Source organism: Campylobacter concisus (assembly GCF_002913765.1).
Lineage (GTDB): Bacteria > Campylobacterota > Campylobacteria > Campylobacterales > Campylobacteraceae > Campylobacter_A > Campylobacter_A concisus_BB.
Genome location: NZ_PPCH01000007.1, coordinates 115,343 through 173,013, shown reverse-complemented (window position 1 = coordinate 173,013; position 57,671 = coordinate 115,343). Strand labels below are relative to the sequence as shown.

Below are 57,671 nucleotides of genomic sequence, written 5' to 3'. Positions count from 1 at the left end.
AGTAATTGATATCTTAAAAGAAAAAGGTCACGAAAACTTTGCAATCCAAACAATCTCTGAGTAAAATTTCAAACTATAGTGGCTTAGCGGTATCGGCAATAGTGCACGTGGCAGCGGCTTATTTCTTGCTTTCACATAATTTTAGTGAGATAAAGATAGGCGAGCAAAAACCTATAAAAATAGCTCTAAATTCTTTTACTCCGGTGCCGCAAACTACGGCTCCGCAGATAAGCGAACAAGTAATGATCCCAGAGCCAACACCCCCAGCTCCTCCGCCACCGCCAGAGCCACCAAAGCCAGAGCCAAAGCCTGAACCAAAGGTCGAGCCAAAGCCACTACCAAAACCAGAACCTAAAAAGATAGAAAAGCCAAAACCTGAGCCAAAAAAGGTGGAGAAAAAACCACTGCCAAAGCCTGAGCCTCACCCCGAACCAAAAATAGAGCCAAAGGTGGAGCCAAAGGTGGAGCCAAAACCTGAGCCAACGCCTGCTATCACCACGCCAGCACCTGCTGTAAATTCAAATTTACCAGCAAATAACAAATCAATTGCCTCAGCTCCAGCCCAAAAAGTAGCCCAAGAGTTAAATTTATCAAACGCGCAAAGCGATGAGGACTTTAGCAAGGTCATAGCAGCTGTGAAAAAGCATAAAAGCTACCCAAACAACGCTAGAAGGATGAAGCATCAAGGCGTTGTTGAAGTTAGATTTTTGCTTAAAACGGATGGCAGCATAGACGAGCTAAAGGTTACTAAAAGTTCAGGCTTTGAGTCGCTTGATAATGGTGCTTTAGAAAATGTCAAAAAGGCAAGCTCTGAGTTTTCAAAGCCAAAAGAAGCTCGCTATCTTCGTTTTCCGATAGCATTTACATTAAGATAGTTTTGGTTTTTTTGACTTGTTTTTTGCAAAATATATTAATGTATAAAATAATGTTTTTACTTAATAAAAACTTAATTTAAGTTATATTTAAAACAAATAAGGGCAAGTGATAAATTTTTTAATTAATTGTCCTTGTTTGTTGTTGCTTTTTAGGTGTGATTTTTTTAAAGACGATAGCAAATTCAATAAAATTTAATTTTTTACCTACTGCTAAACAAAATATTATTATAAAAATTTTTTAACTATGAAATTTTAGCTTGGCTGTTATAAATTTTGTAAATTTATATTTATTTTATATTAAATTTTCTCAAAAATGGCTTTTAAACTTAAAGTGTAGGACAAATCTGAGTTAATTTGACCCTTTTTATATAATAAAAAAGTGATATTATTAGTAATATAACAATTTAGACAAGCAAATTCCTAAAAATTAGCTTAAATATGAAATATAATTTTCTTTCAAAGAGCGCCATATCAAGTCAAAAACTTAAAGCTTAAAAAAAATAAGTAGTCATTAATATTTAAAATCTCAAATACCTATATAATTTCACTCGGTAACAATTTTTTACTAAGGAGAAGCTGTTATGGCAACCAGAAGAGAACATGATTTTATTGGCGAGTTGGAAATTTCTGACAATTTTTACTATGGCATCCAAACATTTAGGGCTACTGAAAACTTCCACATGAGTGGTAGAACATTAAAAGAGTATCCATACTTTGTAAAGGCATTTGCACAGATCAAAAAAGCTGCTGCGCTTGCAAATAAAGAGGTTGGCGTTTTAGATCCAAAGATAGCTGATGCTTTGGCAAAAGCTGCTGATAGAGTAATAGCTGGTGAGTTTTTAGACCAATTTGTCGTTGATATGGTTCAAGGTGGAGCAGGAACAAGTACAAATATGAACTCAAACGAGGTTATCACAAACATCGCGCTTGAGAGCCTTGGCCATAAAAAAGGCGAGTATCAATACATCCATCCAAATGACCACACAAACCTTGGACAAAGCACAAATGACACTTATCCAAGCTCTATTAAAGTAGCAACTTATGCAAAACTTACTGACTTGCTTGCTGCTATGAATTTACTAAAAGATGAGCTTGAGAAAAAAGCAAAAGAATTTAAAGATATCATCAAAATGGGTAGAACAGAGCTTGAAGATGCCGTCCCTACAACACTTGGCAACACTTTTAACGCATTTGCAAGCTACATCAAAAGTGACATCGAAAAGATCACAGCTGTTCGTGAATCAATGACGCATCTAAACATGGGCGCAACTGCGATAGGCACAGGCATCAACTGCCACCCAGAGTATAAAAATGTAGTTGTTAAAAAACTAAAAGAGATCACTGGAGTTGATTTTAAAAAGGCTGATGACTTCATCGCAGCTACGCAAGATACTGCAGACTTCGTCCATGTAAGTGGTGCGCTTAAAACTGCAGCTGTTAGACTTTCAAAAATTGCAAATGACTTAAGACTAATGAACTCAGGTCCAAGATGCGGTCTTGGTGAGATAAATTTACCTCAAATGCAACCAGGCAGCTCAATCATGCCAGGTAAGGTAAATCCAGTTATCGCTGAGGTTGTTGGAGAAGCTTGCTACGAGGTTATCGGCAACGACGTAACTATCATGCTTTGCTCTGAAAGAGGCGAATTTGAGCTAAATGCATTTGAGCCAGGCATCGCTTATGCGCTATTTAACTCTATATTTATCCTTGAAAATGCTATGAAAACACTAGCTGAAAAAGCTATCAAAAAACTTACAGCAAACCCTGAGGCTTGCTTAAAATCAGTTCTTGGCTCAGTTGGTATCGTAACAGCATTTAACCCATATATCGGTTACGAAAAATCAGCAAGCATCGCTAAAGAAGCTCTTCAAACAGGTAAAGCAGTTGGCGATATCTGCCTAGAGAGAGGCTATCTAAGCAAAGAGGAGATCGATAAGATTTTAGAGCCTAAAAATATGCTAAATCCGAGCATGGTTAAGTAAAAATTTAAGCAAAGTATTATTAAAAGCGTGCCAGAATTCTGACACGCTTAAGTGGTGATTTTAGTAATAAAATTTAATAAAGGAGTTTTCGATGGATATAATGCTGATCTTACAGATTATAGTCCTATTTGGCGGCATCTATCTTGGTGTCAAACTAGGTGGTATGGGCGTTGGCTACGCAGGTGGTCTAGGCGTTGTGATACTCGCTTTACTTGGTATGAAAGTCGATATGAAAGACATCCCTATGGATGTTATCTTGATCATCGCTTCAGTTATCTCAGCGATCACAGCTTTACAAGTTGCTGGCGGACTTGATTATTTAGTTCAAGTAGCAACTAAAATTTTACGCAAGAATCCAAAACAGATCAACTTTCTTGCTCCGATAGTTACTTACTTTTTAACTATCCTTGCAGGTACTGGACACACTGCGTTTTCTATGATCCCTGTTATCGTTGAGGTTGCAAAAACTCAAAACATCAAACCTTCAGCTCCACTTGCGCTTTCAGTTGTCTCTTCTCAAGTAGCGATCACTGCAAGCCCTATCTCAGCTGCGTTTGTTGCTATGAGCGGTCTATGTGAAAAGCTAGGTGTTAGCTATCCAGTGTTGCTATTTATTTGTATATCAACTACATTTGTTGCGATGATTATCACTGCATTTATCGTCAATAAATTTTACGATCTTGACCTTTCAAAAGATCCTATCTACCAAGATAGACTTGCAAAAGGTTTGGTTGCAGAGGTTAAGGATGTTGAGTATCACGAGCCAAAACCATACGCAAAAAGATCAGTTGCTATCTTTGCTGTTGGCGTTTTGATCGTTGTTTGCTATGCGCTAGTCATTTCAAAGAGCTTAGGTCTTGTAGAAAAACCTATCCTTTCAAGAGATGCTGCTATTATTAGCTTTATGCTAACAATTGGCTTTACAATCGCAGTAGCTTGCAAAGTTGAGACAGGCAAACTTCTATCAACTAGCACTTTCCAAAGTGGTATGAATGCGTGCATCTGCGTTATTGGTATTGCATGGCTTGGTACTACATTTGTTAATGGACACCTTGACGCTATCAAAGAGGCTGCAAAAGACTTCGTTACTCAGTATCCATTTATCTTAGCTGTTGCGCTTTATTTCTTAAGCTGCTTGCTATACTCACAAGCTGCTACAACAAAGGTTATGATGCCTGCTGTTGCTGCTGCTCTTGGTATGACTAGCCCTGAAAATTCAGGTCAAATTTGGATCCTTGTAGCTTCATTTGCTGCAGTTTCTGGTCTATTTGTATTGCCAACATATCCTACAACACTAGGTGCGATAGCGATGGACGATACAGGAACTACAAGAGTTGGTAAATTTGTATTTAACCACTCATTCTTCATCCCAGGAACTATAATGGTTGCATTATCAGTTATCCTTGGATTTATAGTAGCTCCAGTTCTTATATAAAACTTAAGCCGAGATCTTCTCTCGGCTTTTTATTCTTCTTTAAATTTTCAATTTTTTATATCAAATTCTTAAATAGTATCTCTTTTTAAATTTAATTTTTTCATTTTTATAAATCACGCAAAAATCGCGCTAAAATTTAATCCATCTTAATTCATTATTTTTTAAAATTTGCTCTATTTTGATATTTAATCTCACATATCATAAAAAATAAAAACTAAAAAAAATTATTAAATAAAATTTAATTTTACTTTCAACTTTAAATAATAAAATAACAAAAAGTAAAATTTCTTTTAAAGGGAGAAAGATGAGCTTAAATAGAAGAGAATTTTTAAAATTCAGTGCAGGAGTTAGCGCAGCTGCATCATCTCTGTCAGGTGGTGCTTTGCAAGGTGCTGCAAATGGAGGCGAAAAGCACGTTCATAGCTTTTGTGAGATGTGCTCTTCAAGGTGTCCTATCGAAGCAAAAGTCGTTGATGGCAAAGTTCGCTTTTTAAGTGGCAATCCAAAAGCTGGCGGCACGGCTACCTCTCTTTGTGCAAGAGGCGGCTCAGGACTTAGTCAGCTCTATGATGAAAATAGGATCAAAAAGCCGTTAATCAGAGCTGGCGAGAGAGGCGAAAATAAATGGCGCGAGGTTAGCTGGGACGAGGCGCTTGACTATGTCGCTTCAAAGATGCTTGATATCAAGCAAAAGTATGGCCCTGAAAGCTTTGTCTTTACCTGTAAAAGCTCGCAAACGCACAAGCTAATGGTAAATTTTGCCTCAGCTTATGGCTCGCCAAACTGCTTTTCACACTTTTCATGCTGTCCGATCACCTATCAAATGGTCTGCGAGCAGATGTATGGCATCGCTAAGCTAAAAAGAGACTTTGCAAATGCAAAATACGTTGTAAATTTTGGTCACAACCTCTTTGAGGGTATAGTCATAGCTGATGCAAAAAAGCTTGCTAAATTTGCAGCTAGCAAGGATACAAAGCTACTTGTGCTTGAGCCAAGATTTAGCGTTGTAGCTGCAAAAGCTGATGAGTGGCTACCAGTCAAACCTGGCACTGATCTAGCATTTGTTCTAGCACTCATCAACACTTGGATACAAAATGGCACTTACGATAAAGAATTTATCGAGAAATTTACAACTGGCTTTGATGAGATCGTAAAGAGCGTCGAGGGCAAAACACCTGAGTGGCAAGAGACAATCACTGGCATAAAAGCAAGTGATGTTAGACGCATCGCTGATGAAATTTATAAAGCTGCTCCAAGAGTTATTTTTGATTTTGGGCATAAGACAACTACCACAAGAGCTGAGTATATGAGAACAAAAGCTATAATGGTGGCAAATGCGATGATGGGCAACTGGGAGGTTAAGGGCGGTCTTTTTGGTGGCAAAAATGCAAAGACCTTTAACAAACTAGTTGGTGAGGATAAATTTCCAGTTCTTAAAAACCCAGATGAGAAATTTAAAGTGCCAAAAGTCACTAGACTAGACTTCGCTGGCGAGGCTGGAGCGCATAAATTTGTAAGCAGAAAACATGGCGTTTTGATGGATATAGATAACGCTATCTTAAACGAGAAGCCTTACGCCATAAAAGGTTGGTTTAACATCCGCTTTAACCACCTCATAAACGTGGCTGAGACGATGAAGAGCATAGAGGCGATGAAGAAGCTTGAGCTCATCGTAGTGAGCGATGTCTATCTAAACGATATGGCGACCTTTGCTGATGTCATCTTGCCTGAGAGCAGCTACCTAGAGCGCGACGAGGGCATAGAGGACAAGTCAGGTCTAAAACCAGCTTATATGATAAGAAATAAAGTCGTTGATCCAGTTGGTGACACGAAAGATGGGGCATTTATCTTTAGAGAGCTAGCACGCCGCATGAAGATAGATGAGCTTTACACTTGGAATGACATACGCGAGTTTAGGATGCAGCAAGCTGGCGGAGATGTAAATTTACTTGCCGCACTAGAAAAAGATGGCTTTATCACGTGGGATGAACCGGGAATTTTGTTTAGAGAAAAAGGTATGATAGATAAATTTATCGCTAAATATCCAGTAGCTGCTAAATTTGTAGGTGAAAATGGACTAATGGACGATATGGCTAAGCTTAAAACAAAAAGTGGCAAGATAGAGCTATTTTTACCTGATGTCGAGGCGCAGTTTGCAGGATATGGCGCGCTAAATGACAAAGATATGGACACATTTGACGGACACGAGCTTTGCCTGACTTGCGGTAAAACGCCTATTCATACCAACGGTCACACTCAGGCAGTGCCATTTTTAAATGACCTTATGAGCGATAGCCCTATCTGGATCAATCCAAACACCGCTAAAAAGCAAAATTTACGTGACGGCGACACGGTCTTAGTCAAAAATAAATTTGGCGAGCAAAAGGGCAAGCTTATGGTGACTGAGGGCATTAGAGAAGATACGCTCTTTATCTATCACGGCTTTGGACACATCACTCCAGCTCTTAATAGCATAGATCACGTAGGGCTTAACACAAGCGTACTTCTTGATCCAGCTGAGGGTCCGGTGGCTGCGACTATGGTTACAAATGTTGGCGTTAGCATAAGTAAAGCGTAAGGATAGAAAATGAAAAAATATATGATGATACATGATGAAAATTTATGCATCGGCTGTCAAGGCTGCTCGGTAGCTTGCAGAAGTGCAAACAACGTGCCAAGGGGACTTTACCGCTTGCAGGTGCATGCAAAGATGAGTGGGACATTTCCAAATTTAAAGACTGACTTTTTACGTCAAAGCTGCGTTATGTGCGAAGATGCACCTTGTGTTGAGGTTTGTCCAACTGGCGCTAGCTTTAAAACGGCTGATGGCGTAACGCTGCTTGATCATAGAATTTGCGTTAGTTGTAAGTACTGCATCTTAGCCTGTCCATACGACGCTCGCTACGTCTTGCCAGATGGCGAGATAGGCAAATGCACATTTTGCTATGAGAGTAGGCTAGAAGAGGGCAAAGAGCCAGCTTGTGTTAGCGTCTGCCCTACAAATGCCCTAACTTTTGGCGACGTAAATGATGAAAACTCTAAAATTTCAAAGAAACTAAAAGAGAGCAAATACTACTTGCCAAAAGCGGAGTTAAACACAAAACCTTCACTTGCGATGATCGCAAATACAAAAGGAGCACACCATGAATAACATGTCAGGAAGCCTAGCTCAATACACAGAAATTTACTGGGGCTGGCCGATAGCTTTTTATCTATTTTTAGCAGGACTTAGTGCAGGTGCTAGCATCGTTGCTGTGCTTATATCAAATAAATTTGGCAAGGATAACTACTACTTTAAAGCAGCCGCCCTTATCGCTCCAGTGGCGATCGTCCTTGGACTTGCTCTTTTGGTGCTTGATCTTGGCAAGCCGCTTAGCTTTTACTGGATACTCTTGCTTTATAACTTTGACTCAGTTATGTCAATAGGCGTTGCGCTGCTTCTAGTTTATACGCCTCTTAGTGTTATATACGCGCTTGGTGCGTTTAAAAACGAGATCGCGTTACTTAAAATTTCACTTTTTGACACGGTTGCAAATTTAGCTAGCAAGCTTTCAGGCCTACTTGGAATTTTACTTTTCATCCTTGGCATCGGCGTTGGCGCATATACGGGCTTTTTGCTAAGTGCAGCTCACAAGATCGCACTTTGGAACACGCCAGTTTTGCCACTATTATTCTTAGTTTCTGGCTTAAGCTGTGCTGGTGCATTTACGCTACTTCTTGGCGTGCTAAAAGATGAAAAGAGAGCGCAAAATCAAACTGCACACTTTTTATTAAAATTTGACTTTTTAGCGATAATAGTCGAGTTTTTGCTGATAGTTGCACTTTTTATGGTTGTAAAAGGTGCAAGTGCAAGTGGTGCGCAGAGCGTAGCAAACGCACTTAGCGCAAATTCTCTTGGGCTGATGTTTTATATCGGCGTCATAGGTCTTGGTATGGCTGTGCCTATCATCTTGGACTTAAGCGTCTTAAAGGTGCATGATTTCAAACGCGAATTTGCCGTGCTAAACGCTATTTTAGTCATTTGTGGTGTCTTTTTGCTAAGATATTACATAGTCTATGCAGGACAAATTTTTATTTAATACTTAAAAAAGAATTTTAATTTGAAATTTACCTATTAAGTATTACAATAGATAAAAATCTTATTAAAGTTTGTTTTTTAGGAGAGCATTTTGAAGATTTTGCTTTTAGAAGATGATTTGGGGTTTCAAGAGAGCGTCTGTGAGTTTTTGCAGACGCTTGGTTATGAAGTTACAGCGGTGAGCGACGGTCAAGAGGCTTGCGACTTGATAGAGAAAAATTTCTATCACCTTTTTATACTTGACATAAAAGTGCCTGGAGTAAATGGTCACGAGGTCATCAAGTATATAAGAAGTCTAAATCCAAACGCTCCTATCATGATAACGACATCTTTAGTTGATATAGATGATATGGCGATTGGCTATGAGCTCGGCTGTAACGAGTATCTAAAAAAGCCATTTGAGTTAGCTGAGCTTAAATTTAGAGTTGCTGAGCTTATGAGAAAGTACTATGGCACTGATGATAAAAACATAGTTAAGATAAATGACGAGTTTAGCTTTAATCTAAATAAACGTGTGCTACTTAAAGATGGCAAGATGGTTGATCTTAGCGCAAAAGAGGTCGCTTTGGTCGAGTGCTTGGTCTCGCATCTAAATTCTTACGTCAGTATGGAGGAGCTTAGAGATCTTGTCTGGAACGACAAAGAGATCGAGGGCGCTGATATAAGGATGCACGTTTTAAAGATAAGAAACAAGACAAACAATAACTTCATCATCTCAAAGAGGCGCATAGGCTACAAGATAGATGCACAAGAGCTTTAAGATCCAGATCATAGCGACATTTGTCATAATGTCGCTCTTTTGCTTTCAAAGCTTTGTGATCTTAAATTTAAGTCAGAAAAATAGCAGCTCAAAGGCTCTCTTTGGCGCTATGAAGCATGAAACCATCATCAAAAATGCATTTCTCAAAAACGAAAATATAGCTAGCTCATTAAAGTATAAATTTGCGATTTACGACGTAAATTTTAAACCAGTCATCTCAACGCTTAGCAAAGAGCCAAGTAGCTTTAAATTTGTAACTCTTGAAGAGGGCGGATATCTTTTTTACAAGAGCTTTTTTATAAAAGATAAGACCCCTTACTACATCGTCGTAGAAAAGGAGCTTGATAACAAAAAGAACATCTTTTTAACAGCCATCATGCTGCTTGTCATCCTTGTGGCGGTGCTTTTTATCGTCTATTTTTTTTATCTAAGCAGCGTTAAGCCCTATAAAGAGTTTCAAAAGTATATGAACAACTTCTTTAACGACGCTATGCACGAGCTAAAGACCCCGCTTGGCGTAGCTGGCATGAACCTTGAGATGCTTGGACTTGAAAACAAGTATATAACCCGCATCAAAAACGCCCTAAAACAGATGCAAATAACCTACGAAGATGTCGAGTACTTCATAAAGCGAGGCTACATCAAATTTCCACTTGAGAGGCTAAATTTAGGCGAATACGTTAAAGAGCGAGTGAAATTTCTCTCAAGCGTGGCTGATGTCAAGCACATCGTAGTAAAGACAAATTTAGCAAGCGAGGCATTTACTATGCTAAGCAAGGTCGAAGCTCAGCGCATCATCGATAACACCATCACAAACGCCATAAAATACAGCCCAAAAGAGAGCGAGATAATAGTAAATTTAGAGCTTGAAGCAGATCGCATAAATCTTAGCGTGCAGGACTTTGGCAAGGGGATAAAGGACGTCAAAAGGGTCTGGAAAAGATACGTGAGAGAGGATGAAATTCAAGGCGGCTTTGGCCTTGGGCTAAATATCGTCAGTGAAATTTGCCAAAAACATGACATTTTATATGGCGTCGATAGCGTTTATAATGAGGGCAGCACCTTTTACTATAAATTTAAACGAGCTTAGATTAAGCATAAAAGCGTAAAATGAAGCCTTAAATTTAGAAGGGAAAACTTTGGATAGAATCGTTGAAATCGAAAAAGTAAGCTTTGAAAACGACTTTGAAGTCTCGCTTAGACCGACAAAATTTGAAGACTACATCGGTCAAGAAAAGATCAAGCAAAATTTAGACGTCTTTATAAAAGCAGCCAAAAAGCGAAACGAGTGCCTAGATCACGTGCTATTTTACGGCCCTCCAGGACTTGGTAAGACGACCTTAGCTCACATCATCGCAAACGAAATGGGCGTAAGCATCAAAATGACTGCGGCTCCCATGATAGAAAAGAGTGGCGATCTTGCTGCGATCCTTACAAATTTACAAGAGGGCGACGTGCTTTTTATCGACGAGATCCACCGCCTAAGCCCAGCTATCGAGGAGGTGCTTTACCCTGCGATGGAGGACTTTAGGCTAGATATCATCATAGGCTCAGGGCCAGCTGCCCAGACTATCAAGATAGACCTGCCAAAATTTACACTTATTGGCGCAACTACGCGTGCTGGCATGATCTCGGCGCCTTTAAGAGACCGCTTTGGGATGGACTTTAGGCTGCAGTTTTACACAAGCAGCGAGCTAAGCCGTATCGTGCAGATCGCCTCTGCCAAGCTTGGCAAAGAGTGCGACAAAAACGCCTCGCTTGAGATCGCCAAACGCTCACGTGCCACGCCAAGGATCGCTCTTAGACTATTAAAGCGAATTCGCGACTTTGCTGAGGTAAATGACGAGCAAATCATCAGCCACGAGCGCGCAAAAGAGGGGCTTAATGCGCTTGGTGTAAATTCGCTTGGATTTGACGAGATGGATATTAGGTATTTAGAAATTTTGATGCAAGCAAGGCGTCGTCCTATGGGTCTTAGCACGATCGCTGCGGCTCTTAGCGAGGATGAGGGCACGGTTGAGGACGTCATCGAGCCATATCTGCTTGCAAATGGCTTTATCGAGCGCACCGCAAAGGGCAGGATCGCAAGTGCGAAGTGCTTTGAGACCTTTAACGTCAAGATCGACATCGAAAAAGGGCTTTTTGAGTAGCGAAATTTAAATTTGGAGCAAAAATGAGCGAGTCACATCTTTGTCCTAAGTGCAAGCAAAGGACGATTTACTTTGACGGGATCTGCTATGAGTGTAGGCAAAAAGAGAAGCTGGAGTTTTACGAAAATTTAAGCAAAGATGAGATCAAACAAAAGCTAAAAAATGTCCTAGCTCACGTAGATGAGATAGGTAAATACGGTGAAATTTACAGCGATCTTGTCTATATTTTCTACCTACGCGGCATTTGCGACGAGCAGATCATCGAAGAAGTGACAAAAAACAGCGGGTACTACCCACCTGAAATTTACAAAAAGGCTTCAATAAAGATCAGAGATGAGCTTATAAAGAGGCTTTCAAGCGAAGAAAATATAGTCAAGCTAAATCACATCCTATCAGCACTTGCATGGCAGGGCGATGAGGTGGTGAGGGAGCTATTTTTTAAGCTTTATGGTGCGCCAAAGCCTTGGAGGGCGAAGCTTCATGTTGATATGGATGGATATGCACAGGTTGCAGGCTGGAGCTTTGATGAGAGCGGCAAGAGAAGAAGCCTAGTTTTTGATAGGTGCTTTACTTGCCAGCCAAGTAAAAACGCAGAGGCAAGCGTTAAATTTAAAGCTGTAAATGATGAAAAATGTAAATTTTGTAGCGGCGAGATGCTGGAATTTACAATCAAAAAAAAGAGCCTAAAGCGACTTGGGCTAGAGCTTAAAAACGACGCTGTGCTTAAATTTTGCCCGACATGCGTGGGCTTGGTGCAGTACTTTTGCCAAAATGACGGCAATAGCGTGCAAACAGAAGTGGTAGGCGAGGGCGAGAGCGAAGACTATGTAAGAGAGGCTGTGGCAACGCTTGATGGGCAAAATTTCGAGCTAGCCAGCGAGGTTTGCGCTCACTACTCATATATGATAGATAGTGAAATTTTGCTTGGCGGATATCCGCAGTGGCAGCAAGATGCGGAGCATTTGCATTGCCCAAAATGTGGTAAAAGCATGAGATATCTAGTACAAATTCCTTTTGGTGACTTGATAGACGGCGAGGGCACGATCTATATGCAAATTTGTGATGAGTGCGAGGTCGTCGGAGCAAATTTTCAGTGCACGTAAAAGGTTAAATTTATAGAAGCTTTTGAGCTAGAAAATTTACGTAAGGCATAAATTTATCTAAATTTACTAAGCATCAGTGCCACGCTAAAATGCCAAAAGCCCACTCTTTACAAATTTGGCGCCAAAGCGTTTTAGCAAATTTGGCAAGCAGATGAATAGTTTTTATAAATTTGCTATAATTACTCCATTTTAAGGGAGCGAGATGAATAGTAGGTTGTTTTTTGGAATTTTTGTGGTTTTTGCTTTGGCTTTGGTGGTCTATCTCTTTAGACCATTTTTACTTGACATTTTTATCGCAGCACTGCTTGCAGTGTCCGTTTCTAACGTGCAGATCGCATTTTTGGCGCTTACAAAAAATCGCAAAACGCTCTCATCAGGACTTACGACCTTTGCGCTTCTTTGCTTATTTATCGCGCCTCTTCTTTATGCCGTCATCGAGATCGCAAAGTACGCAGCTGGATTTGATATAAACAACGTCACAAAGACGATCGAGTTTATCAAAAACTACGACTTTAGCCTGCCAGAGCCGATAAATTTCTTAGGGCCAAAGATCAAGGAATTTATAAGTGGGCTTGATATCAAGATGCTATTTTCGCAAGTCGCTGCTAATCTCGCGAGTCTTGGCAGGCTAAGCTTTAGATTTTGTGTTGACATGATCATCATCCTAGTCTTTTTTTTCTTTTGCAACCTTTACGGCAACGAACTTATAAGCTACCTAAAAGAGGTGCTTCCGCTTAAAAAAGAGGACACTGAGTCGATACTAAGCGAGGTTGGCAACGTAATGGGTGTCGTTTTTTACTCAACCATTGTAAATATGATCATTCAGGGCTTTTTATTTGCCATCATAACTAGCTTTTACGGCTATAATGGCATGCTAACTGGCATCTTTTTTAGCTTTGCTTCACTTATCCCAGTTGTTGGTGGCTTTTTGGCATGGGTGCCTATTAGCATCTATGAGTTTGCAAATGGCAACACAGCAGCCGCTATCACGATCACACTTTACACCATTATTGTGATCTCATTAGGCGCTGATACGCTGCTAAAGCCGCCTATCATTAAATTTATAAACTCAAAATTAGTCAAGATACCAACAAAGATAAACGAGCTACTCATCTTTTTTGCCATGATCGCTGGCATCTCGACGTTTGGCTTCTGGGGCGTCATACTAGGCCCTGCGATCGTGACATTTTTTATCTCAACGATCAAGCTTTACACGCTTTTGCGAGAGAGAAATTTCGTATAAAATAGGGGCAAAATATGATATATGAAGATAAATTTATAAGAGTTGAGCGCGAAGAGAATGAGCTTCCGTGGGTGAAAATTTTTACCGCTAAGCCTTACCGCGAGCTAAGTGACTGCGATGAGGCGAGTAGGGCTAGGCTTTTTGAGGCGATGCTGGTAGCTGAAAAGGCTATGCTTGAGTTTTATAAACCGACTAAAATAAACATCGCAAGCTTTGGAAACTACGTGCCACACGTGCATATTCACGTTATTGCGAGATTTGAAAACGATGCATTTTTCCCAGATAGCGTTTGGGCTAGCCCCAAAAGAAAAAGCGAGCTTGAGCTGCCTAAATTTGACGAATTTGCTAAATTCTTAGAAAAAAAACTAAGGCTTAGTTTTGAGTAAATACAAAAAATATTTTAATATCTATATCGTTTTAGTCGTTTTCGCGGTGCTTGGCAGCCTTTTTTACTTTCTTTATAGCTCATACATGGCTGAAAAAAAGCAAAACAATATGCGCGTCTTTTTTGACTACCATGTAAAGCAGCTAAACAAAAGCATCGATGATGAGAAATTTTCATCAATGGCGATCTCGATCCTGCTTGCTCAAAATGAGTCTATACAGATGTGCTTGCTAGGTCAAGACCGCGACGAATGCGTAAAAAATATCGAAAATTTGACCAAAACTCTTGGCGCAGCGTCGATGTATAACAACATCAAGCTTCATCTTTATGACAAAGATCTAAAAAGCTACGTAAGAAGCTGGGACCTAAACAGATATGGCGATATGATCGCTAGTGGCAGGTTTTTAGTCCAAGAGTCAAGGCGGCAAGATAGGCCCATGGTTGGCATCGAGGCGTGGTATGCTGGAGTGCATATAAGGGCTGTTTCAAATGTGATGCATGATGGCAAAAATATCGGTAGCATCGAGGTTTTGCTAAACTACGACTCACTTGGAAATTTTTATAAAACGCAAGGCATAGACCTTTTCGTGCTCCTATCAAAAGATAAGATGCCAGCACATAAAAGCGCGCCAAGTGATCAAATTTTGAGTGATTATTACATCGAAAATTTAAGCAGTGCAAATTTAAATATAGTTGGAATTTTGCGTGATATCGACCTTAAAAAGTATGAATTTTACGTCTATAAAACGCACTATTTTTGCGTTGTGCCGCTAATTGATGCTAGCAACACGCAGATAGGCTACTACGTCCTTCACGTAAACACAGACGAAAAAGAGCGAAATATCTCGCAAAACTACTTTGAATCAGAAGAACTTTTTTAAATTTACCCCTTTAAAAAGCTCTCTATAAGATCTTTTAGCTCGCTCTCGCTAAGCTTTTGTCCTTCGATTAAGGTTATGCTATTTTGCATAGCAAAGGCAAAGTTTTCTACTGCGATTGGTATCTTATTTAGCAATATAAAAAATATGCCAAGCATTATTTGTTAGCCTCTAAAAATGGGCTAAATTTAAGAGATGAAAAGATGAGATGAGCTAGCTTGTCGCTAAAATTTGGATAGCAGTTGTCATCTTTAATGCTATCTAAAACACTCTCTAGCTTTTTTATAAATTTGGTGTCATAACCAGCTTTGCTACCTATCTCTTTCGTGATCTTGGCTTGTAAATTTATGGCGTCTTTTATATCAAAATATCTCATTTCTACTTTAGCCATTGCAAAATTCCTTTGATCTTTGTGTTTGTGGAGATTAGTTTTTTGCTCTCATTTAGATAGTCCTCCACGCTCTCATAAAGATGATCTGGCGCTATCAAACGCTCGTTTTTTACCTCCCAGTCCAAAAAACTCCACTCATCTTCATACCAGTCATAATCAGGCTCCGCAGAAGAATAGTAGCTATGCCCAGTAACATTCAAATAATCAAGAATAGAATAACTTTTTTCATGGTCATTTAGCGTGTAAAAGGGTGGGTGTTTTTCTTTTGCAAAGTTATAGAAAAAATAGCTTCTATAGCTCCTTTTCTTTTTTGTGGGTTGCAGTTTGCCAGCACTTTTCATCTCGTCATGCAGGCTCTTTATATCCATCGCCCACCTTTTATCGGAAAAATTCTTTAAAATTTCTATCGCCACTATCTTAAAAGATGACGTATCGTCCGCAAGAGTGGTCGCCTTTTTGATGATCTTTATTTTTTGATCATTGCTTAGAACGTTGTAGTCTAGCGCATCTATAAGCTTCATTATTTCTTTTTCGCGTACTATAAATTGATCAAAAAAGCTATCCTTTGTCGCCTCATCAAAGATATCCATTTGACTAAGGTTAAAATAGTGAATTGCTCTGTTTGGAAAAGGACTTTTGTTAAAAATCTCCCACATCATATCTTTATCAAATTTATAAACCATATTAAGTAAGTTTTCAAACTGATAAAATGTTTTGACAAGGTCAGAGGCTCTTTGATAAAAGGCTTTTGTTAGTGAAATTTCACGTGGCAAGTGATGATGCAGCTTTATTAGCTCATCAAATTCGTTAGTTTCGTTTATCAAGTCTATGAACTCATCAAAAAAAGCTAGCTCATTTGATCTCTTTTTGAGATTACTAAGTAAGATCTTTTTGCGTTGATCTTTGCTAAATTCTTTTCTTATGGCCTGTTTGAAAAAGTTTATAGCCAGCTCGCTATCTTGCAAAAGCCATAGAACATGCCTGCCAAGCTTAACCAACATACCGCTTCTATTTGTCTCAAAAAGCGCTCTTTCATAAATTTCTCTAGCCAGACTATCGTCTTTTAGTTCAAATTTAGCAAGTTCGGCTAGTTTTAAATACTCTTTTGTACTGGCTATATTGTCAAGTTGCTCGTAAATTTGATCTTTTGTTATCTCGCTCATCACATCTCCTTTGTTTTTGCATTTTACAAAGAGGATATGACAGGATGTGTCGTGTGGTTAAAATTGCTGTAGTAGATTTACGTTTTGATTTTAGCTATAAATTTAGCCCTTATACGAAAACTCTTCGCTTGGGAAAATTTTGCTTTTTACTTCGTTAGCGTAGCTTTGCACACCTTTTCGCACAAGAGCGGCTCCGTCAAGATAGCGCTTAACAAATTTAGGTTTAAAGTCCTCGAAAAATCCCAACATATCAGACCAGACAAGCACCTGCCCATCGACATCCGCCCCAGAGCCTATGCCCACAACTGGCACACGAACCTGCCTTGTTATCTCGCTCGCCACGTTGCTAAGCGTGCCCTCAAGCAGTATGCTAAATGCGCCAGCTTGCTCAAACGCCAAAGCCTCTTCAACTAGCCTTTTTGCCTCAAACTCACTTCTGCCTTTTATCTTATATCCGCCCTCAAATTTAAAAAACTGCGGCTTTAGTCCGATGTGAGCCGTCACGTTTATGCCTTCTTCGCAGAGGCGTTTTACTAAATTTACCTGATGCATGCCAACTTCAAGCTTCACCGCATCGGCATTTGTCTGCTTGAAAAATTTCATTGCATTTTTGATCGCTTGCTTTTCGTTTGTGTAGCTGCCAAATGGCATATCAGCCAGGATAAAACTCTTCTTAGCTCCGGCACAAACGGCCTTTGTGTGATAAAGCATGGTGCTCATATCGGCACTTAGCGTGCTCTCTTTCATGTTAAAGCTCATATTTAAACTATCGCCGACAAGGATAATATCAGCATAATCATCAAAAATCTTCGCAAATAGCGCATCATAGGCGGTTATCATCACGATTGGTTCAACGCCTTTTTTATTTTTTATATCATTTATAGTTAGTTTTTTCTTTGCGATTGTTTCATCTTTCATGGCTAAGTCCGGTAAAATTTGTGATAATGCTAACAATTTTATCAAAATTTTGCTACAATTACGCCAATTTCTTAAGGACATGAAAATGGGTATATTAAAAAGGCTTGAAGTCGATTATTCTTATGATATAGTTGAGGAGTTTCTCTCCCACTACACTTTGATGTGCGATTTACTAGAGCCTTTGATAATAAATTTAGGAAGAGCTGACAAGTATAAGGAGAGCATTTTAGAGCTTTCTAGGATCTTTCACAATATCAAATCAGCAGCAGGTTTTATGCATCTTGACCCGATCTTGAAACTAACGACTTTGGCTGAAGAGGTCACTCAAGAGGCTAGAAGCTTAAAAGGTCCAGCAAATGATAAATTTATAGATTGGTTGCTGCTTATTAGCGATCAGTTTCATAAATACAAAGGCGACGTCGAGAAGGACCTAGAGTATTTTAGCGTCCTTGAGCCAAAGATCATTGACGTACCTGCAAAGCTTGACTAAACAATCCAACTAAACCATTTCATTTTTTATGGGAGCGACTTGGCTTCGACAGGAGCAGAGTGTGTACGGTGGCACGTCGCTTTGAGCAAAGCGTAAAAAGCTCAAATTAAATTTAAACGCAAACAACGTTAATTTCGCTCCTGCTTACGCTAAAGCTGCGTAAGTTCAGTTGAGCCTCGCTTTGTCTCATTCTAGCTAGGATGTAAGCGAGTGATTTAGCTAGAGTAGGCCAGCAAAGTGACTGCTTGCTAGCTGAAATTTAAGTCTTAGTCTAAATTTTGGTTTTGGAAAGTGAGCCTTTTTAGATGAAATTTTCACTTTTGCTAAGCGTGTAGAGGCTGTATGGATTTTGCTTTTGGACAGGGGTTCGATCCCCCTCGCTTCCACCACCTTACTTTAAAATTCTCTTAATTTTTACTCACTTTTAAAATAATATAAACTAAGATAACACAACTCATATAAACAAAGGAGAGGGATATGTTTTGGGAATTTGATTGTGTTTGTGAATTTAACGAAGGCTTTGCTGCTGTTCAAAAAGATGGCAAATGGGGATATATAAACACCAAAGGTGAGCAGATCGTAGAGTGTAAATTTGATGACGCTTATTATTTTAACGAAGGTTTTGCTAGAGTTAAAAAAGATGGTAAATGGGGATATATAAACACCAAAGGCGAACAGATCATAGAGTGTAAATTTGATGATGCTTATTGTTTTAGTGAAGGTTTTGCTTGGGTTGAAAAAGATGGCAAATGGGGTTATATAAACACCAAAGGCGAACAGATCATAGAGTGTAAATTTGATTTTGCTTGGAGTTTTAACGAAGGTCTTGCTGCTGTTCAAAAAGATGGCAAGTGCGGATATATAAATACCAAAGGTGAGCAGATCGTAGAGTGTAAATTTGATGACGCTTATGATTTTAACGAAGGTTTTGCTAGAGTTAAAAAAGATGGTAAATGGGGTTATATAAACACCAAAGGATGTTCTGTTATTTTTGACGAAAGCAAAAAATGAGATAGATGTGCCTGATAAGGCTATAGACAGGTCAAATAACACTTTCTACTTATCACGGCTAGGTGATAAATTTGGACTTTTGGATGAAAACTTTAGTGTCGTTATCAAAAATAGCATTTATGGTAAATTTGAGGTGCTTCAAAGGATAAATGAAACTACCTTTTTGATAAAAATAGCAGGGCGAGATATCTTAGTGGATAACGAGGGGAATTTTAGATAAGCTAGCTACAAAAAGCTTTGCCAGCCAGTTAAATTTAACTTGGCTGGTTTTTCATTATCTAAGCTTTGTCTCGAAAAATGCATTAAAAAGCGAGTTTATGCCTTGCTTTGTAAATTTCTCCATTATCTTTTCGAGCTGCGGTTTTTCTTGCCAGACGGGCTCATCTACGAGGCTCATTTTTGCTAGCTCATTTTGAGCGTCTATGTAGCTACCAAGACTGTCTATTAGCCCCATTTTTAGGGCATTGTGCGCCAAAAATACCCTTGCGTTTGCCCACTCGTCTTTTTTCTTGATATCTAAATTTCTAGCCTCCGCCACGTCGCTTACAAAGAGCATGTAAGCGTCATTTACGAGCCCTTGTAAGCTCTCACGCTCTTGCTTGCTCCAGCTCCTCATAAAAGTGCCAGCCTCTTTAAACTCGCCAGCCTTTACCACCTGCTCGCTCACGCCTAAATTTTTGGCTAAATTTTCGATGTTTGCCCCTTGCATGATGACGCCGATAGAGCCGATGAAAGCGCCCGGATTTGCTACGATAGTGTCGGCATTTACGCCAGCGTAGTAGCTACCACTTGCCATGTTGCCAGCTGCGTATGCGAGCACTTTTTTGCTCTCTTTTAGCCTCTTGACCGCCATAGCCAGCTCCACGCTAGGACTTAGTGCGCCGCCTGGGCTGTCGATGTAGAGTAGCACACCTTTGATGTTGCTATCACTCCTTGCTTTTTCTAGCGCTTCTAAAATTTCGCTAGTGTCCATTATCGTGCCGGTGATGTCTATGCGGGCTAAATTTGGCTCTTTCATCTTGCTATCTGGAGCAAAAATAAAAAATAAGATGAGTAAAAATATGAGCGCCTTAAAGTAGTTATTGATAAATTTAAAAATTCCCAAAATTCCTCTAAAAATAAGCCTTAAAATTTGCAAATTTTGCCTCCGATATATAGTTTTTTAGCCTCGTTTGTGTGAAGTATGAGCTGAAGTATTAGCTCGCTATCATCGCACTCTAGGTCGTTATATACGGCAAGATCAGCCGCGAGTCCTACTTTTATCTCGCCGTTATTTGTCCTAAGCGCCTTTGCGCCCCCGTGCGTTGCAGCGACAAAAAGCCTAGTGGCAAGCTCGTTTAGATCAAGGCTAGCGTGGGTAAATAGGGCAGCTCGTAGCTCATGCCAGAAATTTAGGCTGATATTTGAGCTAAGGCCGTCTGTGCCGATGTTTAGACTGACATTATTTTTGAAAATTTCTTTTAAATTTAGCGCCTTTTTGCCAAGCAGTCTGTTTGAAACGGCGCAGTGCGTCACGCTGTGATGAGGCTTAAATTTAGCAAAATCGCTCACATAAACGCAGTGCGTAAAGAGGGTATTTATCTCACGAAACATCGCAAAGTAGCCATGCGCGTCATACATCGGCTTAGGATCTTGGCTAAATCTTAAAAGATGCTTTTTAAAGCCACCGCTGCCGTGCTCTAGCCACTGCTTTTCAGCCTTGCTCTCTAAAAAGTGCGTGCTAACAAGAAGACCATCCTTTTTAGCTATCTCAAGGGCAGCTTTGGCGAGCTTTGGATGCACGGAGTAGGGCGAGTGCAGCGAGATGGCTGGGGTGAAATTTTGGCTTTTATAGCCCTTTGTTTTTTCAAATTTAGCTAAGAAATTTTGCAAATTTTGTTCGCACATTTGCTCGCTTGAGCCTAAAATTTCACTAAAAAGTACGACTTTTAGAGGACTAGCGGCTAAAATTTCAAGCTCCGAGCCAAAGCTAGATATCTCGCCAATAACACAAACTCCGCTTTTTAACAGCGAATTTATAGCTTCATGCATCGCTTTTTTAGCGTCCATTTTAGCTAGCTCGCCGCCCTTATCGACGATAGAGCCAAGCCATTTTATAAAGTCGCCATATTTTAGCGTGCTAACGTTTGAGCTAAACTCCAAATGAACGTGCGTATTTACGAACGCTGGGGCTATCACGCTCTCACCAAAGTCGCAAATTTTCGCATCTTTAAATTTTTTTTGCGCCTCTTTTTCGCTTGTAATTTCTAAAATTTTATCACTCTCAATGACAACACAAGAATTTCTTAAAATTTTTGGATTTTCTCCGCCAGTGATGATCTTTTTTGCTTTTAAAATTTCCATTTTTAGCCTTAAATTTTTGTTATTGTAGCGAAAATTTAGGAACGAAAATGTATAATTTGGGCTATTTAATCAAAAAGGAGTGACATGGATAAGAAGTTAAAAATAATGGTTATCCAAGGCCCAAATATCAACATGCTTGGCGCTAGAGAGCCAGGAATTTACGGCGTTATGAAGATGGAGGATATCCACTCTCAAATGAAGATCGTTGCCGATCAAAATGACGTTGAGATCGAGTTTTTTCAAAGCAACCTTGAGGGCGAGCTAGTCGATAAGATCCAAGAATGCTTGGGCGATGCTGACGGCATCATCATAAACCCAGCCGCTTACACTCACACCTCTATCGCTATCCGTGACGCGCTAAGTGCGGTTGCGCTGCCAGTTATCGAGGTGCATATCAGCAACGTTTATAGAAGAGAAGAGTTCCGCCACAAAAGCCTCATCGCACCAGTTGCAGCAGGCCAGATCGTGGGCTTTGGACCAGTTGGCTATCATTTAGCGATGATAGGCATGCTTCAAATTTTTGAGCAAATCAAAGCAGTAAGAGCAAATCAAAAAGCACAATGAATTTCATCTTAAAGGACGAAAACGCCGTATTTTACGAGTGCGGCTACAGCTGCGACAATGAGTTTTTGTTATGCGTTGATGGCGTGAAATACTTTTTCACGGACGCGAGATATTATTTCGAGGCAAAAAGCTGCGTAAATGCAGGCGTGGTCGTTCTTTTGGCTCAGAGAAATTTAATAAACGAGGTGAGGGCATTTTTAAGAAAGATGAAGCCAAACAGCCTCGTTTTTAACCCTGATGAGCTAAGTATCAGCGAGTTTAACGCGCTTAGCAAGGGCTTTAAGATAAATTTCAAGCCAAAGGCAAATTTCTCTAAGCTAAAGAGAATTTGCAAAAGCGAGGATGAGATAAAAATTTTAAAAAAGGCTAGCGAATTTGGAGCAAAATGCTTTGATGAATTTGCTAAATTTGTGCGTGAAAATGGCGAGGGGATGAGCGAAAAAGAGCTTCATTTTAACGCCTCGCTCATCTTTAGGCAAAAAAACGAGCTAGGTCTTAGCTTTGATCCGATCGTAGCGATAAATGAAAATGCTGCAAAGGCGCATGCACTGCCTGGGGATAAAATTTTAAAAAAGGGCGATTTGCTGCTACTTGACGCTGGAGTTAAATTTAAGCGCTACTGCTCTGATCGCACCAGAACTGCTTGCTTTGATGAAAATTTTAACTTCTCAAAGGAGCAAAAATTTAAAAACGCCAAGATGCAAGAAATTTATGAGATCGTAAAAGAGGCTCAGGCTGCTGCGATAAAGGTCGCTAGAGCTGGCGTTAGGGCGTGCGAGATAGACCTTGCAGCAAGAAGTGTGATAGCAAAGGCTGGATATGAAAAGGCCTTTTTCCACTCGACAGGACACGGCGTGGGAGTCGATATACACGAGCTTCCAGTCATCTCAGCAAGGAGCGAAACGCTCATAAAAGAGGGCATGGTCTTTAGCGTGGAGCCTGGAATTTATCTAGAAAATGAATTTGGCGTGCGCATCGAGGACGTGGTGGTCGCAAGAGAAGGTGGGTGCGAGATCTTATGAGGCTAGCTGGAGCAAGAAAGATCGTAAAAAGCCGTTTTTGCCCTAGTTTTTTTCATAAAAGAGATGAGTTTAAGTATGAGGCGCTAGTTGGTATGGGTGGCAACATCGGCGATAGCGCAAAGAGGTTTGATAAATTTATAAGAGCGATTAGTGAAGATAGGCGTTTTCATGTGGTTGAAGTCTCGCCGATCCTTATAAATGCGGCGTTTGGCTACGAAGCGCAGGATGATTTTAGTAACGCTGTTATAAATTTACAAACATCTATGAGCCCTAGAAATTTGCTAAAAATTTTGGGGCACTATGAGAGTAAATTTAAGCGCGTGAGGACGTTTAAAAATGCGCCACGCACGCTTGATCTGGATATTTTGTATTTTAGTAAAAAGGTCTATAAGACGCCGCGCCTTATCGTCCCGCACCCAGGGGCAGATAAGAGGCTTAGCGTGATCGTGCCACTAGGGCTTATGAGAGGTTAAAGGATATAAATGGCTACAAAATTTCATACTTTTACAGGCGAGAGCACCATCGAGGCTTTGAAAAAGGCTCAAGAGGCGTGCGGCGAGAAAGCCATACTCGTCACCACAAAGCAAATTCAAGCCAAAACGATAAACAAAAAGCCGCTTTATGAAATTTTAGTAAGCGTCGAAGAGGACGAGGTAAAGCAGCCGCCAAAGCCAAATGTAAAAGCAATAAACTATGAAAATGCCTACTCTAAATTTAGCAAAAACTATGAGCCACCAAAACCAAAATTTGAGATAAAAGAGGAGCCTGCTAAATTTGAGGCAAAGACGACGTCGCCTGAGCCTTACGACCCAAATGAGAGCGTGCTTTTAAATATCTCAGACGTCGCAAAAGAGATAAGTGCGATCGCAAATGTCGATATGAACGAGATAAAAGAGCCAAATACAAATGGCATGAATAAAAAAATAGACGACGTAGCGTAGCAAGTAAGCGTGCTAAGCGAGAAAATAGGGCTGATAACTGACATGATCTGGGACGAAAAAGCCCCAAATCGAAACAATCTCTTGATCCCGCCGGAGTTTGCTAGCATCTACAAGCTCGCAAAACAAAGTGGTATGAAAGAGGAGCATTTAGAGGCGATCATGCAAACGACGCTTGAAAATTTGCCAGTTTCTATGAAAAGCAACCCAACCGCGGTAAAAAGGTACTTCTACTCACTTTTGAGAAATATGCTGCCTTGCAGAAAAGAGCTAAGTGATAAAAAACAGCGCATAATGATGCTAGTTGGCCCAACCGGAGTTGGCAAGACGACGACACTTGCAAAGCTCGCGGCTCGTTTTGCTTACGGCAACGAAAAGCGTTATAAAACGGGCATCATCACGCTTGATACGTATCGTATCGGAGCGGTCGAACAGCTATTTCAGTATGCTAAGATGATGAAGCTGCCGATCCTTGATGTGATAGAGGTCGAGGACTTTCAAAACGCCATAAAGCAGCTTAGCTACTGCGACGTGATCCTAATCGACACCACCGGAAATTCGCAGTATGACAAAGAAAAGCTTGAAAGGCTTGATAAATTTTTAAAGCATAGTGGCGCAAAGATCGATGTAAATTTAGTCCTTTCGGCTGGCTCAAAGGTCGAGGATCTGATAGAAATTTATAATGGATTTTCATTTTTGGAGATCGACACCTTAATAATCACAAAATTTGACGAGACCAAAATTTTTGGCAACGTCTTTTCGCTGATCTATGAGACAAACACGCCAGTTAGCTACTTTAGCGTGGGTCAAGAGGTGCCTGATGATCTTGTTGAGGCAAAGAGCGAATTTTTAGTAGAGTGCGTGTTTGACGGCTTTACAAAGCAAAAGGCTAGCGATGAATAACCAAGCGCAAAAACTACAAAATTTAGTCCAGTCTCAAAATAAGGCTAAAAATACGCATTTTATAGCGATTACAAGCGGCAAAGGCGGTGTTGGCAAGAGTACGATAAGTGCAAATTTGGCAAATGTCTTGTCACAAAATGGCTACAAAGTAGGGCTTTTTGATGCTGATATCGGCCTTGCAAACCTTGATGTGATCTTAAACGTCAAAATGGGCAAAAACCTGCTTCACGTGCTAAAGGGCGAGTGCAGCTTAAAAGATATCTTGATACCTATAAATAAAAATCTCATCCTCATCCCTGGCGAGAGCGGCGATGAAATTTTGAAATTTAACAACCAGTTTTTATTTGAGAGATTTTTAGATGAGGCGAGCGAGCTTGATCAGCTTGACTTTTTGATCATTGATACCGGTGCTGGCATAGGCGGCAGTACGCAGCTCTTTTTAGAAGCAGCTGATGAGGTTGTCGTGGTAACCGTGCCTGACCCTGCGGCGATAACCGATGCGTATGCGGTCATAAAGATCGTTTCAAGGTTTAAAAATAACGAGCTTTTGCTTTTAAATATGGTAAAAAACGAGGCTGAGGCCACTAGAATTTATGAAAATGTAAAGCGAGTGGCAAATGCAAATATCGGACCAAATTTAAATTTAGAGCTAATTGGCTACGTGGCTTCTGATAAGAGCGTGGCAAGGAGCATAAAGCAAAGGACGCTCTTTACGGATGACGAAGCTTACGGCTCTGCTAGCGTGCAGATCAAGCAGATAGCTTCAAATTTGCTTTATAGGTTGGAACGAAAAGTGCTTAAAGATGAGCAAAGCAGGAGCTTTGGGGGCTTCTTTAAGCGTTTGATAGAACAATTTTAATGGAGATTGAGCTTTGCGTGCAGAAAATTTTATAGCATTTTTTACGGTTTGTGGATTTTTCATAGGCATAGTTTTTACCTTGCTAAAGGTGAGCGAGCCTATCGAAATGCTCGTTTATACGCTAGTTATTACCTTATTTTTCTACCTTATAATTCACATCGTGATAATGAACTACGTCGATGTAAAAAGGACTTTGAAGAAATTTTTTGACAAGCAAAGACATGAGGAGATCGCAGACTATCTCATCTCTGAGCTAAACGTTAGGGAAAAACGGATGGAAAATATCATGCTAAAAGTAACCACCGAAAATTTAGACTCTGGTAAGCAAAATGTACGAACTAAAGCAAAAGCAGCTTAACGCTTATAAAAGCACCATTAAAAAAGAGCAAGACGAGATCGTCTTAAAATACATACCAGCTCTGCGCGCGATGGCGTTTAGGCTAAAGGAGCGCTTGCCTTCAAGCATCGACGTAAACGACCTTATAAGCGTTGGCGTTGAAGAGATGATAAAGCTTAGCAGGAAGTATGACAAAGAGCAAAACGACTCATTTTGGGGATATGGCAAAAAAAGAATTTATGGCTCGATGTTAGATTATCTAAGAGCGCTTGACGTCGTTAGTAGAAGCGATAGAAAGCTAGTAAAGAGCATAAATACCGAGATAGATAACTACTTTAACACTCACGAAGAAGAGCCAAGCGACGAGTATCTGGCTGAAAAACTAAATGAAGATATCGAAAAGATAAGAGAGGCAAGGGGTGTTAGTGGCATCATCACTATCTTGCCAATAGACGAGCAAATGGAGCTAATCGGTCAAAGCGATGTTGAAAAAAGCGTAGAAAAAGAGGATCTTATCTTAAAGATCGAAAGTGCATTAAAAGACTTTGACGAGCGCGACCAGATGATAGTTCAGCTTTACTACTACGAAGAGCTAAATTTAAAAGAGATCAGCGAGATAATGAACATCAGCGAGAGTAGAATTTCACAAATTCATAAACGTTTGCTTGATCGCATCAGACGCAGCTTGGGGGTTTAATGGCTGATATTTTAAGTCAAGAAGAGATAGATGCGCTACTTGAAGTCGTCGATGAAGACGGCGATACGAGCAATATCGAGATAGAAGAGAGCCCACAAGGCGAGCAAAAACAGATCATTATCTATGACTTCAAGCGTCCAAACCGCGTCAGTAAAGAGCAGCTCCGCGCGATAAAAGGTATCCACGACAAGCTTGCTAGAAATTTAGCTAGTCAAATTTCAAGTGTCATGAGAAGTATCGTCGAGCTTAGGCTTCACAGCGTAGATCAGATGACATACGGCGAGTTTTTGATGAGCTTGCCAAGTCCAACTAGCTTTAACGTCTTTTCTATCAAACCACTTGATGGAAACTGCATCTTAGAGATAAATCCAAGCATAGCATTTCCTATGATAGACCGCTTGCTTGGCGGAACTGGTGAAAATTTCGAGGCAAACAGGGAGCTAACTGACATCGAGGTAAATTTACTCGATGCGGTGCTTAGGATGATCATGCAGCGCCTAAAAGAGAGCTGGTCGATGATAACTGATATGTATCCAAACGTCGAGGCAAAAGAGAGCAGTCCAAACGTCGTGCAGATCGTCTCTCAAAACGAGATCGTCATCATGGTCGTTATGGAGATCATTGTTGGTGGCTCAAGCGGTATGATAAATTTATGCTATCCAGTCATCTACCTAGAGCCGATCCTTTCGCGCCTTGCAAACAGGGACATCATGCTTGGCGAAACTAGCGCTAAAAAGAGTAGAAACAAAGAGCTAAAAACGCTAATAGGCCGCGCTGAGGTGCTTTATGAGGCGATCCTTGGCAAATCAATCGTTAGCGTAAATGAGTTTTTAAATTTAAAAGAGGGCGATATCTTAAGGCTTGATAGAGGCGCTGATGATAAGGCGATCGTTTGCATCGATAAAAAAGAGGTATTCTTAGCTGAAGTTGGGCTTCATAGATTTAGAAAGTCTATCAAGATCGAGCAGCTAATCCGCTCTGACAAAGACGAGATCAAGCACATCCTAGAAAAATACGAAGAAGAGCGAAAAGCAAAACTAATGGCATACGACGAGGCCAACGAACACAACAACGAAGAAGAGAGCGAAGATAATGACGAATGAATTTTTTAACATCTTTTCAAATGAACTAAAAGCGACCATCGAAGGGCTAACTGGCAGAGCGCCAGAGATCGGCGAGAGAAACGAATTTGACGCGCCAGCGCAAAACGGGATAAAACCGCCAGTTGTCATGGCTAGCGTGACATTAAGTGGCGACATCAATGCAAAAGCTGAGATCGCATGCACGCCAGTGCTAATAAGCGCGGTTAGTGAGTGGATGATGGGCGAGGAGGAGATTTCACATAATGAAAACCTCGGTAGCGACGAGCTTGACGCTGCAAAAGAGATATTTTCAAACCTTTTTAGCGCATTTAGCACCTCTCTTGGAGCACAAAAAGGCATGCCAAAGATCAGCTTTGAGGTGATAAATGTAAATTTCTTAGATGAAAACTCATCGCTTGATTTTAGCGTTTTTGAAAAGCTTTTTTTGTTTAACATAAAGATCGAGGATCTAAATGAGCATGTAGCTTTTGTCTGCGATCATACGCTTATGAGATTTTTCGAGCCTGCTAAAAGCGAGCCAGTAGATGCTGCAAAAGCCACAGCCGCTCCTCATGCACTAAAGGGCGAATTTAGCGCAGAAGAGATGAGAAATATCAGCCTTATCATGGACGTAAGACTTCCAATGCGTGTTCGTATCGGCTCAAAAAGGATGCTCTTAAAAGATGTGCTCACTATGGATATAGGCTCAGTCATCGAGCTAAATCAGCTAGCAAACGACCCGCTTGAAATTTTGATAGGAGATAAGGTGATAGCACTTGGCGAAGTTGTCATAATAGACGGCAACTTTGGCATCCAGATCACGCAGATAGGCTCAAAACGCGAGAGGCTTCAGCAGTTAAAATAATGAATGAATTAGTAAATGATCTCTTAAAATTTCCAAGCATTTTAAAGTATAAAAATAAAAATGTAACCTTCTTTGGCTCGGCTAGATTTGATGAAGAAAATTTCTACTGCAAAAAGGCATACGAGCTAGCTTACAAGCTAAATGAGCTAGGTTTTGCCATCTTAACTGGCGGAGGAGATGGCATAATGAGAGCGGCAAATAAGGGTGCATTTGACAGCGCAAAGTCCCCTAGCGTCGCACTAAACGTGAGGCTTCCATTTGAGCAAAATACAAATCCATACGTCACCGCAAAATATCTCTTTTCAAATTTAAGCCCAAGAAAATTTGCCCTAACTGATAGCTCTATCGCATTTGTCGTCTTCCCTGGTGGCTTTGGCACGCTTGATGAGCTGTTTGAAATTTTGGTGCTAGCTCATGTTGGCAGCAAAAAAGTGAAAATTTTTCTTTATGGATGTGAGTTTTGGCAAGGGCTTGATGAGTTTATACGAAAGACGCTGATCCCTCAAAAAACGATAAACGAAGAAGATCTAAATTTATATAAAATCACCGATGATCTGGAGCTTATCGTAAGCGAAATTTTGGCTATTTAAAAATAAGATATAAAATATCGCCTTTAAATTTAAAAAAGGTAAAAATATGAAAATAATGGTTGCAATGAGCGGCGGCGTAGATAGCACGATGACGGCTAAATTTCTGCAAGAGGCTGGACATGAGGTGCAAGGCTGCTACATGATGCTTCATCAAAAGCCAGGATACCACGAAGAAAACATCAGAAAAGTCAAAAAAGTGGGCGAATATCTTGGCATCAAGGTGCATATACTCGATCTGCAGGATAAATTTAACGAATATGTCTATGACCCATTTGTCAGGCTCTACAAAGAGGGCAAGACGCCCAATCCTTGCGCCTTGTGTAATAAATTTATAAAGCTTGGTGCGCTACTTGACTTTGCAAAGGCAAATGGCTGCGAGAAGCTTGCTACTGGGCATTACGTGCAGGTGGTTGATGGTTTTATAACCTGCGCCAAAGATCCTAGCAAGGATCAAAGCTACTTTTTAGCTCAGGTGCCAAAAGAGGTGCTAAAAGATGTCATTTTCCCACTTGGAGATAAATTTAAAAAAGATATAAAAGAGCTAGCAAGAGGCGTAAAAGTGCTTGAAGAGTTCGCTACGCAGGCAGAAAGCAGTGAAATTTGCTTTGTGGAAAATACCTACATCGAGGTTTTAAACAAGCACTACAACACAAATTTACCAGGCAACGTGGTCGATAAAGACGGCAATATTATCGGCCGCCACCAAGGCTACATGCACTATACTATCGGCAAACGCCGTGGCTTTGAGGTTTTTGGCGCTCACGAGCCACACTTTGTCATCAAGATAAATGCCGAAAAAAACGAGATCGTTGTCGGCACGAAGGACGACCTTGCTCAAAAGGTGGTCGAGCTTGAAAATGTAAATTTATTTATCGATGAAGATAAATTTGAGTGCGAAACAAAGATAAGGTATAGAAGCCCTAAACTTGAGGCTTTTGTAGAGGTTGATAAATCTAGCAAAACCGCAAAGCTAACGCTAAATCAAAACGCACTTGGCGTCGCACAAGGTCAGCTTTGCGTGATGTATGATGATGATCGTGTCATCGCAAGTGGCTTTATAAAGAACTAAGCGCCTCTTTTATCACCTTAACGTGGCTAAATTCTGGCTCTTTGACAGCAGTTAGAAGCGCCACGTTTTTATACTCTTTTTCTAGCTTTTTAAGCTCTTTTAGCCCCTCTTGCTCCTCTTTGCCATTTAGCTCTTGCCTAAATCTTTTGCAAAACTCATCAAACCTAGCCTCTTTATCCTCATGAAACCATGACCTTAGCTCGTTTGACGGAGTGACTGATTTTAGCCAGATAAAGCTAGAAAATATCTCTTTTTTCACGCCTCTAGGATAAAGTCTATCGATAAAGACACCTTTAAAACTCTCGTCGTCGCTTTTAATAAAGTCGTAAATTCTACATATCTTAAACATGATTGTTATCTTAGTCCTCATAAATTTACAAATGTAAAATGATATAAAAATTTAGTGTAAATTTTGGCTTTTGGAGTAGAAAATTTGACTAAAAATAGTTGGTAAATAAATTTAAATTTAAAGCTCATTTTGATAAAATCACAACATAAAAATCACTAAAAAAGGTTACTATTATGAGAGGCTATAAAATTTTCTCAGGCACCGCAAACATCGAGCTTTCGAAGAAAATTTCGCAATATTTGTCGCTTCCGCTCAGTGAAGCTAGCATTAAAAGATTTAGCGATGGTGAGATCAGCGTGCAGATCGGCGAAAGCGTGCGTGGGAAAGATGTTTTTGTCATCCAGCCAACATGTGCCCCAGCAAATATAAATTTAATGGAGCTTCTTATCTTAACTGACGCTTTAAAACGCAGCAGCGCAAGCTCTATAACAGCGATCGTGCCGTATTTTGGCTACGCTAGACAAGACAGAAAAGCAGCCCCTAGAGTGCCTATCACTGCAAAACTAGTGGCAAACATGATGCAAACAGCAGGCATCGACAGGGTCGTTACGATGGACCTTCACGCAGGACAAATTCAAGGATTTTTCGATATCCCAGTGGATAACCTTTATGGTAGTATCGTTTTTAACGACTACGTAAAAGCTAAAAATTTACCAAACCCAGTCGTCGCAAGCCCAGATGTAGGTGGCGTGGCTCGTGCTAGAGCCTTGGCAAAAAATCTAAATTTATTAGATATGGTCATCGTTGATAAACGCCGCGAGAAAGCAAACGAGAGCGAAGTGATGAACGTTATCGGCGATGTTAAAGGCAAAGATGTGATCTTGGTTGATGATATGATCGATACTGCTGGCACCATCGTGAAAGCAGCTGAGATTTTTAAAGAGCGTGGCGCAACGAGCGTAATGGCGTTTTGCACGCACCCAGTGCTTAGTGGACCAGCCTATGATAGGCTAAAACTTGGCTTTTTAGACGAGCTAGTGGTGACTGATACGATCCCATTAAAAGAAGAACTCCCTTGTATAAAAGTGCTAAGCACAGCTTCACTCTTTGGCGAAGTGATACGCCGTGTTTATCACAACGAAAGCGTAAATAGCTTGTTTTAGCAACCATTGCAGGCTAAAGCGTTAGCCTGCTAAATTTATCCGTTTTGGCTGATTGATATTTATTTTTGGGTTAAATTTCTAGCCCAAAAGACTTAAATGCCTACTTGTAACAAGCCTAAATTTAAAGTCAAATAAACAAAAATCGCAATGAAATCTCGCAACTAAATTTCTACATGCTAGCCACTAAAATTTAAATAAGTCGTAATTAAGGTGCAGTGCCGATCAGATCCGTGTGGGAGCTGCGACAAATGCCGTCAGGATCGCACAAAAATGGATAGCGATGCAGGAGTAGTTTGCACCAAAATTAATTGCGATTTTGCACCTAAAATTTAAGGAAAAAACTATAAAATACCCCCTTTTTAAATTTCACAAAAAGGGTTTTTATTGCGTAAAATATTCGAGAGAATTTTGCTTGCAGCAACAGTTTCACGCTTTTTCCAGTAGTCTTTGGACTTTTAGGTGCGATCGTGCTTTTCATCATCGCAAGTTATGATGTTGGCAAGGTGCTTTTAGAGGTTTATAAATATTTCTTTGCTGCGGATTTTCACGTTGAAAATTTCCACTCAGAGGTCGTTGGTGAGATAGTTGGAGCGATCGATCTTTACTTGATGGCACTTGTTCTTTATATATTTAGCTTCGGAATTTACGAGCTTTTCATCTCAGAGATCACACAGCTAAAGCAGTCAAAGCAAAGCAAAGTGCTTGAAGTGCATTCGCTTGATGAGCTAAAAGACAAGCTTGGCAAAGTGATCGTCATGGTTTTAATCGTAAATTTCTTTCAAAGGGTGCTTCACGCAAACTTCACAACTCCGCTTGAGATGGCCTATCTTGCGGCTTCTATCCTAGCGCTTTGCCTTGGACTTTACTTCCTTCACAAGGGCGAACACTAAAATTTTAAGCGTTTTTACGCTTAAAATTTCTCCTACATCTTTTCTTTAGCTATTTTTGGATAATATCCATTTAAAAATTTAAAGGAAATTTGATGATTTTCATAGATGCTTGCCTTAAAAAACCTACGCCATACACGCCTGTTTGGATGATGCGCCAAGCTGGTAGATATTTGCCTGAGTACATGCGAGTACGCGCGCAAGCAGGGGACTTTTTGTCACTTTGTAAAGACTATAAAAAAGCTAGCGAGGTTACGCTTCAGCCAGTTGAAATCCTAGGCGTTGATGCGGCGATTTTGTTTAGCGATATCCTTGTCGTGCCTCTTGAAATGGGCATGGATCTGCGCTTTGAAAAGGGCGAGGGACCAGTTTTTACAAAGCCTTTGCGTGATGAGGCCGCACTCGATGCGCTTAGTATCGAAAGATCGGTTAAAAATTTAGCATACGTCTATGACACGATCAAGCTTACAAGAGAAAATTTAGCCCAAGATAAAGCACTCATTGGCTTTTGTGGGGCACCGTGGACGATAGCTACATATATGATAGAGGGTGGTGGCAGCAAAAACTATGCGGTCTGCAAAAAGATGCTCTATCAAAATCCAGAATTTTTACATCAAATTTTAGAAAAAGTGACGCAAGCGCTCATCCTTTACGTCAAAGAGCAGATAAAAGCTGGCGTAAATACGGTGCAAATTTTTGACAGCTGGGCGGCTGCGCTTGAAGAGCAGGCATATTTTGAGTTTGGATTTAGCTATATAAACAAGATAGTTGATAGCGTCAAGGCTGAATTCCCAGAGATCCCAGTCATAGTTTTCCCAAAAGGTATCAGCGGATATCTGGATAAAATTTCAGGTAAATTTGACGTTTTTGGCGTTGATTGGAGCACGCCGATCGAGCTAGCAAAAGAAAAACTTAGCCCAAGATACGTCCTTCAGGGCAATATGGAGCCAACAAGGCTATATAGCAAAAAGGCGATCGATGAGGGCGTGGATAAAATTTTAAGCACGATGAGAGGTGCGCCGCACATTTTCAACCTTGGTCACGGGATCTTGCCAGATGTGCCAGTTGAAAACGCAAAATATTTCATAAAAGAGGTTCAAAGAAAAAGTGCAAGATAGCACTGTCGTCTTTGGACCGATAAATTCGCGCCGTTTTGGCATGAGCCTTGGCATCGATCTAAGCCCAAAGCAAAAATCATGCAATTTTGACTGCGTTTATTGCGAGCTAAAGGGCGCAAAGCCGGTTGAAGAGATAGAAAAACCTCAAAGCGTTAATGAAATCATAAGCGCTTTAAAAGAAGCTTTAAAAGCTCATCAAAACATCGATGTCATCACGCTTACAGCAAATGGAGAGCCAACTCTTTATCCGCACTTAAAAGAGCTGGTGGCAAAAGTAAATGAGATAAAAGGCAAGGCAAAAACTCTAATCCTAAGCAACGGCTCAGGTGTGAGGGACCAAAAAATTTGTGAAGCCTTGCAAGGGCTTGATATAGTTAAATTTAGCCTTGATAGCGCCGTGCAAGGCACATTTAAAAAGATAGACCGCAACAAAAGTGGCATAGAAGTTGGAGAGCTTGTAAAAGCGATGGCTAAATTTCGCAAGGAATTTAAGGGCGAGCTTGTGCTTGAAATTTTGGTCGTGGCTGGATTTAACGACAAAGAAGAGGAATTTACAGCGCTTAATGAGGCTATAAATGAGATAACTCCGCACCGAGTGGATGTGGGTACGATAGATCGCCCGCCAGCTTACAATGTAAAAGGCGTTGATGCTAGTAGGCTTGAAGAGCTTGCAAGCAAGATAAAAGGCGTGCCAGTCACCATAGCTAGGGCTCACAAGATAGAGCAAAAGTATGAATTTAGCAAGAGTGAAATTTTAGCCATGCTAGAGCGCCGTCCGCAAACTACGGCAAATGTAGAAGAAAATTTCTCAGAGCACTCAAAGCAAATTTTAAACAGCCTTTTGCAAGACGGCGTGGTTTATCAAACTGACGTTGCCGGCGTTAAATTTTATAAATTGAGATGATAGATGAAGCGAATTTTAACTATACAAGACATCTCATGCGTGGGCAAATGCTCACTCACCGTCGCACTTCCCATAATCAGCGCCCAAGGTATCGAGGCGTGCATCTTGCCAACGGCACTGCTCTCAACTCACACTGGCTTTAAAAATTTCACTTTTCGTGATCTAACTGATGAATTTGACGCTATAACGCAGGTTTGGCACAAAGAGGGCATCAGCTTTGATGGAATTTACACTGGATTTTTAGGTAGTTTTAGGCAGCTTGAGCTTATAGAGAAGGTCTTTGCTGAATTTGACAGCGGCTCTTTGCTAAGGCTTGTGGATCCTTGCATGGGCGATAATGGCAAGCTTTATCACGGGTTTGATGAGAAATTTGTGGCAAAGATGAGAGAGCTTTGCACAAAGGCTCACGTCATCACGCCAAACATAACTGAGGCAAGTTTTATGTGTGAAAAGTCATTTTTAAGCGAGGGATATGGCGAGGATTACATTTTGGAGTTGCTTGATGGCTTGGCTAGTTTTGGCGCGCGAAAGATCGTTTTAAAGGGCATTAGATACAAGCAAAATGAGTGTGGTATCATAGCTTATGATGCAAAGACGAAAGAAAAAGTGGAGTATTTTCACGAGTATTTGCCCTTTCACGCAAGTGGCACTGGAGATATCTTCGCTTCAGTGCTTTTTGGCTCACTTATAAATGGCGAAAGCATGCAAAATGCTATCAAAAAGGCAGCAAATTTTGTGCTCGAGAGCATCAAGATCACGCTAAAAGATAATAATCGCACGTGGTATGGTGTGCAGTTTGAAAAATTGCTTAGAAATTTTTAGCACTTTATGGCAGTGAGTGATTTAAATTTGTGTCATTATAACCCCATAAAGTGACATAGTTAAAACAAAATTTCAGATTTATTTAAATTAATTTTACTTTTATATAAAAAGTTGAATAATTACGCAAATATTGATCAAGGAGTGATTTATGAAGTCTTTAAGGATTAAAATTTCTGTTATTTTGACAGCTGTGATCGTGCTGCTACTAATCGGCGTTAGCCTCATTAGTTACAACATAGCTCGCAACCTATATACAGAAAAAGTTGTGAAAGATGAGCTACCACTAGCTGTCTCTAACGTTGCAGGTGAGATCGGCTATGCCATAGACAAGATCATTAACACCTCTTATCAGATGACTAAAAACGACTATCTTCTCAAGTGGATCGACGAGGGCGAGCCAAAGGACGGATTAGCAACGCTTTTTAACTATAACACCGACCTTATGAAGGCGTTTAACCTCTCAACGGCGATGTTTGTCTCTGATAAAACTCTAAACTACTACACAAATGACAAAATTTTAAAACAGCTTAGCAAGGACAATCCACGTGATAGCTGGTACTTTGACGTTAAAAATGGCAAAGAGGTAAATTCTCTAAACATCCAAGTATCAGAAGCTACTGGCTCACTAACGCTTTATGTAAATAGCAAGGTTGAAAAAGACGGCAAATTTTATGGCGTCAGTGCTATAGGCATGAACCTTGATGACATCGTAAATTTAGTCACTTCAAAAACCATGGGTGAGGGCAGTAAATTCCTAATGGTTGATTCAAGTGGCATCGTAAAGATAGAAAAGAGCGACAGGGTCGGCAAAGTAAATGTAAAAGACGTCCTTGGCAAAGAGAAATTTGATGTCTTGATGAATAAAAATGGCGGCGTCATTCGTCACTTTAACGGCACGAGAAATTTGATAATTGGCTCAAAATATATCCCAAGCCTTGATTGGTACCTATTTGGAGAGATGGACGAGGATGTGCTTTTAAAAGATTTGCATACGCTATTTTACTCAGCTATCGGCGTTATCTTGGCAGCGATCATCATCTCTGTGATAGTTTCACTTCTAATGTCGTCTTACCTCCTAAAAATCATCCTCAAACTAAAAACAGGCCTACTATCTTTCTTTGATCTACTAAATCACAAGACAAACAAAGCACAGCCTATAGAGATAACATCTAAAGATGAATTTGGTCAAATGGCAGAGCTAATAAACAAAAACACAAAGGCCATTGAAGATGGCATGAAAGATCAAAGTATCTTCATCCAAAAAGCCAACACCTTTGTAAATGAGATAAAAGATGGTAACTATGAAGCAAGCCTAGAAGCTGATACTAATAACCCAGCTCTAAATCAACTAAAAAATACATTTAAAGATCTTCAAGTAGCTCTTAAAGAAGCAATATCAAGTAATGGTAAAGATGTACTTGATCTACTAAACACATATAAAAACCAAGACTTCACAAAAAGACTTGATGATGATGGTAAGATAGCAAGTGGTATAAACTCTCTTGGCATTGAGATATCTAAAATGCTAAATGACAATCTAAACCAAGCACAAGTACTAGAAGAAAAAGCAAAACTTCTAGCTAGCTCAGTATCTAAAGTAGCTAGCTCAGCAAACACTCAAGCAAATAGCTTACAAGAAAGCGCAGCTGCAGTTGAGCAAATGAGTAGCTCAATGAATGCCATCTCTCAAAAGACTGCTGATGTTATAAGACAAAGTGATGAGATCAAAAACATCATAACTATCATTAGAGATATAGCAGATCAAACAAACCTACTAGCACTTAATGCTGCAATAGAAGCTGCACGTGCAGGAGAACATGGTAGAGGATTTGCTGTTGTTGCTGATGAAGTAAGAAAACTAGCAGAAAGAACTCAAAAATCTCTAGGAGAGATAGAAGCAAATACAAATGTCCTAGCTCAATCAATAAATGAGATGAGTGAATCAATCAAAGAGCAAAGTGAAGGCATAAATATGATAAATCAATCAGTTGCTCAAATAGATCACTTAACAAAAGAGAATGTGGTAATTGCAAACCAAGCAAATGAAGTCACATCAGAAGTAGATGAGATGGCTAAAGCTATAGTTGAAGAGGTTAGGAAGAAGAGGTTTTAACAAACAAACCCAAGCACAATACAAAGCATAGCTCTCTGAAGCATTAGAGGGCTATGTGAATTTAGACTAGATAATTAAATTTAATACACAAGAAACTTCAAACAAATTTTAAGATCAACACTCAAGAATTATCTATTAAATTTTAAAATTTCATGAACGAGTAAGATTTTAAAATTTGTAAAAAAGCTTTATTGAATTTATAAATTTCTTTTTATTCAGAAGGGAGACAAGGGGACTTAAATTACGAAGCCGTCCCCTTATCTCCCTTTAGATCCCACAATCTCTTCGCACGTTCAAAGTGCATACAATGGTGCTGAAGCACAGCATGCAAATTAAAACTCTAGCAAGTTTAAATTTGGCGATGTGATATACATGCTTATAAATTTTAAAATTTGCCTAATTTTTCTAACGTGCTGCATGTGCTTATATTGTTGAATTTATTAATTACTTCTACGTGCCATATGGCGTTTTTTGGATTTTAGGATCGTCAAAATTTATAAATTTCTCTAGCCCCAAGTGAGAGAAAATGGGGCTAGAATAAGGATTATTTTTTAGCTACAAGAGCGTTTTTTAGCACATCATCGATCGTATCAACAGCGATGATCTTCATATCAGCTTTTACTTCGGCTGGGATATCGACAAGGTCGCGGTCATAGTTTTTACGAGGTATCAGAGCTGTTTTGATACCAGCTTTGTGAGCGGCGATGAGCTTCTCTTTTAGTCCGCCGATAGGTAAAACTCTGCCAGTTAGCGTGATCTCGCCAGTCATTGCAATGTCGTGTTTGACTTTTGTGTCAGTTAGTATCGATGCGATCGCAGTTGCCATCGTGATACCAGCGCTTGGACCATCTTTTGGCACAGCACCTTCTGGCACGTGCAAGTGAAGATCGTAGCGTCTATAAACGTCGCTGGCTTCAAGCTTATGCTTGTCGTCGTCAAATTTTGGCACGATAGGCATTGGCACTTTTAGCTTTTTGTTATCTATCAGCACTTTTACGACGCTAAATGCGATCTGAGCGCTCTCTTTCATCACGTCGCCTAGCTGACCAGTGATCTGCATGCTGCCTTTGCCTTGGATCCTGATAGCCTCGATCCTTAGCACGTCGCCACCGACACTCGTCCACGCAAGGCCATTTACCAAGCCGATCTGGTCTTTTTTGTCCGCTGGCTCGATCTCATAGACCTTTTTCTCTAAAAACTCTTTTAAATTTTTAGCCGTGACGCTGATCTTGCCTTCGTTCTTTTTGGTAAGGATATTTTTGGCGACTTTTCTTAGTATATCAGCGATCCTGCGGCGTAAATTTCGCACGCCACTCTCTCTTGTGTAGTCGCTGATGATTAGCTCAAGTGCCTCTTTGCTAATGCTTACATCGCTTGGTTTTAAGCCGTGCTTTTTAAGCTCTTGAGGCAAGAGATATTTTTTAGCGATCTCAAATTTCTCTTGTGGGGTATATGAGCTAAGCTCGATAAACTCCATCCTGTCGCGAAGTGCGGCTGGTATCATGCTCACGTCATTTGCTGTGGCGATGAAGATGATCTTGCTAAGATCGATGTTGAAATTTAGGTAGTAGTCTCTAAATTTATTATTTTGCTCTGGGTCTAAAATTTCAAGTAAAACCGCGGTCGGATCGCCTCTGTAGCTTCTGCCAACCTTGTCGATCTCATCTAGTACAACCACTGGGTTCATCTGCTTGGCTTCTATGAGCCCTTGCACGATGCGTCCTGGCATAGCGCCTATATAGGTGCGACGGTGGCCTCTTAGTTCGTTTACATCCTCAAGTCCGCCAAGTGCGATCCTAACTAGCTCACGCTTTAGCGCCTTTGCGATCGAGTTTGCAAGGCTTGTTTTACCCACACCAGGAGGGCCTGCAAAGCACAAAATGGCGCCATTATTTACCTTTTCGCCAACGCCTCTAAGCTCTAAAAGCTCACGCAATGCAAAATACTCCTCTATGCGCTCTTTTGGCTTCTCTAAGCTGTAGTGGTCGGCATTTAGGTGCTTGCTCACTTCGGTGATAGATGACTTTTTCTTAGCTATATTTTCAAATGGAATTTCCAAAACCCAGTCAAGGTAGCTTTGCAAGGTGTTTGCGTCGGCTGAGTCTGGGTGCATGCGAGAGAGCTTGTCTATTTGTTTTTTGATCTCTTTGTAGGCGTCCTCAGCCATAAATTTCTTCTTCGCATCAAGCTTTTTATTATACTCTTCAAGCTCTTCTTCTCGGCTCGTGTCCGCTCCAAGCTCAGCTTGAATTTGCTTTAGCTGCTCTTTTAAAAAGTACTCTTTATTTGTCTTGTCGATCTTTGAATGGACTTTATTTTTGATCTCTTTTTGAAGCTTGTTTGCCTCGATCTCTTCGATGACGTAGTCGATGAGCTTTAGTAGGCGCTGCTCTAAATTTTCCTCGACAAAAAAGCTATAAGCGATCTGTTTTTTTAGACGAAGCGCACTTGAGACTAGGTCGCAAACTCTGATCGCTTCAGCACTCTCTTCGATCGTCTTTAAAAGGTCAGGCGGGAAAAAGTGGCTAAACTGCGAAAGTTCTCTCACTTTTTCTCGTAAAACTACGATAAGAGCGTCAGTTTTAACCTGTGATGGGCGCTTGACGTGGAGCATATCGACGATACCACGGAGTGGATTTATGCCTGATTGTTTTAAAATTCTGCCCTTGTCAATGCCCTGAAATAGCACTTTTACGCGTCCATCAGGTAGTGGCACACGGCGCATTATCGTGCCGATAACGCCTGCGTCATATATACCGTCAAAGTCTCTAGCGCCGTCTTGCTGTGGCTTTGTAGGCACGACAAGGATCGGCGTTTCACCTTGTATGGCAAGTTCAAGGGCCTTTAAATTTTCTTCGTCGCTCAAAAAAAGCGGCGTTATCATAAATGGATATAAAAATAGCTCGTCCTCAACGATGATAGGGATCTCAGTTGGGAAGCTTTTGTTTTCGTTTATTTGCAAAATTTCTCCTATTCAAACAGTTTTCTATACCATGCCACGTCAGGTTTGATAAGGTCTGAGTTTTTAAACGGCGACTCTTCTAGCTTTTGCTCGTAAATTTTAGCCGAAACATCACGGCCAGTTCTCTTGTAAAGATCTGCTATTTGCATATCTAAGAAGTAAAGCGCTAATTTAAATTTGATAAGCATAGTCTCTATAAGTGGCTTATACTCGGTATTTGGATACATATAAAGAAATTTCTCGATCTCGGTTACGCTATCTTCCATGAGCTTTTGGTTGCGGTTTGGCTGGGTAAATGAGTCAAAATTTGCTTTTATCTTTAGGTACTGGGCAAATTCTGTTTTTGGACCATTATCGCCGTATCTTTTGATGTATTCATCAAGATAGTGGTTTGCCATGAGATACTCTTCGTCATTTGCGTGAGCTTGGGCAAGGATGAGTAAAATTTGCTCCAAAAGTGGGCTTGCAACGTGCTCGCTAGCCATTGAAACATAGTGTTTATCAGCTGACTCCAGATCGCCATCTTTGATGTCAGCGATGACCTGAGCGTACCACTCATCTGGAGTTAGATTGTAAAGTTCGGTGTATTTTTCAGCACAACCACTAAAAAGCCCTAAAAGAGCTACGACTGCTAGAAATTTAGAAAATTTTTTCATGCTTTTCCTTAAAAATTTTAAATTCGCTTATTTTACATTTTTTGGCATTATTTTTGTATAAATTTTTTAAAACTATGCTAAAATAAGGCAATTTTACAAAACAGGAGTTAGTATGATTTTTAGTGTTAAAAGCCCTATTTTAGGCTTCGAGCATATCAAGACGATGGAACTTATTGAGCTCGATAAATTTTTTGTTAAGCTAGCGAGCAAAGATGACGAAACATCTTTTACAATGATAAATCCTTTTGCGTTAAGAAGTTATGAATTTGACATCCCAAGCTACTATGAAGAGCTTATGGATATCAAAGAGAGTTCGCAACTTAGAATTTACAACATCATCGTAGTTGCCCTCCCTCTTGAAAAATCAACCGTGAATTTCGTAGCTCCTATCGTTTGCAATATGGACAATATGACTTTATCTCAAGTAGTGCTTGACGTTACAAAGTATCCACAATACGGACAAGCTGAAATGATAGAAAATTTCATACAAAAATAACAAACAAGGACGTTTAGAGCTCTTAGCTCTAATTACATTATGGAGATTGTAATTTGAAAATTCTTTTTTTATTCCTATTTTCTTTTATTTATGTTTTTGGTGATGCTGATCCTGATGCTCTTGTATTGCCAGCTAGTGTCGGTGAGTGCTCCGCAGAGCAAACTGCAAGCTGTAACGGAAAAGTTTGCAAGATCGACTTTGATGGCATGAAGCATTGTGTTACTGGTGCTCAAAATACATGGGTGGTATATCCATCAGATCCAACTTCAAATAATAGCCAATCAGTAACACTAGACGGATATCTTGATAATAACAATCCAGACAATACACTTAGTAAGCAAGATAAATTTACAAGAATTTTTGGTGATATGGACGTTATCGGAGCTAGTGTCATCATGCCAAGAGTGCTTGGCTATAACTTTGATCCAAAGTCAAGTGCTGCTGGAGGAGATCCTTTGGTTGAAACCTCTCAGATTGTTGAAAAGACATATGTCAATGAAGAGTCGAGCCTAGCTGGAAGAAGATTTAAAAACTCATCTCGCGCGACTTTTAAATTTGAAAATAAAAGTGAATTTGAACGAAATAATATAGATGGTAAAAAGATAAAATACGCAAGACTCTACTGGGGCGGTGCCATATATGGTGAACGAACCGCAGAATACCAGCTACTAAAGAATTTATTTGAAGATATTTTTGGCTACTCAAGCGTTAAATTTAAAACACCAAAAGGAATATACACTGTAAAAGCTAATTATGATGATATCAAGTGGGAGAGTTCATTTACTTCTTATAATAAAAACTCAGTGCCAAGAGATACTTACTATCCATACTGCTATCACAAAGATCACCCAAATGATACTACCTATGCAAATTGGTGTGGGGAATCAAGTGGTAATTACAAAACTCCAGTTCACCCTAGCTATGAAGACCCTAACGTACCTCATAGATCAAATTTAGGTGCAAGAAGTGGTGCATCATACTTTGTCTATCAAGCAAGTGCTGATGTAACTAAACTAGTACAAGATAGCCTTGGCACAACTGAGGCTGGCAGGACATTTGCAGTTGGTAACATCGCATCAACCATCTTTAAATTGTCTAGGAACTACAACTATAATGTGACTATAAGTAATGAAACAAGGACTTTAACCTTATCTTATGGTGCGGTTTTATATGGTGATGGAGGCTGGATATATAGCTATGTGCCATCTCAGTTTGGTGGTTGGAGCTTAGTCATAGTTTATGACTTTGGTGAGAAGGTTGGAGAGGACAAACACATAAAACCAAGGGATGTTAATATCTATAGTGGTATGGCAAATATCTCGCCTAATGTCGAAAGAAATAAGGTATTACAAAGTGCACAAAAAACAGAGATAAATTTAAAATTTGAAGACTTTTTTACTCCATCTGCTGGAACTATAGATTCTAGTTTGGCATTTATGGGTTTTGGTGGACGCAAAGAGATCACAGGTGAGGATATAACGATAAAGAAGAAAGATGGAACTTTTTATAGCCTCATTTCTGGGGCTAATCCATCTGATCCAAACTCGGTAGGCAACCCAAGAAATAATCAATTTAACTCTTCTATTACAAGATTTGGCAACCTTGCTGATGTTAATAAAAAATATAATGCAATGATGGATCTAGATATATTTGATATATCAAATTTCATGTCACATAGGCAAAGTGAGGTTGATATTAAGTTTAAAGTAAAGGCTGAAAAGATAGGTGACAATATCCAAGGTGATAGGATAAATCTCGGAATGGCTGGCTTCTCAACGATACTTTATGACCCTGAAGTTTGTTATGAAGAAAAAATTTATGTTAGCAGAGATGGCAATAAGAGTAAATTCCCTGAGGAATTAGAGTCAAATGTTACAACAACCATTAAGCCAGGAATGTTGCTGAAGGTTCTAACAAAAATAAAAAATAAGGGAAATGAAGATGCAAATAAAAGTGTTATAAAAGTTAAATTTGATCCTAAATTTATGACTTATTTAGATAATACTAGCTGTATAGAATTTTGGAAAACAGCAAGTCCAAATGATGTATCTGTAATGAGAAGGTGTCCTATGGATGATAGCGGAAATACATACTATTCTAAGAAATTAAGTGATCAAAGTCTAAGATTTAATGTAGGAGATAACGCTAGCACTACCGAGGGTGGAAATCTTAAAAAATTATACGGTAATTCAACAGATATTAGATTTATAGGAACTGCAAAAACCGAATATCATAAGATAGATTATATTGCTGAATATGAAAGTACGATTGCTGGTAAAACCATAAAATATAAAGGCAGGATAAACGAGTGCAGACCAAAAGACTACAAGTTAAGCATAGTAAATGAAGGGGAAAATAACTTCTATCCGCGAAGTAAAGCAGATGATGCAGGTCCAAATTTTAAAAATAGACTTTTTACAAAGATAGCAAACAAGCCTTTTGATATCACGATATCAAACTATGATAAGACTAGTGGGGCTTTAAAAGCACCTGACTCAAATACCGACGTGACGTTAAAGCTAGTGACTGATTGTAGTTCAAATAATTCGGTCATACATGAAGAAACTTATAATTTTACTACCGCAACGCATACCCTTACAAAAAGCGTAACAGTGCCGATACCATATCCATCTCTGCACGTAAAGCTTAGTTATCTTAATAAGCTTACAAATTTAACTGATGAAAAATGCGAAGACTTTGATACTTTTGCTGTTAGACCAGCTAAATTTGATATTTATGATTCGCCTAATGGCCCTATGATAGGCGGTAAAAGTCATGCTGATTTTATAATCGGTGCTTATGATGCTAAAGGGGATCTTACAAAAGGATTTATAAGTACAGCAAGTAGTGATATAAAGGCTGGTGATGGGGCGCAACTACTACCTAAGGTATTTGCTGGCTGCACTCTACCAGCAGATCTATCAGATAAGGATAGCAGAGAAAATAAATTTGAGATAAGCTTTAACAACCCAAATAAGGCTATCGGAGTTATTACAAATATTAGCACTAACAAGGTAGGGCTTTCTTTCTCAGACATCGGAGATACAAATTTTTACGCTATGGACTCAGTTTATACAAGCGTAGATCAAGATACAAATCATGGAGATGACTGCGTAAAATCGTATAGTAGAGACTCTAGGAAAAACCGAAATAATCCACTGGATCTATACAATAATGATTTATCAATAGATCCAAATAATCCAAGTCACGATCCAGATGGTATGGGTAGGATAGGTTGTAATATAGTATTTGAAGAGCAACACAATCAACTAAATTTTATCCCAGAATACCTTGATGTGAGTGATTTTGAGATCATATCAAGTGACTTTTCATATATCTCAAATGAGGAAACTTTATGGTCTCCGACATTAAAATTTAAAGTAAAAGCAATGTTGTCTAATGAAAATCCAAGAGCTTCTGGCGACAATACAGCACATCTTTATAAAAGTGGCTGCTATGCAAGTAATGCTGTCTTTAATATAAAAGTAGGGGATATCATACCTAACTACATAGACAACAATGGGTCAAAATTAAGCAATGATGAAGATGGTGTTAAAAAGCTAAATAGCGAGATACTATTTTTTGGTACTACTGATCAAAATGCGATTGTTCAAAAGCTAAAAGCATCACCTCATGACGGCGGCTATATGGTAAAAAAAGAGGCTTTTAGAAGTGATGGCACAGCTGAGATAGATCTCAAATTTAACTTCAAGCGCGAAAAAAATGTAGCTAAAAATCCTTTTGAGGTGACAAGTGATATATTTACTTTTACAAAATTAGCCGAAGATGAAAATAGCATAAATAAAACAAAAGGTAGCCAATACTTAAAACCATCTAGGAAAACATCGGCAAAATTTTACTACGCTAGGACATACGCACCTTACTATGAGGGGCCAAACACTGGCTTTAAGGCAAAAATTTACTACGGAGTGTATTGCAATGGTTGCGACGAGAGTAAATTTATGTTGCAAAAACTAGGATCAAGCGCTCGCTGGGAGGAGTTTGCGGGTACGCACTCATGGTATGTAAATCCTCTGCACGATGCTAGTTATGGTAATGTAGATAGTTACAGTTTTTCAAATCACACTACGCGAGATACAGCCAAAGAGACAGCACTTAGCGACGGCGTCAGTTACATTTATGTAAAAAATGACCGAGCAGTTACAGATATAGCTAAGATGCATACAAAAAACTGGCTCATATATAATGAATTTGATAAAGATGCAGCGACAAATGATTTCACAGTGAGATTTCTCGTGCCAAATGGCGACTGGGCTGGCAAGACCCTAAAAAGTGGCTCTGGCAAAGGTGACGTAGGAAATGTCATAGGCGGCGAAAACAACTTTAATGATCTAAGCGATAAGACAAATAGGAGAATTTCTTGGTAAAAAGAGGTTTTTCTCTTATAGAGCTTATCCTCTCGATAGTCGTTGTGGCGATCATCAGCACGTCGATACCGCTTGTGCTAAAGACCACATCTGAGCTAAATCAAAAGGCGGTTACACAAGAGAGCTTGATGAATGCTAAGACCTATATGGGGCTTATCTTAAAAGCTCCTTTTAGCGACAAGGTCATCAAGGTCTCGACAAACATTGGCGGCAGTAGCGCTGAGACGGCTTACTTTTTTCCTATCATCCTAAAGCCAGGTGATCATAGAAACGAATTTTATAAGATAAATAAAATAACAGGCGATGGGCATAGGGTTTTTGCCTATACAAACTCATCAGATCTAGCGCTTGATACGGCAGTGAGATCTGTGAATTATTACGAAACAAGAAATAAAAATTTAAACACGGCAAATCAAAGCAGAGACTATATAGTTGGCTCAGACTATGAAGTAAGAGTTAGCGAGGATAAGGGCTGGTTTAAGCCAAATTTGGCGCTAGATAACAGCGACGTAAAAGAGATAGTAGTAACTGCAACCTCATATAAAAATGACACAAAACAAAAGACGACATCGGTGCTAAGAGCTTATGCTTTTAACCTAGGTGAGGGCGGCTCGCTAAATACGAAAGCGTGGAAATGAAAAAAGCCTTTACGCTTCTTGAGCTTGTAGTCGTCATCGTCGTGCTTGGTATCATCGCTATGATGAGCTTTAACGCCATAATGAACATCTACTCAAACTACTTTCAAACAAAGACTGTAAATGAGCTCGAGACGCAAACGGAGATCGCACTGGAGCAAATTTCAAAGAGGCTAGAGCACCGCATAAAGCCAAGCGTGATCGCTAGAAAAGGCGGAAATAACAGCAGTGATTTCCTAGCTCTAAACGACAGCAGGGTTACGCTGGCACAAGACTATGAAATTTTAGAATTTATCCCTTATGCGTATGAAATTTTTAATGACGTTATATCTCTTGATGCTAATGACAATGTCATAGAACAGGGCGGAAAGCCAGTTGTTGGACGATATAGCGGCTATGCGGATCTTACTAAGAGCTCGCCAGCAACTGGTCTAATAAGTCCTGGAAGCAATTTCACTACTGGAGTGGTCGAGACCATAAAAGATCTAACTTGCAGGGAAGATACAAATGCCACTTGTGTGGATTTCGCAAAAAAAGATGGTGGCGTTGTAGCGATATTTTCTGATGTTTATTACAATGTGCAAAGCTCTTTTGGCTATAGCAACGGAACTGTGCCTGTCAGTCTAGACATAGCAAAAGTTGGAGTAAAAAGCACTGATGGCGACACGCTAGAAATTTCAGGATTTGCTAACAAGCAAATTTCAGAGCAGTACCATCTAGCCTACACTGCAAACGCCATAGTACCAGAGCAGAGCCAGAGCCAAGCAGACAAAAATAACGGCGTCTTTGATCTAAATTTATACTACGACTATCGTCCATGGATGGGAGAAAAATATAAACCAAATGGCGAAAAGGCAACCTTTGCTAAAAACGTTACGAGGTTTGTCTTTACTGAAAAAAATGGCGTCATCGTGCTAAAGCTTTGCATGAGGGCAAAAAACTCAGAGATAACCATCTGCAAGTCAAAGGCGGTTTATTGATGAGGCGAGGATTTACGCTAATTGCAGCGATATTTTTTGTGGTGATCGCAAGCTCTATTTGTATGCTAGCTCTTTCGATCGCTAGTACTTCAGTTAAGCAAAATAGTGAAATTTATCTAAGAGAGCAAAGCGAGCTAGTAGCCCGTGCAGCGACTGAGTACGCCATGCTAGCTATCATAAGCAATGACTTTTATAAAACTGGAGCAGTTTGCCTTGGCGACGAGCACAATCCGATAAGTGGCGAATTCGGCGACCTCTTTACCTTTAAAGTATATGTAAAATACTTTGGCGATATGGGCGATGCTTGTAAAAACAAAGATGCTGTGATAGTAAAAGGAGCAAATCAAGGCACGATAATGCTCGATGTCTTTGTCAGCTCAAAGCCAGGAAAAGCTTCAAATCCTATAAATTTTCACAAACGAACTCTTCAGAAACTTTAAAATTTTATAAAGATTTTACTTTAATTTGCTTTTAGTTTCGTCGTGTTATAATCATCTTACTTTCTATAAAGGAGATTGCGATGAACATAAGCATTGTAGGAAAACAATTTGAGCTAACAGAACCCATCAAAAACTACATCCAAGACGCTTTTGACACCCTTGGCAAGTACAACCTTGACATCATCTCAGCAAGATGCGTAGTAGGAGCAGATGAAAAGCAAGGTAAAAAGGGCTTTAATGCAGAATTTTCTCTAAATATGGCACATAAAGATACGATAGTTGTTCGCCAAAAAGATAAAGATCTCTACGCAGCGATCGATCTTGCTATCGAAAAGGCTTCAAAAGTTTTAAGAAGAGAGCACGATAAGAAATTTACAGTAAAAGGCAAGGCTGATGATAAAGAATTTCGCTCGAGAATAGGCGAAGAAAAGATCGAAGGTGTCGAAGAGATCGTACCTATGGAGCTTGAAATTTACAAACCTCTTGAGGTAGAAGAAGCACTTGATAAGCTAAAATCAAGCGATAAACAATTTTACGTATTTAACGATGTCGATGCCAAAATGCGCGTCATTTACAAAAGAACAGACGGAACTTTCGGTCTTTACTAAAACTAGGGGGCGCTTTGCCCCTAAATTATTTTTAATATAATTTCTCTAATCTTTAGTTATTTAAGCTATTTTTAAATGATTGCTAACTATAATACGACTTCTTTTAAGTGTTCCGGATTAGCTCAGCGGTAGAGTAGGTGACTGTTAATCACTTGGTCGCTGGTTCGAACCCAGCATCCGGAGCCATTCTTCTTTAAAAATCCTTTAAAATCCTGATTTTAACGATGTTCTAATAATTTTAAGTTTTCTTATTTTTGTATTTTTCCCCTTTATTTCCCCTCAGTTTTATTTAATATTTTAAAATTTTCTATTTTGCTCTAATGTGTTTTTATGTATATTATTTTTTGTTTTTAAAGAGTTGTAGGCAAAAATATAAAATATTTTTACTCTAATTCGCTCTAAGTTGTCCTATAATTGACGTTAATAAAAAATTAGACGACTTAATGCTATAAAAGCAAAGTCCAAGAAGTTAAGGTTAGTAAAATTCTTTAAAACTAAAAACGGCGGTAGTGTTGCTGGCATCAACTATCTTTTAAATCATTGGGTGAAAGACAAGACAGCGTTTGTTTTAAAAGGTAGCGAAGTGATTACTAGGTAAATAGTATCCAATATGACCAAAAAACAAAAATTGTGTATCGGTTTTTTGAGTTTTGAAGAAGCTGATATTGCTTTAGATATTAAACAAAAGATTATAATGGTTAGATCATCTGTTTATTTGTAAATTTCACTTTTTATAAGCTCTTTGTGCCCTAACAATAATCGAGCGGATCAAAATCACTATACTTTTTTTCATAGTCTATATCTTCAGCCCAGTAATCAAAGCACTCAAGCTCTTTTAACGCTAGCCTTAGCTCCTTTTGCTCAAGATGCTCATACCTAAAGCTTATCGTGCGTTTTAAGATCTCTCTTATAAATTTTCCATCACTGCTAAAATTTTGCGCCACACTTTTTAAAGTTGCTATAACATTTTTTATAAATACACCTTTATAATAAGCCACTCCTAAAGCCTGAAGTAGCATTATCTTTGCCTTGTCGATAACTCCATTTTCATAAAAAATTTCTGCTATTTTTATGCATATTAGCGTATCTTTTTCAAAGCAGATCTCACTATCCCAAAGTCCAAATTCGTCTGATATCTTATCTAAACATGTATTTTCTTCTACGCTACAGCTATTATAAGTGTCAAACTTGGCATCAGACCTTAAAAACCACTCAAATTTTATCTTTGCGTTTTTGCAGATGACGTAAGTTTGCCAGCTTCTCATAGAAGCTCTTATAGCGTAGTTAAATAGCTTGTGCTCGAGTTTTACGAAGTAGCATTTGCTTTTTAGTGGGATTATCTTCACTACTTCGCTTTTCGAAATTTGATCCACGATCTCTTTGTAGTATGAAAGTGGTTTTATCTCGCTTTTAATGTATCTTTCTGCCTCATTGGCCACGATGCAAAATTCTTCTTTTGTTGTGGCGGCTTTTATGAGTTTTTTGAAAGCTTCGCGAGCCCATTTGTGAAAGCCTATATGTGAAAAAAGATCATCCTCTAGTTCATACACTCGCCCAAATATCTCAGCTTTTTTGTTCTTTTGCATGAGCTTAAAAATAGCAGCTGCGCCAGCTATGCCGTTTTCAGACCTACCACACATCGTGCGGTATATCCATCTTGTGCATACAAAGCATTGATTTGTCGAGTTATTTAGCAAGTGACCTAGCATATCCTTTGCTTGTTTTTCTTTACCAGCCTCAAATAACTCTTTTATATGTTTGATCTTTTTCATCACCACTCCTTTTTGGGATGAATTTTAAAGTAAAAAATGGACAAAATTTATTCCTATTATGCTGCTATGATCTCGCAAAAGGACATTAAAATAAAGATCTTTTTGACGATATAGATTAGATAAAGGAGCAAAAATGATAGAACAAAGATCGGTTAGAGACATAATAGACAAAAAAATAAATTTCAACGTACCTGCATACCAACGAGGTTATCGTTGGAATAAGCTAAACGTTACGGATTTGTTAGATGATTTGCTTGAGTTTAGGCAAGATGACAGTAGCGGAAAATTTTATTGTTTGCAACCGCTAGTAGTTAAGAAAATCGGTGAAAACCGATACAATGTCATAGACGGCCAGCAAAGGCTCACTACTATTTTTATCATTTTAAAGTATTTAGAAAATCTTTTAAGAGAAAAAAACGGCATAGACGAAATTTATACGCTATGCTACGAAACTAGAAAAGATAGTAAAGATTTTTTACAAAATATTGCTAGCAAAACGCAAGATGAGAGTAATCAAAATATGGACTATTTTTGTATGTATCAAGCTTATGAAGCGATAAAAAGCTGGTTTGAAAATAAAAATGCAAGCGAATTACTTAAAATTTTTACAAATTCAAAAGATGACAGATATATAGAATTTATTTGGTATGAAGTTGAAGATAGTGAAGACGAAGTCAAGATATTCGCCAGGTTAAACAGCGGCAAAATTCCACTTACCAACGCAGAGCTTATCAAGGCGTTATTTTTAAATGTTAGAAACTTAAAAACTAGAAGTGCCCCAAAAGAGTGTAGTGAAAATGAGATTATTACAAAACAAATAGAGATATCAAAAGAGTGGGACGAGATAGAATACACCCTGCAAGATGATGAATTTTTTAAATTTTTGACAAAAAATGACTATCCCACTAGGATAGAACTACTTTTTGAAATTTTATCCGGAGTAAAAAGCACAGAGCTAGATAGATATGCGATATATAGATATTTTTCAGACATGGCAAAAGAAGGCGATTTATCTCATATATGGACCGATATAAAAAAGATATTTTTAACGTTTAAATTTTGGTTTAAAGATACTACAAACTACCACTTAGTCGGCTTTTTGGTAGCGTCTAATATATCAGATATCAAGGAGATATATAGCAAGGCTAAAGATAAAACAAAAAGCGATTTCAATAATTTTCTAAAGGAAAAAATAAAAGAGAAAATTAAAATAGAAGAGATTGATGGGTTAAAATATTCTGAAAACAGAAAAGAGTTAGAAAATATATTGCTACTTTTTAATATAGCTACCATTTTAAACCAAAAAGGTTCTTATGTTAGATTTTCTTTTAGTGAATTTAGCACTAAAAGATGGAGTTTAGAGCATATACACGCCCAAAATGACAAGGGCCTAAAAGATAAAAAGGCGCAGGATGCGTGGCTAGGAAACTCAGAAGAATGTATTGATAAAAGTAATCTTGAGGATGATGTTAAAAACGATCTTAAAGAAAAGATCGCTAGTTTTATAAATGGCAATGAAAATAGTGGCTTTGATAAGCTTCAAATGAAAATTTTAAATAAATTTGGTGATCTGGTAAATATGCACGGAATAGAAAATTTAGCCTTACTGGCAGCAGAGGATAACAGCTTTTTAAGCAACGGGCCGTTTATCGAAAAACGCGAAAAGATAATCGAGATGGATAAAAATGGCGAATTTATACCAATATGTACTAAAAATGTATTTTTAAAATATTACACCAAGAATTTATCTAATGTATATTTTTGGAGTAAGCAAGACCAAGAAGATTATAAAGACTCGATAATAAAAACATTAGAAAAATTTTTAGGAGATTAAAATGGAAAATAATATAAGTAATTTAAAAGATATCCTAAGTAACAAGAAACTAAAAATTTCAATACCCATCATCCAAAGAGATTACGCGCAAGGTAGAAAAGATGCGGTCACTATAAGAGATAAATTTTTATATGAGATTTTTAATAGATTAGATAATGATGAAAATTTATTTTTAGATTTTGTTTATGGCAATATAGAAGGTGATAAATTTATACCAATCGACGGGCAGCAACGCCTCACTACTCTTTTTTTGTTGCACTTATATTTTGCAAAAAAAGAAAGCAAAGACTGTGAGTATTTAAAGGGTTTTACATACGAAACCAGAAGCAGCTCTAGAGAATTTTGTGAAAGATTAGTTAATGCGGATATCGATTTTAACAAAGACGAAATCTCTGCAGATATAAAAAATTATAGCTGGTTTATGCCGTTTTGGGAGAATGATCCGACCGTAAAATCTATGCTTGTAATGCTAGACGCGATACATGATAAATTTAAAAATTCAAATTTTTACGACAGACTAGAAAATATAAAATTTAGCTTTCTAGAGCTTAAAGAGTTTGGACTAACAGATGACCTATATATAAAAATGAATGCCAGAGGTAAACCGCTAAGTGAATTTGAAAATTTTAAAGCAGAATTTGAGAAAGAACTATCTCAAGATATAAAAGCAAAGCTAGATAATGAGTGGCTTGATTTGTTTTGGGGATTAAAAGATAGTGATAAAAAAGGCATAGATTTGAGTAGCGTTGATAAACGATATATGGCATTTTTTAAAGGAGTAGCTTCAAATTTTACTATTCTTGATATAAAAGATACAAAAGAGGCAAAAGATTTTGATTTTGATGAGTTCGATACACTAGACGCATTAGAGTTTTTTAGCAGTAACAAAAATAATGTAAACAATGTAATAAAAATTTTAGATGAGTTGTGTGAAGTTCCAAATCGTGAACTGCTTAAAAATTTTACCGATACCAGCAAAGACGTTACCTATGAAACAAGAGCTAACTTTTTTGCGCTATCTATGTTTTTGATAAATTTTGGAGCCCAAAAGCTTGGCGGAGATTTTTATAAAGAGTATAAAAGGATAACTTCAAACGTAACAAGAGATTTTAATATAGATAGTATTTTAAAATTAAGGCAGGTTTTTGAATTTATCAACGAAATTTGTGAAAAATGCGAGAGTGAAGATATTTTTAAGCTGTTAGAAGGCTTTGACGATAAACAGCCAGAAAGCTTTAAGACAATCGACTTTTACAAGTGGCAAGAAAAAAAGAAACTAAAGCTAATACAAAACGACAAGGGATGGATTGACGCTATTAGTGAAGCTGAAAAACATTTGTATCTTGGCTCAAATTTAACATTTCTTATAGATTTTGCAGAAAATGATGTAAAAGAATTTGAAAGATACTATAAGAAATTTAATAAGATTTTTGAAGAAGACAAGGAAAGCTTCTTGTTTCAAAGGGCATTGCTAACGAAGCGTGATTATCTGGTAGGGCGCGGATATGGATACGGCGGAGAATATTTTAGCTTTTGCAACTTCAACAACAACCCTCGTGACAAAGACGACAACTGGAGAAGTGTATTTTTTAATAAAGAGAAAGGACAAATTTTAAAAGAACTACTCGAAGATGAGAGAAATTTAGAAAAAATTATCGATGATTTCGATAAAACAGACTGGAGATATTACTTTATAAAATATCCTCAAATTTTAAAGTATTGTAGAAATTTCTTTATACAAAAAAATGGAGAGATGATAAGAGTTTTAACAAAATCTCTTAGCAGTAGCAAGCAAGTTGAATACTATAGCTATGCCTTATGTATAAAACTAAGGGAGGATTTAAAACTATCAAAAGAAAAAATAGAATACAAAGAAGTAACCTCAAGTGCTGAAAACCCTTATATTTTCATGGGTAGTAAAAATATTAGCTTTATCAAAAATGACGATAATAAATATTGCTGGATGATAGATAAGGAACGAATAGGAGAGGCATTTGATCCAAATTTACCAGAACAGGATCCACTACAATCTATAATAGATAAAGCATACGAAATCGCAAAAAGCATAACCAATGGCACTATCTAAATCCCTCTACATCCGCGGTCTTCAATGCGAAAAGAGCTTGTGGCTTAAAAAGAAAAAGCCTGAGGTTTTGCAAGCTCCAGATGACGGTGCGCAGGCGGTATTTGATACTGGTACATCGGTAGGCGAGCTAGCCTGTGAGCTATTTAACGGCGGAGAAAGGATAGAATATACTGGCGACTTTAGCTCGCAAATGGCAAAGACAAAAGAGTTTATCGAGCACGGCATAAAGATTATCTACGAGGCCACTTTTTGCTTTGACGGTATCCTTGTGATGGTTGATATCCTTCGTATCGGTAGGGATGGTCTTATCATCAACGAAGTAAAGAGCTCAACCTCGGTGAAAGACGTATATATCGATGATGCAAGCATCCAGTACTACGTCATTAGCTCGCTTGGCTACAAGGTGAGTGCCGTAAATATCATCCACATAGATAGCAGCTACGTAAGAGGCGAGAAGCTCGAACTTGAGAAGTTTTTTCGCGCCGAAGACGTGACCGAGCAAGTAAAGCAAAAACAAGCAGATATCCCTCAAAATTTAAGTAAATTTGATGAAATTCTTAGCAAAGACACTGAGCCAGAAGTTGATATCGGTCCTCAGTGTTCAGATCCTTATACTTGCGACGCTTGGGAGTACTGCTGGCGCAAGCAGCAAGGCATACCAGAGTATAGTATTTTTGATATTAGCGGCTTAAGAAGTAAAAAGAAATTTGAGCTTTATAAAAGCGGCGTAGTTAAATTTGAAGATATCAAAGAGCTAGATAAATTTAATGCCTCTCAGCAGATCCAAATCCGCTCTGAGCTCTCTGGGGAGCAGATCATAGACAAAGAGGCTATCAAAGAATTTCTAGAGACACTTAACTATCCGCTATATCACCTTGACTTTGAGACATTTCAGCAAGCAGTGCCCGAGTTTGTGGGGCTTAGTCCGTATGAGCAGATACCTTTTCAGTTTTCTATCCACAAGGATGATGGCAAAGGAAATTTAGAGCATTTTGAGTTCTTGGCTGAGGTCGGAGCCGATCCCAGATATGAGCTGGCGCTAAATTTGATCAAATTTATCCCACAAGATGCTTGCGTGCTAGCCTACAATATGAGCTTTGAAAAAAGGGTAATAAGACGTCTTGCTGAAATTTATCCGCAAATCTCAAATGAGCTTATGGCAATACACAGCAACATAAAAGACCTGATGGCGCCATTTGCTAGCAAAAGCTACTACCACCCAAAGATGCAAGGAAGCTACTCTATAAAATATGTCTTGCCGGCACTAGTGCCTGAGTTTAAGTCGGCATATAAGGATCTAAATTTGATCCATCACGGAGGCGAAGCGATGCAGGCCTATGAGGCTATGGCGTATATGCCAGCTGATGAGCGAGAGGCCTATAAAAAGGCACTTTTGGCATACTGCAAGCTAGACACGCTAGCGATGGTTAAGGTTTTAGAAAAACTGCGTGAAGTGGCAAAATAGACAAAAAAGTGTCTGCTTTGCCGGCTATAATGCCAAAAGAATTTAAAGCTATAGGAGGCAACATGGACGCAGATAAATTTAAGTCATTGCAAGAAGCAATACTTCAAGCAAAAGAGATCATCAAAAACGCAGACGCCATAGTCATCACAGCAGGTGCAGGCATGGGTGTGGATAGTGGATTGCCTGATTTTCGTGGGGATCAGGGCTTTTGGAAGGCATATCCGCCGCTAAAAGATAAGGATCTGGGCTTTACCGATATAGCAAATCCACAGTGGTTTTTTGACGATCCAAAGCTAGCTTGGGCATTTTACGGCCACAGGCTAAAGCTTTACAACAAAACTGAGCCTCACGCTGGTTTTGCCATGCTAAAAGAGCTTTGCACGCAGAAAAATGAAAACTACTTCATCTGCACCTCAAACGTCGATGGACACTTTGCCAAGGCTGGATTTAGCAAGGATAAAATTTACGAAGTTCATGGCTCGATCCATCACGCTCAATGTATCCACAACGACGATGGGATGATATGGCCTATGCATGAGAGTAGCGTAGAGGTTGATGAGGCTAAATTTATCGCTACAAAGATGCCAGTTTGCCCTGAGTGTGGATGTGTGAGCCGTCCAAATATCATGATGTTTTACGATCACGAGTTTAATCCAAAAAGAACCTGGTCGCAGCGCAAAAAATATGAAGCGTGGCTAAGTGAAAATGAAAACTCAAAAATAGCCATAATAGAGATCGGCGCAGGTCTAGCGGTGCCAACTATCAGAAAGCATGGCGAAGCGCTGGTAAAACGCTTTAAAAATGCAACTCTTATCCGTATCAATCCAAAAGATAGTGACCTAAACCCACAGCTTGGCATCAGCCTAAAGCTAGGCGGCCTAGAAGCGCTAAATCAAATTTTATAGTAGGAGAGAAAATGGAGCACACCAGCATCTTTGAAACTTGGTATAAAAATGATAGCGGAGAGTCAAAGCACATGGCTATATTTAGGGCAAAGCAGGACATATATGCGCTTAGTCAAAGCATATCTGATAAGCTCTTGGCGCTACTTGAAAATGCAAAAGGCACCGAGATAAATTTTAAAATTTCTAAAGATATGCCGCTTGATGCTGTGATCAAGCTTTGCTTGGAGCAGATAAGAGATACGCTTTGTGATGAGTGTAAATTTAATGTGATCATCACTGATGATCTAGCTTATGTCGATGAACGGATCATTGATATGAAAGCGACTATAAAATATTAAAAATTAGACGATATAGATATCAAATTTTAAAAGGAGAGAGGATGGAGACAGAGTTGGAGATAAAGTTACAAAAAGAGGACTTTGAAAAGCTTTTTATGGCTATTAGCAAAGGCTACATGGCGGCAAAAGCTGAGGCAGATAGACAAAGAGCCATGGGCAAGCATGACTATAACATCTTTACTTTATTTCATTATTTTAGCGATGAAGTAAATTTGCACTCAAATTTCATAGCTTCGCTGCTTGATCCAAATGGCGATCACTACAAGGGTGATCTATTTTTAAAGCTATTTTTAGAGACGTGTGGCATAGATGACTTTAGCATAGATACGAGCACGGCCACTGTTTTTAAAGAGTTTAAGCATATAGATATCTACATAAGCGACGGTAAGAAGCATATCATCTTAGAAAATAAAGTATATGCCAAAGATCAACCTACGCAGATAGCAAGATATATTGAAACTATTAAAGATGAAGGTGCTAAAGAGAGCGACCGTGTTAAAGATGAGGATATATGTGTTTTGTATCTGCATCCAGACGGCAAACTACCAGATAATCAAAGCTTTGGCGACTATCATGCTAAGTTGCTAGGAGAAAATCCGTCTATAAAATTTAAGGTCATTAGCTACGGCAAAGAAATTTTAGAGTGGATAGATAAGTGCAAAAATGAGGTGTCAAATAT

Annotated in this window: 54 protein-coding genes, 1 tRNA gene, 1 other RNA gene and 4 pseudogenes (2 of these 60 running past the window's edge); 50 read left to right on the top strand and 10 right to left on the bottom strand. The window is 39.1% G+C overall.

Annotation, left to right across the window (positions count from 1 at the left end):
- The 14 genes from exbD to CYO89_RS01435 form a co-directional block, all read left to right on the top strand.
- On the top strand, positions 1-64 hold the 3' portion of the coding sequence (gene exbD / locus CYO89_RS01500; protein ID WP_002939576.1) for a TonB system transport protein ExbD. It extends 320 nt beyond the left edge of the window; only the last 64 of its 384 coding nucleotides appear in the window; its start codon lies beyond the left edge, outside the window; its stop codon occupies positions 62-64.
- A gap of 61 nt (positions 65-125) precedes the next feature.
- The gene (locus CYO89_RS01495; RefSeq protein ID WP_258032487.1) at positions 126-875 is read left to right on the top strand and encodes an energy transducer TonB; all 750 of its coding nucleotides are present in this window, start codon (positions 126-128) and stop codon (positions 873-875) included.
- 581 nt (positions 876-1,456) lie between these two features.
- The gene (locus tag CYO89_RS01490) at positions 1,457-2,857 is read left to right on the top strand and encodes an aspartate ammonia-lyase (RefSeq protein WP_103596875.1); all 1,401 of its coding nucleotides are present in this window, start codon (positions 1,457-1,459) and stop codon (positions 2,855-2,857) included.
- A 91-nt stretch (positions 2,858-2,948) separates the two neighbouring features.
- Positions 2,949-4,292: an anaerobic C4-dicarboxylate transporter gene (locus tag CYO89_RS01485; protein ID WP_103596874.1), complete on the top strand. Its 1,344-nt coding sequence runs from the start codon at positions 2,949-2,951 to the stop codon at positions 4,290-4,292.
- Between the two features lie 304 nt (positions 4,293-4,596).
- Positions 4,597-6,870 carry a thiosulfate reductase PhsA gene (phsA, locus tag CYO89_RS01480; RefSeq protein WP_103596873.1) on the top strand — a complete coding sequence of 758 codons (2,274 nt, stop codon included), beginning with the start codon at positions 4,597-4,599 and terminating at the stop codon, positions 6,868-6,870.
- A 9-nt stretch (positions 6,871-6,879) separates the two neighbouring features.
- Complete coding sequence (locus CYO89_RS01475; RefSeq protein ID WP_012140133.1) at positions 6,880-7,443, top strand: 4Fe-4S dicluster domain-containing protein; 564 nt, start codon at positions 6,880-6,882, stop codon at positions 7,441-7,443.
- The gene (gene nrfD / locus CYO89_RS01470; RefSeq protein ID WP_103596872.1) at positions 7,436-8,371 is read left to right on the top strand and encodes an NrfD/PsrC family molybdoenzyme membrane anchor subunit; all 936 of its coding nucleotides are present in this window, start codon (positions 7,436-7,438) and stop codon (positions 8,369-8,371) included. Before CYO89_RS01475 ends, nrfD begins: the two co-directional genes overlap by 8 nt.
- Before the next feature lie 90 nt (positions 8,372-8,461).
- Complete coding sequence (locus CYO89_RS01465; RefSeq protein ID WP_009294240.1) at positions 8,462-9,130, top strand: response regulator transcription factor; 669 nt, start codon at positions 8,462-8,464, stop codon at positions 9,128-9,130.
- The gene (locus CYO89_RS01460) at positions 9,114-10,220 is read left to right on the top strand and encodes a sensor histidine kinase (protein ID WP_103596871.1); all 1,107 of its coding nucleotides are present in this window, start codon (positions 9,114-9,116) and stop codon (positions 10,218-10,220) included. The genes CYO89_RS01465 and CYO89_RS01460 overlap by 17 nt, the downstream gene beginning before the upstream one ends.
- A 49-nt stretch (positions 10,221-10,269) precedes the next feature.
- Positions 10,270-11,280 carry a Holliday junction branch migration DNA helicase RuvB gene (gene ruvB / locus CYO89_RS01455; protein WP_021090089.1) on the top strand — a complete coding sequence of 337 codons (1,011 nt, stop codon included), beginning with the start codon at positions 10,270-10,272 and terminating at the stop codon, positions 11,278-11,280.
- Positions 11,281-11,303: 23 nt separating this feature from the next.
- Positions 11,304-12,383 (top strand): cytochrome C, encoded by a 1,080-nt coding sequence (locus CYO89_RS01450; protein WP_103596870.1) that lies wholly within the window; start codon positions 11,304-11,306, stop codon positions 12,381-12,383.
- Between the two features lie 202 nt (positions 12,384-12,585).
- A complete protein-coding gene (locus CYO89_RS01445) occupies positions 12,586-13,626 on the top strand; it encodes an AI-2E family transporter (protein WP_103596869.1) in 1,041 nt (346 codons plus the stop codon).
- A 14-nt stretch (positions 13,627-13,640) separates the two neighbouring features.
- Positions 13,641-14,012, top strand: coding sequence for an HIT family protein (locus tag CYO89_RS01440; protein WP_012140125.1), 372 nt, complete (start codon positions 13,641-13,643; stop codon positions 14,010-14,012).
- A complete protein-coding gene (locus tag CYO89_RS01435) occupies positions 14,005-14,892 on the top strand; it encodes a cache domain-containing protein (protein ID WP_103596868.1) in 888 nt (295 codons plus the stop codon). The genes CYO89_RS01440 and CYO89_RS01435 overlap by 8 nt, the downstream gene beginning before the upstream one ends.
- Before the next feature lie 2 nt (positions 14,893-14,894).
- Here CYO89_RS01435 and CYO89_RS10290 read toward each other — a convergent pair whose 3' ends face one another.
- The 4 genes from CYO89_RS10290 to panB form a co-directional block, all read right to left on the bottom strand.
- The gene (locus tag CYO89_RS10290) at positions 14,895-15,047 is read right to left on the bottom strand and encodes a hypothetical protein (protein WP_181001864.1); all 153 of its coding nucleotides are present in this window, start codon (positions 15,045-15,047) and stop codon (positions 14,895-14,897) included.
- Positions 15,047-15,280: a type II toxin-antitoxin system death-on-curing family toxin gene (locus CYO89_RS01430; RefSeq protein WP_103596867.1), complete on the bottom strand. Its 234-nt coding sequence runs from the start codon at positions 15,278-15,280 to the stop codon at positions 15,047-15,049. Before CYO89_RS01430 ends, CYO89_RS10290 begins: the two co-directional genes overlap by 1 nt.
- Positions 15,268-16,443 carry a hypothetical protein gene (locus CYO89_RS01425; protein ID WP_103596866.1) on the bottom strand — a complete coding sequence of 392 codons (1,176 nt, stop codon included), beginning with the start codon at positions 16,441-16,443 and terminating at the stop codon, positions 15,268-15,270. Before CYO89_RS01425 ends, CYO89_RS01430 begins: the two co-directional genes overlap by 13 nt.
- Before the next feature lie 102 nt (positions 16,444-16,545).
- Entirely contained in the window at positions 16,546-17,361 is an 816-nt protein-coding gene (gene panB, locus CYO89_RS01420; RefSeq protein ID WP_103596865.1) for a 3-methyl-2-oxobutanoate hydroxymethyltransferase, read from the bottom strand.
- 85 nt (positions 17,362-17,446) lie between these two features.
- Here panB and CYO89_RS01415 point away from each other — a divergent pair, with 85 nt between their 5' ends.
- The 4 genes from CYO89_RS01415 to CYO89_RS01400 all read left to right on the top strand — a co-directional run bounded on the left by CYO89_RS01415 (position 17,447) and on the right by CYO89_RS01400 (position 19,082).
- Positions 17,447-17,851, top strand: coding sequence for a hypothetical protein (locus tag CYO89_RS01415; RefSeq protein WP_004317574.1), 405 nt, complete (start codon positions 17,447-17,449; stop codon positions 17,849-17,851).
- A gap of 30 nt (positions 17,852-17,881) precedes the next feature.
- Positions 17,882-18,240: a transfer-messenger RNA gene (gene ssrA, locus CYO89_RS01410) on the top strand.
- A gap of 88 nt (positions 18,241-18,328) precedes the next feature.
- Complete coding sequence (locus CYO89_RS01405; protein WP_048809852.1) at positions 18,329-18,862, top strand: WG repeat-containing protein; 534 nt, start codon at positions 18,329-18,331, stop codon at positions 18,860-18,862.
- On the top strand, positions 18,843-19,082 hold the full coding sequence (locus CYO89_RS01400) for a ribonuclease (protein ID WP_103596864.1): 240 nt from the start codon (positions 18,843-18,845) through the stop codon (positions 19,080-19,082). The genes CYO89_RS01405 and CYO89_RS01400 overlap by 20 nt, the downstream gene beginning before the upstream one ends.
- A gap of 54 nt (positions 19,083-19,136) precedes the next feature.
- Here CYO89_RS01400 and sppA read toward each other — a convergent pair whose 3' ends face one another.
- Together sppA and mqnF are read right to left on the bottom strand one after the other, a co-directional pair.
- Positions 19,137-20,000 (bottom strand): signal peptide peptidase SppA, encoded by an 864-nt coding sequence (sppA, locus tag CYO89_RS01395; RefSeq protein ID WP_103596863.1) that lies wholly within the window; start codon positions 19,998-20,000, stop codon positions 19,137-19,139.
- Positions 19,988-21,205 (bottom strand): aminofutalosine deaminase family hydrolase, encoded by a 1,218-nt coding sequence (gene mqnF, locus CYO89_RS01390; protein ID WP_103596862.1) that lies wholly within the window; start codon positions 21,203-21,205, stop codon positions 19,988-19,990. Before mqnF ends, sppA begins: the two co-directional genes overlap by 13 nt.
- Before the next feature lie 84 nt (positions 21,206-21,289).
- On the opposite strand from mqnF, the gene aroQ reads away from it, so the two are divergent.
- From aroQ to mnmA, 11 genes and pseudogenes are all read left to right on the top strand, one after another.
- Positions 21,290-21,769, top strand: a complete 480-nt coding sequence (gene aroQ, locus CYO89_RS01385) for a type II 3-dehydroquinate dehydratase (RefSeq protein ID WP_004317604.1) — start codon at positions 21,290-21,292, stop codon at positions 21,767-21,769.
- On the top strand, positions 21,766-22,791 hold the full coding sequence (locus tag CYO89_RS01380) for a M24 family metallopeptidase (RefSeq protein ID WP_103596861.1): 1,026 nt from the start codon (positions 21,766-21,768) through the stop codon (positions 22,789-22,791). Before aroQ ends, CYO89_RS01380 begins: the two co-directional genes overlap by 4 nt.
- A complete protein-coding gene (gene folK, locus CYO89_RS01375) occupies positions 22,788-23,264 on the top strand; it encodes a 2-amino-4-hydroxy-6-hydroxymethyldihydropteridine diphosphokinase (RefSeq protein ID WP_103596860.1) in 477 nt (158 codons plus the stop codon). Before CYO89_RS01380 ends, folK begins: the two co-directional genes overlap by 4 nt.
- A 9-nt stretch (positions 23,265-23,273) precedes the next feature.
- Positions 23,274-24,632: pseudogene (flhF, locus tag CYO89_RS01370) on the top strand (flagellar biosynthesis protein FlhF).
- Complete coding sequence (locus CYO89_RS01365; protein WP_004317632.1) at positions 24,625-25,491, top strand: P-loop NTPase; 867 nt, start codon at positions 24,625-24,627, stop codon at positions 25,489-25,491. The pseudogene flhF and the gene CYO89_RS01365 overlap by 8 nt, the downstream one beginning before the upstream one ends.
- Positions 25,492-25,504: 13 nt before the next feature.
- The gene (locus CYO89_RS01360; RefSeq protein ID WP_012140116.1) at positions 25,505-25,849 is read left to right on the top strand and encodes a hypothetical protein; all 345 of its coding nucleotides are present in this window, start codon (positions 25,505-25,507) and stop codon (positions 25,847-25,849) included.
- Positions 25,821-26,525, top strand: a complete 705-nt coding sequence (locus tag CYO89_RS01355) for an RNA polymerase sigma factor FliA (RefSeq protein WP_103596859.1) — start codon at positions 25,821-25,823, stop codon at positions 26,523-26,525. The genes CYO89_RS01360 and CYO89_RS01355 overlap by 29 nt, the downstream gene beginning before the upstream one ends.
- Positions 26,525-27,628 carry a flagellar motor switch protein FliM gene (fliM, locus tag CYO89_RS01350; protein ID WP_012140115.1) on the top strand — a complete coding sequence of 368 codons (1,104 nt, stop codon included), beginning with the start codon at positions 26,525-26,527 and terminating at the stop codon, positions 27,626-27,628. Before CYO89_RS01355 ends, fliM begins: the two co-directional genes overlap by 1 nt.
- Positions 27,618-28,472 (top strand): flagellar motor switch protein FliY, encoded by an 855-nt coding sequence (gene fliY / locus CYO89_RS01345; protein ID WP_103596858.1) that lies wholly within the window; start codon positions 27,618-27,620, stop codon positions 28,470-28,472. The genes fliM and fliY overlap by 11 nt, the downstream gene beginning before the upstream one ends.
- Positions 28,472-29,062: a TIGR00730 family Rossman fold protein gene (locus CYO89_RS01340; RefSeq protein ID WP_103596857.1), complete on the top strand. Its 591-nt coding sequence runs from the start codon at positions 28,472-28,474 to the stop codon at positions 29,060-29,062. The genes fliY and CYO89_RS01340 overlap by 1 nt, the downstream gene beginning before the upstream one ends.
- A gap of 16 nt (positions 29,063-29,078) precedes the next feature.
- The gene (mnmA, locus tag CYO89_RS01335; RefSeq protein WP_258032496.1) at positions 29,079-30,131 is read left to right on the top strand and encodes a tRNA 2-thiouridine(34) synthase MnmA; all 1,053 of its coding nucleotides are present in this window, start codon (positions 29,079-29,081) and stop codon (positions 30,129-30,131) included.
- Here mnmA and CYO89_RS01330 read toward each other — a convergent pair.
- Positions 30,118-30,480: a DUF488 domain-containing protein gene (locus CYO89_RS01330; protein ID WP_009294214.1), complete on the bottom strand. Its 363-nt coding sequence runs from the start codon at positions 30,478-30,480 to the stop codon at positions 30,118-30,120. The genes mnmA and CYO89_RS01330 overlap by 14 nt on opposite strands.
- Positions 30,481-30,653: 173 nt before the next feature.
- Between CYO89_RS01330 and CYO89_RS01325 the strand changes: the two genes are divergently transcribed.
- From CYO89_RS01325 to CYO89_RS10690, 8 genes and pseudogenes are all read left to right on the top strand, one after another.
- The gene (locus tag CYO89_RS01325) at positions 30,654-31,583 is read left to right on the top strand and encodes a ribose-phosphate pyrophosphokinase (protein WP_021084389.1); all 930 of its coding nucleotides are present in this window, start codon (positions 30,654-30,656) and stop codon (positions 31,581-31,583) included.
- A gap of 205 nt (positions 31,584-31,788) precedes the next feature.
- Positions 31,789-31,875, top strand: a pseudogene (locus tag CYO89_RS10505) (hypothetical protein); the annotation flags it as partial.
- A 92-nt stretch (positions 31,876-31,967) separates the two neighbouring features.
- Positions 31,968-32,473, top strand: a pseudogene (locus CYO89_RS01320) (YqhA family protein).
- 92 nt (positions 32,474-32,565) lie between these two features.
- On the top strand, positions 32,566-33,588 hold the full coding sequence (gene hemE, locus CYO89_RS01315; protein ID WP_103596855.1) for a uroporphyrinogen decarboxylase: 1,023 nt from the start codon (positions 32,566-32,568) through the stop codon (positions 33,586-33,588).
- Complete coding sequence (locus tag CYO89_RS01310; protein ID WP_103596854.1) at positions 33,578-34,492, top strand: radical SAM protein; 915 nt, start codon at positions 33,578-33,580, stop codon at positions 34,490-34,492. Before hemE ends, CYO89_RS01310 begins: the two co-directional genes overlap by 11 nt.
- 3 nt (positions 34,493-34,495) lie before the next feature.
- Complete coding sequence (locus CYO89_RS01305; protein WP_103596853.1) at positions 34,496-35,314, top strand: pyridoxamine kinase; 819 nt, start codon at positions 34,496-34,498, stop codon at positions 35,312-35,314.
- Between the two features lie 148 nt (positions 35,315-35,462).
- Positions 35,463-36,257: pseudogene (locus CYO89_RS10695) on the top strand (cache domain-containing protein); the annotation flags it as partial.
- Between the two features lie 15 nt (positions 36,258-36,272).
- Positions 36,273-37,427, top strand: a complete 1,155-nt coding sequence (locus tag CYO89_RS10690) for a methyl-accepting chemotaxis protein (protein WP_430516204.1) — start codon at positions 36,273-36,275, stop codon at positions 37,425-37,427.
- 544 nt (positions 37,428-37,971) lie between these two features.
- Here the strand turns inward: CYO89_RS10690 and lon are convergent.
- Both lon and CYO89_RS01290 read right to left on the bottom strand, forming a co-directional pair.
- The gene (gene lon, locus CYO89_RS01295) at positions 37,972-40,389 is read right to left on the bottom strand and encodes an endopeptidase La (protein ID WP_103596851.1); all 2,418 of its coding nucleotides are present in this window, start codon (positions 40,387-40,389) and stop codon (positions 37,972-37,974) included.
- Positions 40,390-40,397: 8 nt separating this feature from the next.
- Positions 40,398-41,045 (bottom strand): outer membrane protein assembly factor BamD, encoded by a 648-nt coding sequence (locus CYO89_RS01290; RefSeq protein ID WP_021084369.1) that lies wholly within the window; start codon positions 41,043-41,045, stop codon positions 40,398-40,400.
- 112 nt (positions 41,046-41,157) lie between these two features.
- On the opposite strand from CYO89_RS01290, the gene fliW reads away from it, so the two are divergent.
- From fliW to CYO89_RS01255, 7 genes are all read left to right on the top strand, one after another.
- Complete coding sequence (gene fliW, locus CYO89_RS01285) at positions 41,158-41,541, top strand: flagellar assembly protein FliW (protein WP_012140104.1); 384 nt, start codon at positions 41,158-41,160, stop codon at positions 41,539-41,541.
- Positions 41,542-41,594: 53 nt separating this feature from the next.
- Entirely contained in the window at positions 41,595-45,929 is a 4,335-nt protein-coding gene (locus tag CYO89_RS01280; protein ID WP_103596850.1) for a hypothetical protein, read from the top strand.
- Positions 45,923-46,567 (top strand): type II secretion system protein, encoded by a 645-nt coding sequence (locus CYO89_RS01275; RefSeq protein WP_103596849.1) that lies wholly within the window; start codon positions 45,923-45,925, stop codon positions 46,565-46,567. Before CYO89_RS01280 ends, CYO89_RS01275 begins: the two co-directional genes overlap by 7 nt.
- Positions 46,564-47,544 (top strand): prepilin-type N-terminal cleavage/methylation domain-containing protein, encoded by a 981-nt coding sequence (locus tag CYO89_RS01270; RefSeq protein WP_103596848.1) that lies wholly within the window; start codon positions 46,564-46,566, stop codon positions 47,542-47,544. The genes CYO89_RS01275 and CYO89_RS01270 overlap by 4 nt, the downstream gene beginning before the upstream one ends.
- The gene (locus CYO89_RS01265) at positions 47,544-47,984 is read left to right on the top strand and encodes a type II secretion system protein (protein ID WP_103596995.1); all 441 of its coding nucleotides are present in this window, start codon (positions 47,544-47,546) and stop codon (positions 47,982-47,984) included. The genes CYO89_RS01270 and CYO89_RS01265 overlap by 1 nt, the downstream gene beginning before the upstream one ends.
- An 80-nt stretch (positions 47,985-48,064) precedes the next feature.
- Positions 48,065-48,592, top strand: coding sequence for a ribosome hibernation-promoting factor, HPF/YfiA family (hpf, locus tag CYO89_RS01260; RefSeq protein WP_004317788.1), 528 nt, complete (start codon positions 48,065-48,067; stop codon positions 48,590-48,592).
- Positions 48,593-48,703: 111 nt separating this feature from the next.
- A tRNA-Asn gene (locus CYO89_RS01255) sits at positions 48,704-48,778 on the top strand.
- A 563-nt stretch (positions 48,779-49,341) separates the two neighbouring features.
- Here CYO89_RS01255 and CYO89_RS01250 read toward each other — a convergent pair.
- Complete coding sequence (locus CYO89_RS01250) at positions 49,342-50,364, bottom strand: hypothetical protein (protein WP_103596847.1); 1,023 nt, start codon at positions 50,362-50,364, stop codon at positions 49,342-49,344.
- A gap of 133 nt (positions 50,365-50,497) precedes the next feature.
- On the opposite strand from CYO89_RS01250, the gene CYO89_RS01245 reads away from it, so the two are divergent.
- The 6 genes from CYO89_RS01245 to CYO89_RS01220 all read left to right on the top strand — a co-directional run.
- Positions 50,498-52,198, top strand: coding sequence for a DUF262 domain-containing protein (locus CYO89_RS01245; protein WP_103596846.1), 1,701 nt, complete (start codon positions 50,498-50,500; stop codon positions 52,196-52,198).
- 1 nt (position 52,199) lies between these two features.
- Positions 52,200-54,284 (top strand): DUF262 domain-containing protein, encoded by a 2,085-nt coding sequence (locus tag CYO89_RS01240; protein WP_103596845.1) that lies wholly within the window; start codon positions 52,200-52,202, stop codon positions 54,282-54,284.
- A complete protein-coding gene (locus CYO89_RS01235) occupies positions 54,271-55,749 on the top strand; it encodes a DUF2779 domain-containing protein (RefSeq protein ID WP_103596844.1) in 1,479 nt (492 codons plus the stop codon). Before CYO89_RS01240 ends, CYO89_RS01235 begins: the two co-directional genes overlap by 14 nt.
- Positions 55,750-55,811: 62 nt before the next feature.
- Complete coding sequence (locus CYO89_RS01230) at positions 55,812-56,654, top strand: SIR2 family NAD-dependent protein deacylase (RefSeq protein WP_258032486.1); 843 nt, start codon at positions 55,812-55,814, stop codon at positions 56,652-56,654.
- An 11-nt stretch (positions 56,655-56,665) separates the two neighbouring features.
- Positions 56,666-56,992 carry a hypothetical protein gene (locus tag CYO89_RS01225; protein WP_103596843.1) on the top strand — a complete coding sequence of 109 codons (327 nt, stop codon included), beginning with the start codon at positions 56,666-56,668 and terminating at the stop codon, positions 56,990-56,992.
- 41 nt (positions 56,993-57,033) lie between these two features.
- Positions 57,034-57,671, top strand: the 5' portion of a protein-coding gene (locus CYO89_RS01220; RefSeq protein ID WP_103596842.1) for a PD-(D/E)XK nuclease family protein. The gene runs 607 nt beyond the window's last position; 638 of the gene's 1,245 nt are visible here — the first part of the coding sequence; its start codon is at positions 57,034-57,036; the stop codon falls past the right edge of the window.

Coding starts and splice junctions, on each gene's coding strand:
- CYO89_RS01490 (WP_103596875.1), top strand. CDS start 1,457: ATGGCAACCAGAAGAGAACATGATTTTATTGGCGAGTTGGAAATTTCT.
- CYO89_RS01485 (WP_103596874.1), top strand. CDS start 2,949: ATGGATATAATGCTGATCTTACAGATTATAGTCCTATTTGGCGGCATC.
- phsA (WP_103596873.1), top strand. CDS start 4,597: ATGAGCTTAAATAGAAGAGAATTTTTAAAATTCAGTGCAGGAGTTAGC.
- CYO89_RS01475 (WP_012140133.1), top strand. CDS start 6,880: ATGAAAAAATATATGATGATACATGATGAAAATTTATGCATCGGCTGT.
- nrfD (WP_103596872.1), top strand. CDS start 7,436: ATGAATAACATGTCAGGAAGCCTAGCTCAATACACAGAAATTTACTGG.
- CYO89_RS01460 (WP_103596871.1), top strand. CDS start 9,114: ATGCACAAGAGCTTTAAGATCCAGATCATAGCGACATTTGTCATAATG.
- CYO89_RS01450 (WP_103596870.1), top strand. CDS start 11,304: ATGAGCGAGTCACATCTTTGTCCTAAGTGCAAGCAAAGGACGATTTAC.
- CYO89_RS01445 (WP_103596869.1), top strand. CDS start 12,586: ATGAATAGTAGGTTGTTTTTTGGAATTTTTGTGGTTTTTGCTTTGGCT.
- CYO89_RS01440 (WP_012140125.1), top strand. CDS start 13,641: ATGATATATGAAGATAAATTTATAAGAGTTGAGCGCGAAGAGAATGAG.
- CYO89_RS10290 (WP_181001864.1), bottom strand. CDS start 15,047: ATGCTTGGCATATTTTTTATATTGCTAAATAAGATACCAATCGCAGTA.
- CYO89_RS01430 (WP_103596867.1), bottom strand. CDS start 15,280: ATGGCTAAAGTAGAAATGAGATATTTTGATATAAAAGACGCCATAAAT.
- CYO89_RS01425 (WP_103596866.1), bottom strand. CDS start 16,443: ATGAGCGAGATAACAAAAGATCAAATTTACGAGCAACTTGACAATATA.
- panB (WP_103596865.1), bottom strand. CDS start 17,361: ATGAAAGATGAAACAATCGCAAAGAAAAAACTAACTATAAATGATATA.
- CYO89_RS01415 (WP_004317574.1), top strand. CDS start 17,447: ATGGGTATATTAAAAAGGCTTGAAGTCGATTATTCTTATGATATAGTT.
- CYO89_RS01405 (WP_048809852.1), top strand. CDS start 18,329: ATGTTTTGGGAATTTGATTGTGTTTGTGAATTTAACGAAGGCTTTGCT.
- mqnF (WP_103596862.1), bottom strand. CDS start 21,205: ATGGAAATTTTAAAAGCAAAAAAGATCATCACTGGCGGAGAAAATCCA.
- aroQ (WP_004317604.1), top strand. CDS start 21,290: ATGGATAAGAAGTTAAAAATAATGGTTATCCAAGGCCCAAATATCAAC.
- CYO89_RS01380 (WP_103596861.1), top strand. CDS start 21,766: ATGAATTTCATCTTAAAGGACGAAAACGCCGTATTTTACGAGTGCGGC.
- folK (WP_103596860.1), top strand. CDS start 22,788: ATGAGGCTAGCTGGAGCAAGAAAGATCGTAAAAAGCCGTTTTTGCCCT.
- CYO89_RS01365 (WP_004317632.1), top strand. CDS start 24,625: ATGAATAACCAAGCGCAAAAACTACAAAATTTAGTCCAGTCTCAAAAT.
- CYO89_RS01355 (WP_103596859.1), top strand. CDS start 25,821: ATGTACGAACTAAAGCAAAAGCAGCTTAACGCTTATAAAAGCACCATT.
- fliM (WP_012140115.1), top strand. CDS start 26,525: ATGGCTGATATTTTAAGTCAAGAAGAGATAGATGCGCTACTTGAAGTC.
- fliY (WP_103596858.1), top strand. CDS start 27,618: ATGACGAATGAATTTTTTAACATCTTTTCAAATGAACTAAAAGCGACC.
- CYO89_RS01340 (WP_103596857.1), top strand. CDS start 28,472: ATGAATGAATTAGTAAATGATCTCTTAAAATTTCCAAGCATTTTAAAG.
- CYO89_RS01330 (WP_009294214.1), bottom strand. CDS start 30,480: ATGTTTAAGATATGTAGAATTTACGACTTTATTAAAAGCGACGACGAG.
- CYO89_RS01325 (WP_021084389.1), top strand. CDS start 30,654: ATGAGAGGCTATAAAATTTTCTCAGGCACCGCAAACATCGAGCTTTCG.
- hemE (WP_103596855.1), top strand. CDS start 32,566: ATGATTTTCATAGATGCTTGCCTTAAAAAACCTACGCCATACACGCCT.
- CYO89_RS01305 (WP_103596853.1), top strand. CDS start 34,496: ATGAAGCGAATTTTAACTATACAAGACATCTCATGCGTGGGCAAATGC.
- CYO89_RS10690 (WP_430516204.1), top strand. CDS start 36,273: ATGGACGAGGATGTGCTTTTAAAAGATTTGCATACGCTATTTTACTCA.
- CYO89_RS01290 (WP_021084369.1), bottom strand. CDS start 41,045: ATGAAAAAATTTTCTAAATTTCTAGCAGTCGTAGCTCTTTTAGGGCTT.
- fliW (WP_012140104.1), top strand. CDS start 41,158: ATGATTTTTAGTGTTAAAAGCCCTATTTTAGGCTTCGAGCATATCAAG.
- CYO89_RS01270 (WP_103596848.1), top strand. CDS start 46,564: ATGAAAAAAGCCTTTACGCTTCTTGAGCTTGTAGTCGTCATCGTCGTG.
- CYO89_RS01265 (WP_103596995.1), top strand. CDS start 47,544: ATGAGGCGAGGATTTACGCTAATTGCAGCGATATTTTTTGTGGTGATC.
- hpf (WP_004317788.1), top strand. CDS start 48,065: ATGAACATAAGCATTGTAGGAAAACAATTTGAGCTAACAGAACCCATC.
- CYO89_RS01250 (WP_103596847.1), bottom strand. CDS start 50,364: ATGAAAAAGATCAAACATATAAAAGAGTTATTTGAGGCTGGTAAAGAA.
- CYO89_RS01245 (WP_103596846.1), top strand. CDS start 50,498: ATGATAGAACAAAGATCGGTTAGAGACATAATAGACAAAAAAATAAAT.
- CYO89_RS01240 (WP_103596845.1), top strand. CDS start 52,200: ATGGAAAATAATATAAGTAATTTAAAAGATATCCTAAGTAACAAGAAA.
- CYO89_RS01235 (WP_103596844.1), top strand. CDS start 54,271: ATGGCACTATCTAAATCCCTCTACATCCGCGGTCTTCAATGCGAAAAG.
- CYO89_RS01230 (WP_258032486.1), top strand. CDS start 55,812: ATGGACGCAGATAAATTTAAGTCATTGCAAGAAGCAATACTTCAAGCA.
- CYO89_RS01225 (WP_103596843.1), top strand. CDS start 56,666: ATGGAGCACACCAGCATCTTTGAAACTTGGTATAAAAATGATAGCGGA.